Annotated in this window: 47 protein-coding genes and 1 pseudogene (1 of these 48 running past the window's edge); 38 read left to right on the plus strand and 10 right to left on the minus strand. The window is 65.6% G+C overall.

What is annotated here, in order from left to right; translation table 11 throughout:
* A partial coding sequence (locus H582_RS33400; RefSeq protein WP_205621422.1) for a hypothetical protein occupies positions 1-585 on the plus strand: 585 nt, incomplete at its 5' end.
* Positions 586-687: 102 nt separating this feature from the next.
* Here the strand turns inward: H582_RS33400 and H582_RS0112430 are convergent.
* On the minus strand, positions 688-1,362 hold the full coding sequence (locus H582_RS0112430; RefSeq protein WP_028598790.1) for an HAD family hydrolase: 675 nt from the start codon (positions 1,360-1,362) through the stop codon (positions 688-690).
* Between the two features lie 86 nt (positions 1,363-1,448).
* Positions 1,449-2,309 (minus strand): AraC family transcriptional regulator, encoded by an 861-nt coding sequence (locus tag H582_RS0112435; RefSeq protein ID WP_028598791.1) that lies wholly within the window; start codon positions 2,307-2,309, stop codon positions 1,449-1,451.
* Between the two features lie 209 nt (positions 2,310-2,518).
* Here H582_RS0112435 and H582_RS0112440 point away from each other — a divergent pair, with 209 nt between their 5' ends.
* From H582_RS0112440 to H582_RS27295, 8 genes are all read left to right on the plus strand, one after another.
* Complete coding sequence (locus tag H582_RS0112440; protein ID WP_028598792.1) at positions 2,519-3,166, plus strand: DUF2087 domain-containing protein; 648 nt, start codon at positions 2,519-2,521, stop codon at positions 3,164-3,166.
* Between the two features lie 191 nt (positions 3,167-3,357).
* Complete coding sequence (locus tag H582_RS27285; protein ID WP_240479012.1) at positions 3,358-4,989, plus strand: spore germination protein; 1,632 nt, start codon at positions 3,358-3,360, stop codon at positions 4,987-4,989.
* Positions 4,982-6,100 carry a GerAB/ArcD/ProY family transporter gene (locus tag H582_RS0112450; protein WP_028598793.1) on the plus strand — a complete coding sequence of 373 codons (1,119 nt, stop codon included), beginning with the start codon at positions 4,982-4,984 and terminating at the stop codon, positions 6,098-6,100. The genes H582_RS27285 and H582_RS0112450 overlap by 8 nt, the downstream gene beginning before the upstream one ends.
* Positions 6,093-7,298, plus strand: coding sequence for a Ger(x)C family spore germination protein (locus H582_RS0112455; RefSeq protein ID WP_043111229.1), 1,206 nt, complete (start codon positions 6,093-6,095; stop codon positions 7,296-7,298). Before H582_RS0112450 ends, H582_RS0112455 begins: the two co-directional genes overlap by 8 nt.
* A gap of 10 nt (positions 7,299-7,308) precedes the next feature.
* On the plus strand, positions 7,309-7,515 hold the full coding sequence (locus H582_RS0112460; RefSeq protein ID WP_028598795.1) for a CLC_0170 family protein: 207 nt from the start codon (positions 7,309-7,311) through the stop codon (positions 7,513-7,515).
* 24 nt (positions 7,516-7,539) lie between these two features.
* Complete coding sequence (locus H582_RS27290; protein ID WP_052333186.1) at positions 7,540-8,118, plus strand: spore coat protein; 579 nt, start codon at positions 7,540-7,542, stop codon at positions 8,116-8,118.
* 108 nt (positions 8,119-8,226) lie between these two features.
* Complete coding sequence (locus H582_RS0112470; RefSeq protein ID WP_028598796.1) at positions 8,227-9,027, plus strand: AAC(3) family N-acetyltransferase; 801 nt, start codon at positions 8,227-8,229, stop codon at positions 9,025-9,027.
* 204 nt (positions 9,028-9,231) lie between these two features.
* Positions 9,232-10,614: an amino acid permease gene (locus H582_RS27295; RefSeq protein WP_052333187.1), complete on the plus strand. Its 1,383-nt coding sequence runs from the start codon at positions 9,232-9,234 to the stop codon at positions 10,612-10,614.
* 233 nt (positions 10,615-10,847) lie between these two features.
* Here the strand turns inward: H582_RS27295 and H582_RS27300 are convergent.
* The 3 genes and pseudogenes from H582_RS27300 to H582_RS0112490 form a co-directional block, all read right to left on the minus strand.
* Positions 10,848-11,567: pseudogene (locus tag H582_RS27300) on the minus strand (YqcI/YcgG family protein); the annotation flags it as partial.
* A gap of 212 nt (positions 11,568-11,779) precedes the next feature.
* Positions 11,780-12,406: a LysE family transporter gene (locus tag H582_RS0112485; RefSeq protein WP_028598797.1), complete on the minus strand. Its 627-nt coding sequence runs from the start codon at positions 12,404-12,406 to the stop codon at positions 11,780-11,782.
* A gap of 79 nt (positions 12,407-12,485) precedes the next feature.
* Entirely contained in the window at positions 12,486-13,091 is a 606-nt protein-coding gene (locus H582_RS0112490) for a DUF1989 domain-containing protein (RefSeq protein WP_028598798.1), read from the minus strand.
* 199 nt (positions 13,092-13,290) lie between these two features.
* Here H582_RS0112490 and H582_RS0112495 point away from each other — a divergent pair, with 199 nt between their 5' ends.
* The 23 genes from H582_RS0112495 to H582_RS0112615 all read left to right on the plus strand — a co-directional run bounded on the left by H582_RS0112495 (position 13,291) and on the right by H582_RS0112615 (position 40,363).
* On the plus strand, positions 13,291-13,755 hold the full coding sequence (locus tag H582_RS0112495; RefSeq protein WP_028598799.1) for an acyl-CoA thioesterase: 465 nt from the start codon (positions 13,291-13,293) through the stop codon (positions 13,753-13,755).
* 218 nt (positions 13,756-13,973) lie between these two features.
* The gene (locus tag H582_RS27305; RefSeq protein WP_084137162.1) at positions 13,974-15,224 is read left to right on the plus strand and encodes an MGDG synthase family glycosyltransferase; all 1,251 of its coding nucleotides are present in this window, start codon (positions 13,974-13,976) and stop codon (positions 15,222-15,224) included.
* 951 nt (positions 15,225-16,175) lie between these two features.
* Entirely contained in the window at positions 16,176-17,960 is a 1,785-nt protein-coding gene (locus tag H582_RS0112505) for a cache domain-containing sensor histidine kinase (protein ID WP_028598800.1), read from the plus strand.
* Positions 17,957-19,615, plus strand: a complete 1,659-nt coding sequence (locus H582_RS0112510) for a helix-turn-helix domain-containing protein (RefSeq protein WP_028598801.1) — start codon at positions 17,957-17,959, stop codon at positions 19,613-19,615. The genes H582_RS0112505 and H582_RS0112510 overlap by 4 nt, the downstream gene beginning before the upstream one ends.
* A gap of 85 nt (positions 19,616-19,700) precedes the next feature.
* Positions 19,701-21,035 (plus strand): extracellular solute-binding protein, encoded by a 1,335-nt coding sequence (locus H582_RS0112515; protein WP_052333188.1) that lies wholly within the window; start codon positions 19,701-19,703, stop codon positions 21,033-21,035.
* A gap of 96 nt (positions 21,036-21,131) precedes the next feature.
* Complete coding sequence (locus tag H582_RS0112520; RefSeq protein WP_028598803.1) at positions 21,132-22,007, plus strand: carbohydrate ABC transporter permease; 876 nt, start codon at positions 21,132-21,134, stop codon at positions 22,005-22,007.
* 19 nt (positions 22,008-22,026) lie between these two features.
* Positions 22,027-22,908, plus strand: a complete 882-nt coding sequence (locus H582_RS0112525) for a carbohydrate ABC transporter permease (protein WP_028598804.1) — start codon at positions 22,027-22,029, stop codon at positions 22,906-22,908.
* A gap of 296 nt (positions 22,909-23,204) precedes the next feature.
* Positions 23,205-23,792 carry a DUF5317 domain-containing protein gene (locus tag H582_RS0112535; RefSeq protein WP_028598805.1) on the plus strand — a complete coding sequence of 196 codons (588 nt, stop codon included), beginning with the start codon at positions 23,205-23,207 and terminating at the stop codon, positions 23,790-23,792.
* Positions 23,793-24,696: 904 nt separating this feature from the next.
* Positions 24,697-25,899: a bifunctional diguanylate cyclase/phosphohydrolase gene (locus tag H582_RS27310; protein ID WP_228551688.1), complete on the plus strand. Its 1,203-nt coding sequence runs from the start codon at positions 24,697-24,699 to the stop codon at positions 25,897-25,899.
* A 230-nt stretch (positions 25,900-26,129) separates the two neighbouring features.
* On the plus strand, positions 26,130-27,254 hold the full coding sequence (locus H582_RS0112545; RefSeq protein WP_180968402.1) for a serine hydrolase domain-containing protein: 1,125 nt from the start codon (positions 26,130-26,132) through the stop codon (positions 27,252-27,254).
* Between the two features lie 125 nt (positions 27,255-27,379).
* Positions 27,380-27,736 carry a DUF3870 domain-containing protein gene (locus H582_RS27315; RefSeq protein WP_043111230.1) on the plus strand — a complete coding sequence of 119 codons (357 nt, stop codon included), beginning with the start codon at positions 27,380-27,382 and terminating at the stop codon, positions 27,734-27,736.
* A gap of 138 nt (positions 27,737-27,874) precedes the next feature.
* Positions 27,875-28,699 (plus strand): M55 family metallopeptidase, encoded by an 825-nt coding sequence (locus tag H582_RS0112555; RefSeq protein WP_028598807.1) that lies wholly within the window; start codon positions 27,875-27,877, stop codon positions 28,697-28,699.
* 37 nt (positions 28,700-28,736) lie between these two features.
* The gene (locus H582_RS0112560) at positions 28,737-29,675 is read left to right on the plus strand and encodes an ABC transporter permease (protein ID WP_028598808.1); all 939 of its coding nucleotides are present in this window, start codon (positions 28,737-28,739) and stop codon (positions 29,673-29,675) included.
* On the plus strand, positions 29,672-30,592 hold the full coding sequence (locus H582_RS0112565; protein WP_028598809.1) for an ABC transporter permease: 921 nt from the start codon (positions 29,672-29,674) through the stop codon (positions 30,590-30,592). Before H582_RS0112560 ends, H582_RS0112565 begins: the two co-directional genes overlap by 4 nt.
* 2 nt (positions 30,593-30,594) lie before the next feature.
* The gene (locus H582_RS27320) at positions 30,595-31,809 is read left to right on the plus strand and encodes an ABC transporter ATP-binding protein (protein WP_084137167.1); all 1,215 of its coding nucleotides are present in this window, start codon (positions 30,595-30,597) and stop codon (positions 31,807-31,809) included.
* A 39-nt stretch (positions 31,810-31,848) separates the two neighbouring features.
* Complete coding sequence (locus H582_RS0112575) at positions 31,849-33,465, plus strand: peptide ABC transporter substrate-binding protein (RefSeq protein ID WP_028598810.1); 1,617 nt, start codon at positions 31,849-31,851, stop codon at positions 33,463-33,465.
* Entirely contained in the window at positions 33,462-34,460 is a 999-nt protein-coding gene (locus H582_RS27325) for a S66 peptidase family protein (RefSeq protein ID WP_052333189.1), read from the plus strand. The genes H582_RS0112575 and H582_RS27325 overlap by 4 nt, the downstream gene beginning before the upstream one ends.
* A 50-nt stretch (positions 34,461-34,510) precedes the next feature.
* A complete protein-coding gene (locus tag H582_RS0112585; RefSeq protein WP_028598811.1) occupies positions 34,511-35,617 on the plus strand; it encodes a dipeptide epimerase in 1,107 nt (368 codons plus the stop codon).
* Positions 35,618-35,867: 250 nt separating this feature from the next.
* The gene (locus H582_RS0112590; protein WP_028598812.1) at positions 35,868-36,929 is read left to right on the plus strand and encodes a C40 family peptidase; all 1,062 of its coding nucleotides are present in this window, start codon (positions 35,868-35,870) and stop codon (positions 36,927-36,929) included.
* Between the two features lie 143 nt (positions 36,930-37,072).
* The gene (locus tag H582_RS0112600) at positions 37,073-38,113 is read left to right on the plus strand and encodes a phosphotransferase family protein (RefSeq protein WP_028598813.1); all 1,041 of its coding nucleotides are present in this window, start codon (positions 37,073-37,075) and stop codon (positions 38,111-38,113) included.
* The gene (locus H582_RS0112605; RefSeq protein ID WP_028598814.1) at positions 38,110-38,919 is read left to right on the plus strand and encodes an inositol monophosphatase family protein; all 810 of its coding nucleotides are present in this window, start codon (positions 38,110-38,112) and stop codon (positions 38,917-38,919) included. The genes H582_RS0112600 and H582_RS0112605 overlap by 4 nt, the downstream gene beginning before the upstream one ends.
* Before the next feature lie 141 nt (positions 38,920-39,060).
* Complete coding sequence (locus H582_RS0112610; protein ID WP_028598815.1) at positions 39,061-39,480, plus strand: hypothetical protein; 420 nt, start codon at positions 39,061-39,063, stop codon at positions 39,478-39,480.
* A 13-nt stretch (positions 39,481-39,493) separates the two neighbouring features.
* The gene (locus H582_RS0112615) at positions 39,494-40,363 is read left to right on the plus strand and encodes an aminoglycoside 6-adenylyltransferase (protein WP_028598816.1); all 870 of its coding nucleotides are present in this window, start codon (positions 39,494-39,496) and stop codon (positions 40,361-40,363) included.
* Between the two features lie 166 nt (positions 40,364-40,529).
* On the opposite strand, the gene H582_RS0112620 is transcribed toward H582_RS0112615, so the two are convergent.
* Together H582_RS0112620 and H582_RS0112625 are read right to left on the minus strand one after the other, a co-directional pair.
* The gene (locus H582_RS0112620; RefSeq protein ID WP_028598817.1) at positions 40,530-42,083 is read right to left on the minus strand and encodes a DUF4179 domain-containing protein; all 1,554 of its coding nucleotides are present in this window, start codon (positions 42,081-42,083) and stop codon (positions 40,530-40,532) included.
* Positions 42,073-42,621, minus strand: a complete 549-nt coding sequence (locus H582_RS0112625; protein ID WP_028598818.1) for a sigma-70 family RNA polymerase sigma factor — start codon at positions 42,619-42,621, stop codon at positions 42,073-42,075. Before H582_RS0112625 ends, H582_RS0112620 begins: the two co-directional genes overlap by 11 nt.
* 290 nt (positions 42,622-42,911) lie before the next feature.
* Between H582_RS0112625 and H582_RS0112630 the strand changes: the two genes are divergently transcribed.
* The 6 genes from H582_RS0112630 to H582_RS27330 all read left to right on the plus strand — a co-directional run bounded on the left by H582_RS0112630 (position 42,912) and on the right by H582_RS27330 (position 55,524).
* Positions 42,912-43,226, plus strand: coding sequence for a HesB/YadR/YfhF family protein (locus H582_RS0112630; protein WP_028598819.1), 315 nt, complete (start codon positions 42,912-42,914; stop codon positions 43,224-43,226).
* Positions 43,223-44,347, plus strand: a complete 1,125-nt coding sequence (locus H582_RS0112635; RefSeq protein ID WP_043111232.1) for an N-acetylmuramoyl-L-alanine amidase family protein — start codon at positions 43,223-43,225, stop codon at positions 44,345-44,347. The genes H582_RS0112630 and H582_RS0112635 overlap by 4 nt, the downstream gene beginning before the upstream one ends.
* A 42-nt stretch (positions 44,348-44,389) precedes the next feature.
* On the plus strand, positions 44,390-45,718 hold the full coding sequence (locus tag H582_RS0112640) for a DNA recombination protein RmuC (RefSeq protein WP_043111233.1): 1,329 nt from the start codon (positions 44,390-44,392) through the stop codon (positions 45,716-45,718).
* Between the two features lie 156 nt (positions 45,719-45,874).
* A complete protein-coding gene (locus H582_RS0112645; protein WP_028598822.1) occupies positions 45,875-46,435 on the plus strand; it encodes an SLOG family protein in 561 nt (186 codons plus the stop codon).
* 676 nt (positions 46,436-47,111) lie between these two features.
* Positions 47,112-48,236, plus strand: a complete 1,125-nt coding sequence (locus H582_RS0112650) for a hypothetical protein (RefSeq protein ID WP_028598823.1) — start codon at positions 47,112-47,114, stop codon at positions 48,234-48,236.
* Positions 48,237-48,486: 250 nt separating this feature from the next.
* Positions 48,487-55,524, plus strand: a complete 7,038-nt coding sequence (locus H582_RS27330) for a glycoside hydrolase family 3 N-terminal domain-containing protein (protein WP_052333190.1) — start codon at positions 48,487-48,489, stop codon at positions 55,522-55,524.
* 149 nt (positions 55,525-55,673) lie between these two features.
* Here the strand turns inward: H582_RS27330 and H582_RS33125 are convergent, their stop codons facing one another.
* The 3 genes from H582_RS33125 to H582_RS0112670 all read right to left on the minus strand — a co-directional run.
* Entirely contained in the window at positions 55,674-56,846 is a 1,173-nt protein-coding gene (locus tag H582_RS33125) for a methyltransferase domain-containing protein (RefSeq protein ID WP_052333191.1), read from the minus strand.
* Between the two features lie 86 nt (positions 56,847-56,932).
* Positions 56,933-57,490, minus strand: coding sequence for an ArsR/SmtB family transcription factor (locus H582_RS0112665; RefSeq protein WP_240479013.1), 558 nt, complete (start codon positions 57,488-57,490; stop codon positions 56,933-56,935).
* 37 nt (positions 57,491-57,527) lie between these two features.
* Positions 57,528-57,671 carry the 3' end of an MFS transporter gene (locus H582_RS0112670; protein WP_028598825.1) on the minus strand. It continues 1,143 nt past the right edge of the window, so 144 of the gene's 1,287 nt are visible here — the last part of the coding sequence; the start codon falls outside the window, past its right edge — the gene reads right to left on this strand; its stop codon occupies positions 57,528-57,530.

Consider the following 57,671-nt stretch of genomic DNA (forward strand, 5'->3'; position numbering starts at 1 on the left):
ACCGCACTCCCTAAAGGTAAAAACGGCATTAGGAAGCGCCGTAGCTCGGAAACCGAACTCCCTAAAGGAAAAAACGGCATTAGGGAGCGCCGTAGCTCGGAAACCGCACTCCCTAAAGGCAAAAACGGCTTTAGGAAGCGCCGGAGCTCGGAAACCGCACTCCCTAAAGGTAAAAACGGCATTAGGAAGCGCCGTAGCTCGGAAACCGAACTCCCTAAAGGAAAAAACGGCATTAGGGAGCGCCGTAGCTCGGAAACCGCACTCCCTAAAGGCAAAAACGGCTTTAGGAAGCGCCGGAGCTCGGAAACCGCACTCCCTAAAGGTAAAAACGGCATTAGGAAGCGCCGTAGCTCGGAAACCGAACTCCCTAAAGGAAAAAACGGCATTAGGGAGCGCCGTAGCTCGGAAACCGCACTCCCTAAAGGCAAAAACGGCTTTAGGAAGCGCCGGAGCTCGGAAACCGCACTCCCTAAAGGTAAAAACGGCATTAGGAAGCGCCGTAGCTCGGAAACCGAACTCCCTAAAGGCAAAAACGGCATTAGGAAGCGACGGAGCTCCTGCGCGAATGACGCGGAGGGGGCTTAAGGAAGCCCTTATCCATGAAGAAGGCTGTTCCCCGTCCAGCGGACGGAAGGAACAGCCTTTTTCCTTTCTCTGCAGCAGCCCAGACCACCGCGCCGGATCCGCTTACGCTTGCGCCAGGCCAAGCCCGAGCTCTGCGAGCGGAATGTCAGCGACCGAATCGACGATCCAATCGGCTTCGGACAGGTCCTGCCGGCCGGAGTTCGGGTTGCGCAGCCCGATCGCGCGCATGCCGGCCGCCTTGGCGGCCCGAACTCCGTTGCGGGAATCCTCCAGCACGACGCAGGCGACCGGCGAGACGCCGAGCTGGCGGGCCGCCTCCAGGTACACGTCCGGAGCGGGCTTTCCCATCGGCACCTCTTCGCCGCTTACGATGCAGCCGAACTTGTCCAGCAGGCCGAACTGGCCGAGCACCGCTTCGATGAAGACGCGCGGCGAGGACGAGGCGACGCCGATGCGCACGCCAGCGGCGAGCAGACGGTCGGTCAGCTCCGCGACGCCTTGCATCGCGGTCAGGCCGCTTGCCGCCAGCGCCTCCAGCTTGCGGTTCATCTGGAGCTCGATGATCTCGGCGATCGATGGCGCGAAGCCGAACTGCGCCCGCAGCAGCTTCCACATTTCCGGGTTGGTCATGCCCACGTAAGGCTCCAGTCCGTGCTGGTCGATTTCTGCGCCGAGCGTGCGGACCGTTTCGATGTCGACGGCGAAGTGCAGCGGCTCGCTGTCGATGATGACGCCGTCCATGTCGAACAAAAACGCTTGCTGGGTCATCTTTTCCATGTTTCGCATCCCTCCTGAGCTAGTCTAGATAGGGCATGAGCCTGTTGCTCGCCGTGCTCAGCCTGCCCGTCATAGCCGCCCGCCGCTCAATCGCCCGCCCGTCCGACGACGGGGATCCACAGCTCGTTGCGGTTCTCCTCCGGCGCGAGGTACGCTTCCACCGCAGGCAGCGCCGCCAGCTCGTAGCCGGCGGAGGGCACCCATTCCCGGTAAAAGCGGCTCCAGACGTCCTGCAGCGCCTCCGGAGGTCCGGCCGCCTCGAACACCGCCCACTGCGAGGCCGGAAACGACAGCTCGCGCCAGCCCTCCGGCGCCGTCTCGCGGGAGACGCAGGCGAGGATGTAGTCGAACCGCTCGCCTTGGCCCCAGCTGCCTCCGGCGCAGATGCCGAGGATGCCCGGCGGCCGCCCGCCCGGCTCTCCCAGCTCGAGGAAGCGCGCGAACGCTCCTTCCGCGGCCGCCTTCTGCCACAGCTGCGGCACCTCCGCGAACGCCTCGCTTGTCGGCACGCTCGCCCCCATTCCAATCGCGCGGAACGCGGGCAGTCTTTCCATCCGGTAGTTCATGTCGGATCCTCCCTGAGCTTCGAATCGAAAGGCGAGGCGGGGGAAGGCCCGCAGACGAGCCCCGGGCCGCCGCGCCTCCGACGGCGCGAGGCCATGCTGCTGGCGGAACGCCCGGGCGAACGCTTCCGGCGACTCGTAGCCGTAGCGCAGCGCGACGTCGATCACCTTTCCGCCTTCCGCCTGGAGATCGGCCGCCGCCAGCGTCAGCCTTCTCCTGCGCACATAGTCGGCCAGCGTCATGCCGGCGAGATAGGAGAACATCCGCTGGAAATGGTAGGCCGGACAGCCGGCCCGGCGCGCCGCCTCGGCATACGAGACCTCGCTGCGGAGGCCGCTCTCCAGACAGTCGACCGCGTCGTTCATCTTGCTGGACCAATCCATGCTCCACGACCTTTCGTCCTTTCAAGCCTACCATGCTCTTCCGGTCCGGCGCCTAGCCGCGGACGCGCGCCTGCGGCTAGCTTCCGGTCCGGCACTCCTCCTATTCTGCGGCTCCGAGGGCATGTCCGCAACCGTTCCTCTTGACGCGGCATGAACATTTGATTATGATCTAATTAGATTTATGTCTAATTAATTGAGGGGGAAGCGCCATGCAGCTGGAAAAAGTCGTCGCCTACCATAAGGCGCTCGCCGATCCGACCCGCATCCGCATGCTGATCCTGCTGGCGGACGGAGAGCGCAACGGCCTGGAGCTGGCCGAGCGGCTGTCGCTCGCGCCGGCGACGATCACCCATCATGCCGCCAAGCTCCGGGAAGCCGGGCTGATCGGAGAGCGGCGGGAGAAGAACGCGATCTATTTTTCCCTCAACGAATACTTCCTGCGCGATGGCGCGGACGCCGCGACGGAGCTGATCCTGCGTTCGCGCGGAGGCTCGGAGAGAGAGGAGACGAAGACGGAGATGGACGAATCGAGGCGATCCGGGGAGCAGGCGCGCCGGGAGGAGCTGGAGAAGTACCGGAGCGGCGTGCTGCGCAGCTTCTTCGACCGCGAGGGGAGGCTGAAGAGCATCCCGGCCCAGCTCAAGAAGAAGCTCGTCGTGCTGGAGCATCTGGCGCAGAAGCTGGAGGCGGGACGCAAGTATCCCGAGAAGGAGATCAACGCCTTCATCCGCGAGGTCCATCCGGACTTCGCCACGCTGAGGCGGGAGTTCATCATGCATCAGTTCCTGTTCCGGGAAAAGGAGGTCTACGAGCTCAATCCGGTCGAGATGTGGCCGCGCTGGGCCGAGCTTTCCTGACCGGCCGGCGCCGGGCTGCGGCCGCTCTCCGCTTGCGGATGCCGGGCATCGGCAAGCCGCCTCGAACGCTTTTCGGCCCGCCCTCTCCGGCGGGCTTTTCGGCATGCCTCGGGATGCGCGCAGGTACATAATTCCTTCTGCTCCTGGCCATAATACACCCTGAATCTGCCAAGCGAGGAAGGGGGAGCATCATGGCCGGAAGCTGGAAACAGAAGTACAAGCATGCGCGCAAGCCGTCTTCCGTCCCCGTCCTCGACGACGTCCTGGAGCAGTACGGAACGATGAAGGGATCGCCGCGCCTGGACGAGATGCTGCGGATCGTCAAGGAAGTCTATGCGGAGACGGACGACCTCTCGATCCGCCAGCTGCGCCTGTTCGGCGAATTCGACGCGGCGGCGATCTTCCTGGACACGATGGTGGACAAGCAGGTGATCAACGAGCAGCTCCTGCGTCCGCTCATGGCGGAGGTTTCCCCCGCCCGGCTGGAAAAGCTCCGGAACCGGCGCCTGATCGACATCGTGCTCAGCGAGGAGCTCCACGAGGTCAACGCCTACGCCGAATCCAACGTCGTTCCGATGCTGCAGGCGCTTTCCTCCGGCCGCACGCTGCTCTGCATCGCCGGCTCCCATGACGCGATCGTGCTGCAGACGCGGAAGGTCGAGAAGAGGGCGATCGAGCAGCCGCAGACCGAGCAGGTCATCCGCGGTCCGCGCGAAGGCTACATCGAGGTGCTCGACACGAACCTGTCGCTGCTGCGCAACCGGCTGCAGACGACCGATCTGTGCATCAAGCTCGCGCCGCTCGGACAGCGGGGCAAGACGAGGACGGCGGTCTGCTATCTGAAGAGCATCGCCGATCCGACCATCGTGGACAACGTCCTGAAGCGGCTGATGCACATCAAGACCGACGCCATTCTCGACGCCGGCTACATCGAGCAGTTCATCGAGGACCAGCCGTTCTCGCCGTTCCCGCAGATCCAGAACACGGAGCGTCCCGACAAGACGGCGGCCGCCCTGCTGGAGGGTCGGGTGGCGATCCTGACGGAAGGCTCGCCGTTCGCCCTGATCGTGCCGACGTTCTTCACCCAGTTCTACCAGACGCTCGACGACTACACGGAAAGGTTCCTCATCGGCAGCCTGATCCGGATGGTGCGGCTGGTCGCGCTGGTTTCCTCTCTGATCTTTCCGGCCCTCTATGTCTCGCTCATCTCCTTCAATCCGGAGCTGATTCCGACGGACTTCGCCGTGGCGATCGCCGGGGGACGGGCGGGAGTCCCGTTTCCTTCCTTCGTCGAGGTGCTCATCATCGAGGGGTCGATGGAGGTGCTGCGGGAAGCGACGATCCGCCTGCCGCAGCAGATCGGGGGAGCGCTCAGCATCGTCGGGGTGCTCGTCATCGGACAGGCCGCCGTATCCGCCGGCTTCGCCAGTCCGATCATGATCGTCATCGTCGCGCTCACGACGATCGGCTCCTTCGCCACCCCCGCCTACAACTCGGCGACGGCGCTGCGCATGCTGCGCTTCCCGCTCATCATCCTCGGCGGCACGTTCGGGCTGTTCGGCGTCATGATCGGCGTGCTGTTCATCGCCAACCACATGCTCGCGCTGGAATCGTTCGGCGCGCCGTACCTGTCGCCGTTCGTGCCGGGCAGCTGGCAGGGGATGAAGGACATGTTCATGCGCGGGCCGATCTGGTGGATGCGCAAGCGGCCCTCCCATCTGTATCCGCAGGATTCCGACCGGCTGCCGCCGGATTCCGCGCGCATTCCGATGGAGCGGACCCTTCATTATGGAGGCAAAGAGGGGGCGGATCGGCATGAATGACACCGGCCGCGAGAGCGCCACGATTTCATCGTTCCAGCTGGGCGCCGTCGTCGCCAGCTCGATTCTCGGCATCGGCGTCCTGACGCTGCCCCGCTTGGCGGCGCTGGCGGTGGACAGCGGAGCCCCGCTGCTCACCTTTGCCGGCATGACGGCCGGCATGCTTTTTCTCGCCGGGCTTGCCTGGCTGATGAGCCGCCACCCCGGGAGCAGCCTGTTCCGCTTCAGCGAGCAGCTGATCGGCAAAGCGCCGGCCCGCGTATTCAACGGGCTGCTGATTCTTTATTTCCTGGTCGTCACCGGCATCACCGCCCGCCAGTTCGGTGAGGCGGTCGTGCAGGTGCTGCTGCAGAAGACGCCGATCGAGATCGTCGTGTCGTTCCTGATCCTGCTGACGGGCCTGACCTGCCGCCGGGATCTGGTCAAATTCGTCTACGTGCATCAATTTTACCTGCCGCTGATCCTGCTGCCCGGCATCATCGTCGTCGCCGTGTCGATGCAGAACGCGGAAACGGTCAATCTGCTGCCGATCCTGGGCAATCATCCGCTCCGCTGGGGGGATGAGCTGGTGCAGATCGCGGCCGCCTCCCAGATCGCGTTCGTCATCGCGCTTCTCGGCCCGATCCTGCGGCGGCCCCGCGGGGCGGTGCGTGCGACAGCCATCGGCGCCACGCTGGCGACGCTCCTGTATACCGCGATCATCATCGCCACGATCGCCGTATTCGGAGCGGAAGAGGTCAAGCTGCTGACCTATCCGACGCTGGAGACGGCCCGCAGCGCCTCGCTCGGCTCCGGCCAGCGGCTCGACGCGCTGTTCCTGATCGTCTGGGTCATCTCCATCTTCACCTCCGTCTACTCCACCTACTATTTCTGCGCGTACGGGACGAGGGAGCTGCTGGGCCTGCGCGACCAGAGGCTGACCGCCACGTTCGGCATGCCCTTCGTCTTCGCAGCGGCGTTTCTTCCCTTGAACATTTTCGAGCTGTATCGTTGGTCGGAACTGCTGAATCTGTATGGAGCGATCCTTTTCGCCGGATATCCGTCGCTGCTGCTGCTCCTCTCCCTGATCCGGCGAGGCGGCAAGCGGACCAAGGAGGCGGAGGGCCATGCGTAGCCTGCTGCTGGCGGCGCTGGCGCTGGCGGGCGCGCTGCTGCTGGCGGGCTGCTGGGACCGGCAGGAGCTCGAGGACCGGGCGCTCATCCTCGGGATGGCGATCGACGAGGCGGACGGCGAGGAGGCGGACGAACATGCGACCCATCTGGCCCCGCCTCCGATGGTCAAAGGCAAGAAGATCCGGATTACGGCGCAGATCGCCATTCCGGGGCGGGTGCCGCTAGGACCGAGCGACAGCGGAGGGGGCGGCAAGGAGGGCGGCATGCCCGTCTGGGTCGTCCGCGTCACGGGGTACTCGATCGACGACGCGCTGAACAACCTGCAGCAGGAGATCGCCGATCCGCGCAGCCTGATCCACCTGCGGGTCATCGTCATCAGCGAGAAGATCGCTCGTGACGGCGTGGAGGACTTGAACGATTATTTCCGCCGGAACTCGGAGGTGCGCCACTCCACCTGGCTGCTCGTCTCCGACATCGAGGCAGCCAGGCTGATGAACGTGGCGCCGCCGCTGGAGCGGGTCCCGAGCCTCTACGTGCTGTCGATGATCGAGAAGTCGATGGAGATGGGCAAGTTCCCCAAGGAGTACATCGGCAGCTTCTGGACCGCGGAGTCGAGCAAGGGGCAGGACGAGTTCCTGCCCTACGTTTCCATCCGGCAGAAGGAGAACATCCTGCTCAAGGGGATCGCCCTGTTCAGCGGGGGCCGGATGGTCGGCCATACGGAGCCGATCGAGATCGGCGCCTACATGGCGATCAAAGGCATGAATCCGGGCGGCTACTCTTCCTTCGCCCAAGTGCCGGACGTCGGGGCGATCATGCTCAATACGTTCCGCCGCCAGACCGAGACCGATATCGATATTGAAGACGGGGTCCCCCATATCAGCATCAAGGTGAGGCTGGATACCCGCATCGAAGAGAGGATCGATCACAAGTCCGACGAATTCACCGCCTCCGACTACCGCAAGATCAAGGAGTACTCGGAGAAGAAGCTGACGAAGATCCTGATCGAATTCGTGCAGTCGACCCAGAAGCTGAAATCGGATCCGTTCGGCTTCGGAGAGGCGGTGCGAGGCCAATATCCCCGGTACTGGAACCGTCACGTCTCGCAGAAGAGCGACTGGGAGCGGCTGTATGCGAAGGCCCGGTTCGACATCGAATGCAACGTCTACATCCGCCGCGAAGGCTTGAAGATGAACTAGGAGGTGCGCCATGCTGATGACCCGATCGCTGTCCCTGATCTTGCTGGCGGCTTGGATGATGGGGTCGGGCCTGATCCTGATCGCCGTAGACGGGCCGATGTATCGGTTCCTGCGGATGGAGCGGGAGAAGCGGGGCGCCAGAGCGCTCGGCTGGACGATGGTCGCGGCCGGCTTGCTGGCGGCCTTGAGCATGGGAGCCTGGCGCTTGTTCCGCTGAAATCGACGAAAAGGAGAGAAGGACATGAACCAAAGTCCGAGGCACGATTCGCAGCACGGGCAGCATGAGGGCTGCGACATGCAGGAGATTCTGGCCGGCATGGTCGCCGTGCTCGACCAGTTCGTGCTGTTCCGGGAGGCGGCGCTCGACCCGGAGCTGAAGCAGCTGCTGGACCGTCAGCACCGCTTCATGCTGGAGCAGTACGAACTGACGCTCGAAAGCTTCTCCACGAGCCGCAAGCCCCGCCGGGAGACGCAGGCCTATCTCATCCCGAATCTGCCCCAGGTGAAGTTCGGGACGTCCCCGGCGGCTCCTGCCAAGCCGATCGCGCAGCCTTCGGAGCTCGCGGACAAGGGCATCGCGGGCTACGCGCTGGGCTTGCTCAAAAGCCAGGCCTCGCTGCTGGCGATGACCAGCCTCGAGCTCGTGCATCCGGTCTGCCGCCGCGTCGTGTCCGCCCAGGTGCCGGAATATATCGAGATGGCGTATGAAGCGTTCCTCTACCTGAACGGCCGCGGCTGGTATCAGGTGCCCGCTCTGCCGGCCGCCGAGGCGCAGCGGATCGCCTCGTCCTTCGCGCCTGCGGGAGGCTCCGCCGGCTGACGGCGGAATGGCGGCGAAATGGCGTCAAGAACGGCTAAGGCCATTCTTTCCCTTTTCCTTTCTTCCTGCCGCGAGGTAAGCTGAAGCGGACGGAAGAGGGGGACACGAATGGAAATGGAGGAGCATCCGCCGCTGACGAAGAGCGGCATCCGGAACGAATTGAAGGCCATGGGCGTGAGCGAAGGCATGACGCTGCTCGTCCATTCGTCGCTGAAATCGTTCGGCCGGTGGATCGCGGGAGGCAGCCAGGCGGTCGTCGAAGCGCTGGAGGAGGCGGTCGGCCCGTCCGGCACGCTCGTCATGCCGACCCAGACGGCCGACCTCTCCGAGCCGTCCAACTGGAGCCGGCCTCCGGTGCCGGAATCGTGGTGGGCGGTCATCCGCGAGGAGATGCCGCCGTATCGGCCGGACCTGACGCCGACGAGGGCGATGGGAGCGGTCGTCGAGGCGTTCCGTCGGCAAGAGGGCACCCGGCGCAGCGCGCATCCGCAGGTGAGCTTCGCCGCGCGCGGGCCGCTCGCCGAGGCAATTGCGGGGGAGCATCCGCTTGTCCCTCCCCTCGGTGAATCCTCTCCGCTTGGACGGCTGTACGAGCAAGGGGCCTATGTGCTGCTGCTCGGCGTCGGCCACGACCGCAGCACGTCCCTGCATCTGGCGGAGCACCGGGCGTCATGGCCGGGCAAGAGCTGGATGCGCCAGGGCGCCCCGATGCTCGTCGACGGCGAGCGCCGCTGGGTCGAGTACGAGGAGCTCGCTTACGACGACAGCGATTTTACGGTGATCGGCGAAGCGTTCGAGGCCGCCTGCCCGCAAGCGAGCCGGGCCCGCATCGGAGACTCCCTCGTCCGGCTGATGCCGATGCGGGAGCTGGTCGACTTCGCGGCGCGGCGGATGGCGCTTCGCGCCTGAGGCGGCGCGCCGTCCGTGCGGCGCGACGGTTCGGCGCCAGGGAGCGGACGATGCCTCGGCCCGTGCGGGGGCGGATGGGAAGCAAGGCGGCAGCAAGGCAGCAAGGCCGGAAGCGGAACGTCGAGCTTCCGGCCTTTTTGGCGCCGGTCCGGGCATAGGAACGCCGCCGGGCGGCTACCCTACCCGGGAAGGGAAGGGATCCAGATGGCGAAGCAGGAAGCAAAAGGACTGCCTTGGTGGCAGCTGTCCTTGTTCGGAGCGGGCTGCACGATCGGCACCGCCTTTTTCCTCGGCTCCGGCATCGCGGCGCGCACGAGCGGCTGGCTGGCGCTGCCCGTATTCGCTGCCGTGGCCTTAGCCACCTATTTCGTCTACGAGGCGCTCGCCCGGATGACCGCGGAGCATCCGGACAAAGGCTCGTTCCGCACCTATGCCGGCGAGGCCTACGGACGCTGGGCGGCATTCGGCACCGGCTGGATCTATTGGTTCTCCGAGCTGCTCATCCTCGGCGGCACGCTGACCGCGCTCGGCCTGTTCAGCCAGGCATGGCTGCCCGCCGTGCCGCTGTGGGCGTTCGCCGGCGGCTACGCCGTGCTGGCGCTGCTCGTCGTCGTGCTCGGCTCCAAGGGCATCAACGCCGCAGAAAACATGTTCGCCGTCGTCAAGATCGCCGCCGTCATCGGCTTCATCGGCGTCTGCGCCTGGTGGCTGCTGCGCGGCTTGGCCTCTCCCGCGGAAGCTCCGGACAGCTGGCGGGAGGCGGCTGCGCCGGGCTGGGGCGGCGCCTGGAGAGGGCTGCTGTACGGGTTCTACGCGTTCAGCGGCATCGAGGTCATGGGCTTCATGGCGGCGGGGCTGCGCAAGCCCGAGGAAGCGCCCAAGGCAGGCGCCTTCATGCTCGCGCTGATCGCCGTGCTGTACATCGGCTCGGTCGCCCTCGCGATGCTGCTCGTGCCGGCAGCCTCGATGAAGCCGGATGCGAGCCCCCTGATCCTGGCTCTGGACGGACTTGGCCTGACGGCGCTGCGGCATGCTCTGAACGGGGTGCTGATCGTATCCGGATTCAGCATCCTCGTCGCCTCGCTGTACGGCGTATCGACGATGCTCGTCACGCTTGCGGAGGGCGGCGACGCTCCGGCCTGGGCCGGGCGGACCTGGGGCAAGCGCAAGCTGCCCGCCGCCGCGCTGCTCGTCAACGCCGCCGGGATGGGCGTGTCCGTCGTGCTGGCGCTGCTGCTTCCGCGCAGCCTGTTCGAGCATCTGGCGACGGCGGGAGGGCTCGTCCTTCTCTATGTCTGGACGATCATCGCGCTGTCTTATCTCAAGCTCGGCCGTCCCGGAGCGTGGGGGCGGATCAAGGCTTGGACGGCGATCGGCCTGATGGCCGCCGCCGCGTCCGGCGCGCTGTCCGAGCCCGCCGGCCGTCCCGGCTTTTATGCCAGCCTCGCCATCGCCGCGGCCGTGGCCGGCGCGACGCTCGTCATGCACCGGCGCTGGAGCGCCGCCGCCGGGCAGCAGCGGCTGCGCGAGTATGCCCGCGCCCGCCGCCGCTCGCCGGGAGGCCGGGAGGGCGGAGGCGCCGTGTGAAGGGGCATTTCTCGGGGCGAGGCGTCCCGCAGGCGCTCACGCTACGACGGTGTTGCCGGGGGCAGAGAGCTCACCTTGGCGATCGGGCCTGCCGGACCGGACGGGCGGACGGGTCCGAGGACGCCGTCCTCCGCAGCGGCGGCTTCCGCAGGCGAGGAGCCTGGAGCGGGGGAGCCGGCGCCGGAGGACGGCGGAGCTTCCGCTTCTTCGGCGCGGCCGAGCCGCCCGCTCAGGAACGGACAGCGCGAGAGGGCGCTGTCGTCATCCCTCAGGAAGTATTGCTGCCACTCGAGATTGTCGGATTGACCGTACCACTTGAGCGCGGGATGGGCGGGAACCTCGTCGTATGCGGCCAGGCGGGAGCGGATGAGCGTCTTCATCTTGCGTCCGAGCGTGGTGGAGTCGTTGATCGCCTGGAACACCCAGCGCGGCTGGAAGGCGGCAAGCATGACCGGGAACGAACGGCTGCGACGGAGCCGATGCGCCGGGGTGGCGCAGAAGGCGAAGTACGGCTCGCCGCCGTAGCAGAACTCCCACTCGTGATGATGCGGATCGCGGGGAATCCCCGCGGGCCAAGGCTGCTTGTCGCGGAGCGAAGCGCGGCGCAGCAGCGACCAGAACCAGGACTCGAACCGCTCGACCGGGACGCCGGCGATCGCCGGCGGCGTATGGAAAAAAACGGCGAGCGAAGCGTACTTGCCGGTGCCGGGCGATAGGGGGCCGTACTGCTCCAGCAGGGAGGCGAGATCGTTTGCCGCTTGCGGCGTTCGCGGATCGGCGGCGAAGCCGTAGCGCAGCTGGCCGCTCAAATACCCCTGGCGTCCGGGAACGCAGGGGTAGGTGTCGCCTTCGTCGGCGATCATGGCGCCGAATTCGCGCCAGGCCGCCTGCTGCCACGGCTCGAGCGCAGAGCCCGTCTCGTCGAGGGTGCGTTTGTCGTAAAGCGTCGCCATGCGTCCATGCTCCTCCTTTTTCCATCCTGCCATCGTATGACAGGAGCGGAAGGGAGGTGTACGTCCGCCCGCATGCCGGAGCGGCGACGACGCGCGGACGACGCGCGGACGACGCGCGTCGTCCGCGTCGTTCAGCTGCTTTCGCCGCTTGTCGCGTTCCGTGTCGGCGCCCTCTCCCGACGGAGCTTCGGCGGAACGCCCGGGGCCCCCGCTCAGGCGGCCAGCTCGACGACCGCCTTCCATCCGAAGTACAGCCCGAATACGAGCAGCGACAGCCCGGCCGCGCCGGAGATGCCCTGCAGCAGGCGGCTGCTTGCGAAGCGCCGCAGCGTGCTGGCCAGCGTCGCCATGACGATGTCCCAGAGCAGGATGCCGGCGAAGATGCCGGTGCTGTGCAGCAGCAGCATCGACAGCCCGCCTTGCCCGGAGCTGCCGGCGATGATCGAGCCGTAGATGCCGAGCCAGAACAGGATGTTCAGCGGGTTGAGCAGCGCCATGAGGAAGCCGGAGCGCAGCGAGTCCAGGCGCGACGCGTCCGCAGTCCCGCGGCCGGCCAGCGGCAGCGAGGAGGAGCGCATCGTCTCGATGCCGGTGTACACCAGCACGAAGAACCCGAACGACCAGAGCAGCGTGCGCATGAAGGCGGTATCGAGAAAGTGGGCGACGCCGAAGTAGATCATCAGCATGTAGAGCGCGTCCGCCGCCATCGCGCCGAGCCCGACGAGCCAGGCATGCAGGAACCCGTAGCGGGCTCCGCGGTCGAGCTGGGCCGCGTTGATCGGCCCGATCGGAGCGCTCAGCGACAAGCCCAGCACGACATACGTCAAGAAAGCATTCACCTTGCATCCCTCCCCGGAGTCGACCAGGCCTGCCTGGTCAAGCTCATTGTATTCCGGGGCTGTCCTTTCTCATGCCTGCTTAGGCATCCTGCGGTCCGAATACCTCGACGCGGATCGGCGTGCAGACGTATCCGTTGCATTCGCTTTCCGAGCAGGGGCAGGCGGAGATGGCGCAGATCAGGTCCGCCTCCGCCCGCAGCTCGATCGCGTCGCCCGCGCGCGAGGTCGGACGCTTGACGGCGATGCTGCCGTCCGGGCCGATGACCGTGTTCATGAACAGGTTGAACGGGTAGTGCTGGTCGGGCTCCGGCAGGCCGTAGGCGGCGAGCGCGCGGCTCAGGTTGTCATGGCAGCTGGCGTGCTCCTTCTTGCCGTACAGCACCTCGTACATTTCCCGCCGGCACGCGGCGTTGATGAAGTCGTGCACGCCGCAGTCGTCGCGCAGCACGGTCAGGATCGGACGATATTTGTTGGAGTAAAGGATGTCGCCCGGAACGACCTTCATCTTGCGCAGCGCGTCCATCGTGACGTTCGGGTCGATCCGCTCGGACGGATCGTCCGCTCGGTAGACGACGAAGTCGGCGACCTGCTCGCCTTGCACGTCGGTGACGCGGATCGTCTGGCCTTGGCGGACGCGGAAGCCGAAGCCTTCCGTTGCCGGCACGAGCCGGTCGAGCTTTTCCATGGGTGCGTTCGCCTCCTGCTTGAGGATGTGGGGGCGTCCGAAGGCGGCTTCTCGGACGGACCCATCCTCTTAATATGGCTGCCGCAGTCTCGCCCCATGCGGACGGGCGCCCGGTTGTGCCCGGCACCGGCGGCATGCTATCCTGCTTGATGACAAGACCGATCGGCGGCCGCCGACGGGAATAAAGGAGACCTGCATCATGAGCAAGGGCGCATTCATGGGAGAGGACCGGCAGGCTTGGCTGGACTCCTTTTCCTTCTCGATTCCGCTGAAGATCCGCTATTGCGAGACGGACATGCTGGGACATGTCAATAATGTGAGCTATTTCATGTACTTCGAGCAGGGAAGGATCGAGTACTTCGAGAATTTGGAACTGACGGAAGATTTATTCAGCCAGAAAACCGTATCCGTCGTCGCCGACCTGGAGTGCCAGTACCTGGATCAGATCTATCTCAAGGACGCGCTGCGCCTGCATGTCAAGACGGCCCGGATCGGCCGCTCGTCGATCGACATCCACTATGCGCTGACGGTCGACGGCAAGCTCAAGGCCGCCGGCCGGGGCGCGATCGTCCTGATCGACACGGCCGGCGGCCGCCCGACGCCGATTCCCGAGCGGGCGCGCGAGGCGATCCGCCGCTTCGAGGGACCTCGGCTGGAGGAGTAGCCCGCCTTAGGTCCAGGTCCAAAAACCGGCTGCGGCCCGAAGGCGGACCGAGGTCCGCCGGGGTAAGCTTTTCTTCAGGGAAATTCGTACATCATGTGGCGGCGGAAAAGCTGCGCAGACTATTTTTCGCCCTTGTCCCGTATGTATATCGTAGCGAGCCGCTCCTGGTCCCGGAACGAGACCCGGGAGGGCGGCCGCAGCCAGAGGAGGAAGCGTACGTGCACGCGAGCAGCCAGCATCGAATTCTAGTCCTGACCGGGACGCTGGGCGAAGGCCACAACCAGGCCGCGCGGGCGATCGCGGAGGCGGCCGCGGGAGCCGCCCCGAACGCCGAGGTGACGATCGTGGACTACATGAAATGGACGCACCCGAAGCTCCACTCGGTCGGACGGTTCTGCTACATGCAGGGCATCAAGGGGCTGCCGTCGGTGTACGGCGTCCTCTACCGGGCGACGCGCGAGGAGAACCGTCTGTCGCTGCTGTTCAAGCAGCTGCGCACGTTCCGCACGGAGCGCATGCTCCAGCTGCTCGAGGAGCTGCGGCCGACGGTCGTCGTCTGCACGTTTCCGGCTGCGGCCGCGGCCATGTCCTACCTGCGTCTCAGCCGGCTGACGCGCGTGCCGACCGTCACCGTGCTCACCGACTACGCCCGGCACAGCTACTGGATCCATCCCGGCACGGACCGCTACATCGTCGGCGCCGAGCCGATCCGCGAGGCGCTCATCGCGAGCGGCGTGTCGCCGTCGCGGGTCGTGGCCACGGGCATCCCGGTGCGCCGCCAGTTCGGCCAGCGCCATGACCGCGCGGAGCTGCGCCGCAAGCACGGCCTCGACCCGCAGCTGCCGACGATCCTCGTCATGGGCGGCGGCGACGGCCTGATCGGACGCAGCGTCATGCGCCTCGTCGAGGAGCAGGGCGGGCTTCCGAGCGCGCAGTTCGTCATCGTATGCGGGCGCAACGAGCGCCTGCGCCGCCAGCTGGAGGAGCGGACGCGCGGCGCCTGCGGCGGGCATCGGATCGTCGTGACGGGCTACGTGCCGTACGTGCACGAGCTGATGGCGGCGGCCGACGTCATGGTGACCAAGCCGGGCGGACTGACCGTCTCCGAGGCGCTCGCGCAGGAGCTGCCGATGATCCTGTTCAAGCCGATTCCGGGGCAGGAGCAGGAGAACTCGGCCTACCTGGCCGGCCTCGGCGCGGCTCTGGAGGCGGGCAGCCGCGGCGAGCTGATGGAGCGCTTGCGCCAGGTGCTGGAGCATGGCGCGCTGCGCGACCGGCTGCGCCGCAACGCGTCGCGCCACAAGCCGGTCGCAGGCGCGAGCCGCGCGCTTCAGGAGATCCTGGAGCTCCAGGATCTCCGCCGCGCGCCGACGGCTGCGGAGGCGTCCGCGCTGGACGCCGCCGTCGCCGCGGCCGTTGCCGGCGGCGCCGCGCTCCAAGCCTCCGCCGCTGCGGCGGCGCAGGCTTGAGGCTGGACTGCTGGCGGCGGAACCGCGCCGCGGCATCGAATAGGATGAAGGAGCAGGCCGAGCCTGCTCCTTTTTGCTGTTCGCCGGATTCGGGCCGTCTCGACCGGCTGCCGTGCTTTCTTTGAAGGGGTCCGGACTGCCGTCATGCCTCGGATTGGAGCGTCCATCGCTCGCTGAGGGGATCCGGACTGCCGTCGCGCCTCGAATTGGAGCGTCCATCGCTCGCTGAAGGGGTCCGGACTGCCGTCGTGCCTAGCCTTGCAGCGTCCATCGCTCGCTGAAGGGGTCCGGACTGCTGTCGCGCCTAGCCTTGCAGCGTCCATCGCTTGCTGACGGGGTCCGGACTGCCGTCGCGCCGCTCGTCCCTGTACAGCTTGAAGCAAGCTAACGACGACTCAGACGGTTGCAGGCGGAAAAACAGCCATTTCCAAGAGATAACGACGCGTGAGAAGCTTAGCGGCTAAAAGAGGGCCCATCCAGGTTCTATATCCCGATAATAGGGATTCTTAGCGTCTGAGGAGTCGTAAGCTTGAAAGAAAAGCGAGAAAAGGGCTTCTAAGCGTCTGAGGCGTCGTAAGCTTCTGGAGCTAGAGAGCTGGGGAGCTGGGGAGCAAGAGCCGGAGGAGCAGGAAGAGCGGAGCCGAATAAGCAGCAAGCGGTCAGCGGTCGGAAAGCCTGGGAAACACGCGGAGCGGATCGCGCTCGCGGCCGCAGCGCGTGCCGGCCATCCGCTTCCCCTTCCTGCTTGAATACGCTATCATAGGGAAAAAGAATGAGCGCGCCCTTCATTTCTTCAACCTGGAATTCGATGAAAATGAAGGAAATCAACCTTCGAGGCAATCGTTTCCCTCCAAAAAAAGACTGGCTTCCGCCCGCATCCTTCACTATCATGGTAGGAAACATGCCATGAAGCTCGTCTCGCATCTACGGTTTTCAGCAGGAGGCATCCCGATGGAAAATTGGCTCGGTCGCTCGCTCAAGCATAAGCTGTCGCTGCTCACGATCCTGGCGGTGCTCGTTCCCCTCTTTTCGCTCGGGCTTCTTTCCTACTCGATCGCCGAAGGGCTGTCGGAGGAGAAGGCCAAGACCGAGGGCATGAAGACGCTGGACCTGCTCCAGGCCTACCTGGACAACATGGTCCGGGACGTGGAGAACATGTCGCTGTTCCTGATCGGCAACGAGAACGTGCAGCAGGATCTGCAAGCCCGGCAGTCCGATCTCCGCAAGCAGACCTCGATCATCAGCTTCCTGACCGATCTGGCCTTTTCCAAGGCGTATATCAGCAACATCGTCATCGAAAGCAATGACGGACGCGCGGCCTACAGCATCCGCTCGGTCGTCAGCTCGGGGCTGGACGTGCTGCGGGCCGAGAACCCGGAGCACTACGATCCCAGCCGCAAGTTCTGGTCGACCGTCTACCGCCAGGACAGCTCTCTCGAAAGCCACCAGGTGCTCACGCTCTCGCGCCCGATCCGCAGCACGAAAAAATACGACAAGCCGATCGGCATCCTCCGCATCAGCCTCGATCAGTCCGTCATCGCCCGCCAGCTGCGGCAGTCGGAGCTGCAAGGCTCCGGCTCGGTCGTGCTGCTGGACGCCGACAACCGGATCATGGCCGGTCCGCCGCAGTGGGAGCTCAACCGTCCGATCACCGACTATCTGCCCGGCCTGCCGGCGCTCGCGGGGGACGGGGGCTCGCTGACGTACGGCGCGGGGGACGGCCGCTCGACGATCCTCTACCGCTCCTTGAACAGCGCGGACTGGAAGCTCGCCGGCGTCATCCCGTTCGAGGAGTACCGCTCGCAGAACCGCTACTTCCTGACGCTCGCGGCGATCGCCGTCTGCATCGCGCTGCTGTTCGTCATCGTCGTCGTCGGCTTCATCGTGCGCAAGGTGACGGGGCCGCTCAGCTCGCTCACGCGCCAGCTCCGGCACGCCCATCCGGACGAGCCGCTGCCGGTGCTGCCGGTGACGACGATCGACGAGGTCGGCCAGCTCGTCATCAGCTACAATCGGCTGAGCGCCAAGATCGCCAACCTGACCGAAGAGGTCAAGCGCAGCGAGGGACTCAAGAAGGAGGCGGACCTGCTCGCGCTGCAGGCGCAGATCAATCCGCATTTCCTCTATAATACGCTGTCGTCCGTGCAATGGATGGCGCTCATGAACCAGGACGGACGCACGGCCGAGATGGTCGGCGCGCTCAGCGACTTCCTGCGGTTCAGCCTCAACAAGGGGCGCGAGTATTGCACGGTGGCGCAGGAGTTCAGCCATGTGGACAGCTATGTGAAAGTGCAGTCGATCCGCTATCCGGACCGCTTCGAGGTCGCCGCCTCCGTGCCGGAGGAGCTGCTGGAGCGGCGGATGCTCAAGCTGCTGCTGCAGCCGCTCATCGAGAACGCGCTGCTGCACGGCATCCTGAAGCGCCCGGAGCGGGGCCGCATCGAGGTCGAGGCCGAGCCCGACGGCGGGGCGATCCGCTTCATCGTGCGCGACAACGGCGTCGGCATCCCGGAGGACAAGCTGGACGCGCTCCGCACGCTGCTCGGCAGGCGCATGCTGCCGGGGCTCGATGCCGACACCGGGGGCGACTACGGCAGCTACGGGCTGCGCAACGTGCACAACCGGCTGCTGCTGCACTACGGGCCGGAGGCCGGGCTGCATCTGGACAGCTCGCCGGGCATCGGAACGACCGTCAGCTTCCGGCTGCCGGAGCCAAGCAAGGAGGGAGACGCATGAAGGTACTGATCGTCGACGACGAGGTCATCATCCGCACGGGACTCCGCACCGTGCTGCCCTGGAAGGAGCGAGGCTTCGAGCTGCTGGAGCCGGCGGCGTCCGCGGAGGAGGCGCTGCTGCGGCTGCCGCTGGAGCGGCCGGACCTCATCCTGACGGACATCTGCATGACGGGGGCGTCGGGGCTCGAGCTCGCCGCCCAGGCGCTGCGGGACTTTCCGGAGCTCGACATCATCGTGCTGTCCGGCTACGACGAGTTCGCCTACGCGCAGCAGGCGGTGAGGGAGGGTGTCAGCGAATATCTGCTCAAGACGAGCCGGCCCGGCGAAATTCTCGACGCCGCCGACCGCGCCCGCCAGCGCTGGCTGGAGCGGAAGCAGCGCGCGCAGACGAGCGCGCGGGAGTCGGCGGCCTACCGCGAGCAGCTGCTGTCGCGGCTGCTGCTCGGCAGCGGCGAGCCGGACGAGGAGCTGCTGCGCCGGGCGGTCGCGGCCCATCCGCAGCTCGCCGGCATCGGCCGCGGCCGGCTGCTGCAGCTGTGGCGCCTGGCCGAGGCGGAGCTGCCGGACGCGGCGCCTTCCGCGGCCCGCGCAGACGCGGACGGAATGGAGGCGGCAGGCCGCATCGAAGCCTCGGTCGCCCGCGCCGTAGCCGCCGCCCGGGCCGCCGCAGCCGGCGAGCCGGCGCCCGGGCCCGGGGAGGAGCCGGCGGATGCCGGCGCGCTCGCGAGCGCCCTCGGCTGCGCCGTCGTGCCGCATGATCGCGGCGGCTGGCTGGCGGCGGCGGCCGTCGAGACGCCCCAGCAGCTGCAGCCGCTGCTGCGCGCGGGACTGCGCCGCCTGGCCGAGCGCGGCCGGCCGGCGCTCGCCGCCTGCGGCGAGGCGGCCGCGGACTGGAGCGGCTTCGCGCATGCGCGCCAGACCGCGCTCCAGGCGTTCGCCTACCGCCATCTGGCGGGGCGTCCCGGCATCGTCTGCTACGGCGACATCGCCGGGCGCGAAGGCATGCGCGCCGTCTGCGCGCCGGAGGAGGAGCGCAGCCTGATCCGGCTGCTGCAGGCCGGCGGCGACGGCGAGCTCGAGCGCGGCGCCGACGCGCTCCTGGCGCAGGCGCGCGCCGACGCGCAGGCGACTCCGGCCACGATGACCGCGTGGCTGTACTCGCTGCTCGCGGCCGCCCGGCGCTCGCTCGAGCGCTCGGCCGCGTCCATCGGACGCGAGCTGCCGCCGATGCCGGATGGCGCGTCCCCGGCGGAGCTCGAGGAGCGCCCGCGCGAGGCGCTGCTCGCCGAGCTGCGCCTGCTCTCGCTTCGCTGGGCCGAGCTGGAGCGCGGCGGCCACTCCGCCGTCCGCCAGGCGGCGGAGTACATCCGCGCCCGCCTCGGCGAGAGCCTGACCTTGCAGCAGGTCGCCCGCAGCCTGCCGATGAACCCGACGTACCTGAGCGAGCTGTTCAAGCGCGAGACCGGGCAGACCTACCTCGAGTACGTCACGCGCCAGCGGCTCGAGCGGGCCAAGGAGCTGCTCCTGCAGACGCCGGCCAAGGTCGCGAGCATCGCTTCCGAGGTCGGCTACGAGGACGCGAAGTATTTCAACAAGCTGTTCAAGGCGGACACGGGGCTGACGCCGACCGAATACCGCCAGCTTCACGAACGATGACCCCCCTCCTCCCGAAGGATCTCCCCTGCGGCGGGAGCGGGGTCTTTTATATACTGAGGGCATAACAGGACAGGGGGATGCGAGCATGAACAAGAACAGATTCGGCAAGACGGCGCTGGCTTCGCTGGCGGCGATGGCGCTGCTGAGCGCATGCGGCAACGGAGCGGAAGAAAATGGCGGCGCTTCCACGAACGATTCCGGAGCCGGCGGCGGCAAGGTCAAGCTGACGCTCTGGCACAACTTCGCAGGCGACGACGCCCGGGCCAAGACGGTCCGCGCCAAGATCGACGAATTCGCCGCGGCTCATCCGGAGATCGAGCTGGACGCCCAGGCGATTCCGGTCGACGGCTACCGCCAGCGGCTGAGCACCGTCGCCGCGGCCGACGAGATGCCGGACGTATTCCTTTCCTACGCGGGCAGCCATATCAAGGGCTTCCAGGAATCGGGCCTCGTGCAGCCGATCCAGGAGCTGCTCGACGCCAAGCCGGAGTGGAAGGACAGCTTCCTGCCGGGCGCGTTCGACGGCTCCACGTTCGACGGCGCGACCTACACGGCGCCGCTGGCGATGTCGGCCACATCCTTCCTGTATTACAACGCGGAGCTGTTCCAGCAGCATAACGTCGCCGTTCCGAAAACCTGGGACGAGCTGATGGCGGCGGTCGACACGTTCAACAAAGCCGGCATCACGCCGATCGCGCTCGGCAACAAGGCGCCATGGGTCGCGCAGTCGACGATCCTCGGCTCGCTCGCGGACCGCGTCACCGGCACCGACTGGTTCAAGAAAGCCGTCGCCCAGGACGGAGCCGCGTTCACCGACGCGCCGTTCGTCGAAGCGCTCGGCTACTTCAAGCAGCTTGTCGACGCCGACGCGTTCGACAAGGGCGCCAACACGATCGACAACACGCAAGCCGAGCAGGTGTTCATCCAGGGCAAGGCCGCGATGATGGTGAGCGGCGCCTGGACGCTGACGAACCTCGCGACGACCCCGGAGGACACGCTCAAAAAGATCGAAGTGACCGTGCTGCCGGCCATCGCAGGCGGCAAAGGCGACGCGAACACGATCTCCGGCGGCCCCGGCGCGGGCTTCGCGCTCAGCAAGAAGGTCGAGGGCGACCGCAAGCAGGCGGCGTTCGACCTGATCTACGCGATCAGCGGTCCGGACGCGCAGAAGGCGATCGCCGAGAGCAACTCGATGGTCATGTACAAGACCGACGTCGATTCGTCGAAGGTCACCTCCCTTTACTACAAGGCGTTCGAGCTCGTCAAGACGGTCGGCATCACGCCGGTCTACGACGCGTACCTGTCCGCCGAAGCCGGCGAGGCGATCAACAACGGCTTGCAGGAAATCATGATGGGCGCGGCTCCGGACGCGGTCGCCAAAAACCTGCAGGACGCCCAGGCCCGCTCGCTCAACCCGTAAGCGCAGTTCCCAACGTCCGTCCCTATGCCACATCCGGGAGATCCGCTCCGCGCTTCGCGGGGAGGGTCTCCTTCTCCTAAGGAGGCGAATCCCCCTATGCCCGCATCTCTGCGCAGCAACCGCTTCATCCTGATTGCCCTGCTGCCCGCCTTGATCGTCTTCGTCCTGTTCGCCGTGCTGCCGATCCTCTGGTCGATCTACTACGGCTTTTTCCAGTGGAAAGGCATGGGCGACGCCAAGTTCATCGGCCTCGGCAACTATCGGGACATGCTGCAGGACCCCGTCTTCTGGCGGGCTCTGCGCAACAACCTGATTCTCGTCGTCTCGGCCATCGTCGGCCAGATTCCGATCGCGCTGGCCGGCGCCCTGCTCCTGACCGCGAACACCTGGTTCAACCGGCTGATCCGCTCCGCGCTGTTCATGCCGATGGTGCTGTCGACCGTCGTCATCGGCATGATCTGGGGCTACATCTACAACTACCAGTTCGGCCTGCTCAACCAGGCGCTCACGCTGATCGGCCTCGAGAGCTGGACCCAGGCATGGCTGTCCAATCCGAAGCTCAACATGTACGCCGTGTCGATTCCGATCAACTGGAGCAACATCGGCCCGTATCTCATCATCTTCATCGCCGCGCTGCAGAACATCTCCTCGGAGATCCACGACGCCGCCGCCATCGACGGAGCGACCGGCTGGCGCAAGCTCGTCAGCGTGACGCTGCCGATGATCTGGGGCACCGTCGTCGTCACGATCGTGCTGTGCATCGCCGGCAGCCTCAAGGCGTTCGACCATGTCATCGTCATGACCGGCGGCGGACCGGCCAAGTCGACCGAGCTGCTCGCCACCTATATGTACAACAGCACGTTCGCCGTCTACCGATACGGCTACGGATCGGCCGTCTCCACGATGATCCTGCTGATCAGCCTGCTGCTGATCGGCATCAACATGGCGGTCACCCGCCGCAAATCGAGCTGACGAGAGGGGAGTGCCGACTGTGAAAACGACCATCGCGCCGCCTGCCGCCGGCTCGGCCGGCGGCGAGAGAAGCCGCCTGCGCCGCCTGATCGGCGGCGGAGCGCTCAAGCTGGTCCTGCTGCTGTACGCCGCAGGCACGCTGTATCCGCTGTACTGGCTGTTCATCAGCGCCATGAAGACGAACGAGGACTTTTTCGCCCATCCGTACTCGCTGCCGAGCGAATGGGTGTTCACGAACATCAGCCGGGCGTGGGATCTCGGCAACATGGGACGCGCCATGCTCAACTCCGCCATCGTCACCTCCGTCTCGGTGGCGCTAACGCTGCTGCTCGGCACGCTGGCCGCCTACGTGCTCTCGCGCTTCCAGTTCCGCCTGCACAAGCTGGCGCTGGGCATCTTCGTCATCGGCATGCTCGTGCCGATCCACAGCACGCTCGTGCCGCTGTTCATCTTCATGAACAAGATCGGGATGCTCGACACCTATGGCGCGCTGATCCTGCCGTACACCGCCTTCGAGCTGCCGATCGCGATCTTCATCGTCATCGCCTACCTGTCCTCCATCCCGCGCGAGATCGAGGAGGCGGCGCTGATTGACGGCAACGGCTGGTGGGGCGTCTTCTTCCGGATGATCCTGCCCCTGTGCAAGCCTGCGCTGGCGACCGTCGCCATCCTGGCCTTCCTGCGGTTCTGGAACGACTTCGCGTTCGCGCTCGTCTTCATCAACTCGCAGGCGCTCAAGACGCTGCCGCTCAGCCTGTCGCTGTTCTCCGACGGATACGGCACCGACTACAGCCTGACGATGGGCGCGATGGCGATCGCCGTCCTGCCGACGATCATCGCCTACCTCATCTTCCAGGAGCAGATCATGAAAGGCATGACGGCCGGCGCGGTGAAGGGATGATTCGACGGTTTTCTCCTTCTATTAAATGGATAATGAAGTGAAGGAATTTTAATGCCCGATCTCTTTTCTGCCTTAACATTGGGCCTTTATGATCATAAAAAAGCCGCTTTTTTCGACAAAAAGCAGGCTTTTTACTATGAAGTCAATAGGACCTTTGTGCAACAATGAGTAGGATATGCTACTTAGATCATATTGACTAGGTTCATGAGCCCGTCTTATAATGACCCTGTGCAAATGTTGGTAATTGTAGATTTTTACTGGAATAATGATAATGCCGTCGAGAAGGAGCAAGGCGAATGGTATATGATGGGATCCTTCTAGGACTGATCGTCGGGTTCATCCGCGCGGGTTGGAAGAATGGGCTGATCGCGATCGGAAATCTCCGCATCAAAGGCGGATGGGCTTTCCCGATTCTGCTGCTCGTCCAATTTCTGCTCTTTTACCTGCAGGGTGACATTCCATTTTTCGCTCAGTTCAACGGATACTTTTATATGGTCATTTATGTCGTCGGACTCGCGCTCCTATGGATCAATCGTCACCAAAAAGGACTGGGCATCATCTTTGTCGGCGTGCTCCTGAACTTTCTCGTCATGATGGCGAACGGCGGACGAATGCCGGTATCTTTGGAAGCGGCGTCCGTATTGGATCCGATCTACATTGAAATGCTTCGCAGCGGAGATGCCGTAAGCAAGCATTTCCTGATGGACGAGTCTACCCGGCTTTACTTTCTGGGAGATATCATTCCGCTGTCGCCGCCCTATCCTCGAACTCAAGCCATCAGCATCGGCGATGTGGTGATCAATGTCGGGGCGTTCTTCTTCCTCTGTCAATTGATGGGAAAGAAATCAAAGGATTATGTCGCCTTGTCCCAAGAATCCTCTTAAGCTTTCTACACTCTAGGAAAGGGGGTGGGCAAACTATGAAGAAAGCCAATCTGAAAGTTATTTTCTTCAATATTTCCATTCTCGCATCCGTAGCCGTGGCTCTGACTTCGGGCTTTAGAGTAGGTTGATAGGAACCGAACAATTAGGAGTCGGAAGAACAACTCTTCTGATTCCTTTTTTTATATCTTTTTGGGGGAGCAACGACATGGGCGGTCAACAACGGTTAATTGGACTCCTAAAACCAAAAGAGTGGCTGGTAGTGGCAATTTGCCTCATGGGCACATTGCTGTTCTTGTCGTTTTTTTGGCCTGAGGGATTTTCGCTGGATCGTAAGGACTGGGTCATCTTCTATGCAATGGTAGCCGGGGCGATAGTGCTTGAGTACTTTATGTACAAGCTGCCTCCAGAAGGTAATCATCAATCCATGGATTCGACGATATTTCTTGCCTCCCTGTTCATTTATGGCGTTAAATTTTCCTTAATGGTACTGTTTGTAAGCGCGATTATTATCGTAATTAATCGTAGAACAGTGGCATGGTGGAAGCACTACTATAATTTCATTACCTACTCCGCCATGATTATAGGTGCTCATTGGGCTTTTCAGTGGATGGACGGGACGACGGGAGATTTTATCGTCGGTGAGATTTATGCTTTCGTCCTTGCTTTGATCGCATATTTCAGTGTGAATATTATTTTGGTAGCAGCTTACTTTTTCTTGCTCTATCGAAATCAGTTGATTCCAGTATTAGCTTTATTCGTTCGTGAATCGCTGTTCGCCTATATTGGAATCCTGCTTTTCTCCCTGGTGCTCGTCATTATGGTGTTGAAAACAGGTTTCTTCGGAATTCTCTTGTTCCTCATCATCGCCGTCCTGCTTTCCCATGTCTTCAAGCAGCTTTTCCTCATGTATCACGAAATCAACGACAAAGCCAATAAAGACCAGCGGACAGGGCTGTTCAACCACAGCTACCTCGAAGAAAAGCTGGATGAATATATCAAGCTCTACCGCGAGGATGGAAAGACGTTTTCCTTCGCTATGATCGACCTGGATGACTTCAAGAAGTATAACGACATGTACGGCCACCCGCAGGGGGACAAGCTGCTCGGCTTCGTCGGCTCCATCATCAAGGAGGAGTGCGAGCCTCACGGCTATCTGGCCGCCCGCTACGGCGGCGAGGAGTTCGCCATCATCATGCCGGAGCTGGACAAGAACAAGGCGAGGGCTTTCGTCAACCACGTCCGCAAGCGGGTGAACAACGCGCCGTTCGACGGCGTCGACGTGCTGCCGCACGGATGCGTCTCCTTCTCGGCCGGCATCATCGAAATGAGCGCCGACACCTACGAGAAGTCCCAGCTGGTCGGCTTGTCCGACCGGGCGATGTACATCTCGAAGTCCAAGGGCAAAAACGTCGTCACCGTCTATGGCGAGCAGACCTATCTGCCGCAGCAGTTCGAGCATGAGATCAACGAGCTCGAGCAGCAGATCCGCATCTTCCTCTCCAAGGACGTGTACACGTTCAAGCATTCCAAGCGCGTGTTCTCGTACGCGGTGGATATGGCCGGCATTCTCGAGCTCGGCGAGGAGGAGCGGCGCACGCTCATTCTCGGGGCGCTCATCCACGACATCGGCAAGCTGGAGGTACCGCGCGAGGTGCTGACCAAGCGCTCCAAGCTCGACAAGGACGAATGGGAGATCATCAAGAAGCATGTCACGTTCGGCAAGGAATTCCTGCTGGCGACCGGCAAGTACACGGACCTGGTGCCGCTCGTCGAGCTCCATCACGAACGGTATGACGGCGGCGGCTATCCGCATGGGCTGAAGGGCACCGAGATTCCGAAGCTCGCCCGCATGCTCTGCATCATCGACTCGTTCGACGCGATGACGACGGAGCGGCCTTACCAGCGGACGAAATCGTTTGCGGAAGCGCTTGACGAGATGCATCGCTGCACCGGCACGCAGTTCGATCCGGAGCTTGTCTTACCGTTCATCCGCTACATCGAGAGGCGGATCGAGCTGGGCGACATTCCGGACGAAGCGCTGGAGGCGATGGAGCAGCAGCGCAAGCAAGAGGCGAGGCATGACGACAGCCGCACATCATCGGGATAAAAAGGCGTTGCAGCAGCCGCTGCAGCGCCTTTCTCACTAGACGAGATCGCGGGGGAGGCAGGCCGTCAACCGGAGCATGGCGCCATGCGCTTCAGCGATGCCGAGGGTTGACGAATCGTGCCTCGGAGGGCGATAATCATAACACTTGTAAACGCTATCTCAGAAATGGGACACGAGAGGAGGGGGAAACGATCGCCAAGCCGGACAAAGTGCTGTCGAAGCTGCAGGAAGTGGCGGATCGCCGAAGCATTCTGGGCCTCTCCTGCGCCTATCTGATCCGAGGCCGCGTCGTCTGGAAGGGCAGCCTGGGACTGGCGGACCTCGAGCGCCGGATTCCGGTGACGGAGCGAACCGTATTCCGCATCGCCTCGATTTCCAAGACGATCGGAGCGGCTGCGATCCTGCAGCTGGCGGAACGAGGCCAGTGCAGTCTCGACGACGACGCGGGCCGGCTGCTCGGCCTGCCGCTCCGCCACCCGCAGCATCCCGAGCAGCCGATCAGGCTCCGTCATCTGCTGACGCATACGAGCGGCCTCCAGGATGAATATGCCGCATTTGCCGCGGCATCGCGGCAAGAGCCGTTGCTGCCGCTGTCGGAGCTCTTGCTGCCGGGAGGCGCCTATCACCCCCCGCGCCTATGGGGCGAGCATCCCCCGGGCGATCCGGCGGGCTACGCCTATTCCAATCTGGGGGCGATCGTGCTCGCCACGATCGTGGAGCGGCTGAGCGGGGAGCGGTTCGACCGCTATTGCCGCAAGCAGCTGCTCCTGCCGCTCGGCATGAGCGATTCCAGCTTTCTGCTCCAAGACATCGAGGATCCGGACCGGATCGCCGTGCTGTACGAGCGGGAGCGCGGCAGCGGCTCGTGGACGCCGGCGCTCGATGACCGCGGCAGCCGCCACGAGCCGCCGAGCGCCGCCTTGCGCGACTACGTGCCGGGCGTCAACGGCTCGCTGTTCGCGCCGCAGGGCGGGCTGCGCACGACGGTCGCCGATCTGTCCCGCTGGCTGGAGATGCTGGCCGCAGGCGGCGAGCGTGGCGGCGTCCGGCTGCTGCGGGAGCGGACCGTGCGGGACATGATGGACAAGCACTGGGTCCGCGATCCGCAGGAGGGCTTTTACCGCGAGGGGGGACTGCAGCTGCAGCGGACGCGCGACCTGTTCCCCGGCCGCCTGATGGTCGGTCATGCGGGCGACGCGTACGGCCTCAAGAGCGGCATGTTCGTCGAGCCTGAGACCGGCACGGGCTTCGTCTATGCGATGAACGGCCTCGACGACGCCAAGGACGGCCATGTATTCACGGCGGCGGAGACGGAGCTGGCGCAGGCGATGACGGATATTTTCCGCAAGCGGTAGCTCGCCTGCCGCGCCGGAAGCCGTCGGATTTCCACGGTTTTTCCCGTTTACAGACCCGTCCGTCGATGTTAGAATGGTTTACATCAGATCGGCTTGCAGAGAAAAGCTTACAAGGGGTTATCACGATGCCGTATGATCGCAGCACGCTTTATGTGATCGGCGACGCCCAGTCCTCGGTCAACAACCCGATCACCCAGCAGTACAGCGCTTTTTTCATCGGGCTGGTCGTCGAGCAGGATACGGGCCTCATCGTCGATGCCGGCTGCTCGTCCACGATTCCGCTCACCTCGGAGTTCGTCAAGTCGATCTTCATCGGCTGCAGCGTGCTCGACGTCGATGCGGTGAGCGAGGAGATCCGCAGGCGTTATCACGGCTCCTCGCAGAAGGCTCTCATCGTCGCGTTCAAGGACGCCTCCAAAAAATTCAAATCCACACGCAGCGGCCGCGAAGAGCGGGAACAGCCCACTTCCGGCAGCGTGTAAGCTGCTTTATTTATCCGCAGGGCGCTTCGCCGCCACGCTCGTAAATAAAACCCAGCCCTTGCCGCCACCTCGATGGCGAGCTTCGGCTGGGTTTTTTCCATCCTATCGATGTAAAATTCCGACTCGGGAGGAAGAAAGATGAAGCTGTACGTATCGGTGGACATGGAAGGAATCACAGGCATGGTGGACAGCACGTTCGTCTTCCCGGGCAGGCACAATTACGCCCGCGGCCAGCAGATCATGACCGACGAGGCGAACCATGTAATCGCGTCGGCGTTCGACGAGGGCTGCGCCGAGGTGATCGTCAATGACAGCCACTCCAAGATGAACAATCTGCTGATCGAGCGGCTCCATCCCGAGGCGCAGCTCCTGTCCGGAGACGTGAAGCCGTATTCGATGGTGCAGGGGCTCGACGCCTCGTTCGCGGGCGCGGCGTTCATCGGCTACCATACGATGGCGCCGACCGCGGGCGTGCTCAGCCATTCGATGATTTTCGGCGCGCATCGCATGTGGCTGGGCGGCAAGGCGGTCGGCGAGCTCGGCCTCAACGCCTACGTCGCGGGCCACTACGGCGTGCCCGTGCTGCTCGTCGCCGGCGACGACCGGACGGCGGTCGAGGCGGAGGAGCTGATCCCCGGCGTGACGACCGCCGTCGTCAAAACCTACGTCTCCCGCACGTCCGCGCTCTGCCTGACGCCGGACAAGAGCGGACAGCTGCTGCGGGACAAGACGAAGGAGGCGCTCGCCGCGCGCGGCCGCGTCCAGCCGCTCGTCCCGCCGGACAAGCCGGTGCTGGCGATCGAGTTCGCCAACTACGGGCAGGCCGAGTGGGCGCATCTGATGCCGGGCACGGAGCTCGACAACGGCAGCCCGGTCGTCACCTTCGCCGCCGCCGACATGCTCGAGGCGTACCGCGCCATGCTCGTCATGGTCGAGCTGGCCTCGCGCGCCGAATTCTGCTGAGCAGTCCCCCAGCCCCCGAAAGGAGCGTCGTACGGCTATGGCTTCCTACATCCTGAAACGGTTCATCTCCATGGCGGTCACGCTGTGGCTCATCGTCACGGTCACGTTTTTCCTCATGCATTCCGTTCCGGGCAGCCCGTTCGACAAGGAGGGCCGGAATACGAGCCAGACGGCGGTCGACAACATGATGGCGTACTACCATCTGGACGAGCCGCTCGGCGTGCAGTACGTGCTCTATCTAAAGTCGCTGCTCATGCTTGATCTCGGCCCCTCGATCGGCCACTTCCCGACGACGGTGAACGACATGATCGGCCGCGGCTTCCCGGTGTCGTTCCAGCTCGGCATGCTGGCGCTGTCGATCTCGATCGTGTGCGGCATCGCGCTCGGCACGGTCGCGGCGCTGCGCAAAAACCGGCTCATCGACCAGCTCGCGATGGTGCTCGCGGTCATCGGCATCGCGGTGCCGAACTTCGTCGTCGCGACGCTGCTCATCAAGTACGTCGCCGTCGAGTGGCGGCTGCTGCCGGTCGCGACCTGGGGCACCTGGCGGCATGCGGTGCTTCCGGCGCTGGCTCTGTCGACCGGCCCGCTCGCCATCATTGCCCGCATGACGCGGGCGAACATGGTCGAGGTGCTGACCGCCGACTATATCGAGACCGCCCGCGCCAAGGGGCTGCATCCGGCGGTCATCGTCTTCAAGCACGCGCTGCGCAACGCGGTGCTGCCGGTCGTCACGCTGCTCGGCGCGCTCGTGGCGAACGTGCTGACGGGCAGCTTCGTCATCGAGAAGATCTTCGCCATTCCCGGCATGGGCAAATACTTCGTCGACGGCATCAACAACCGCGATTACTCGGTCATCATGGGCACGACCGTGTTCTACAGCGCGCTGCTGCTGGTCATGATGCTGATCGTCGACATCGTGTACGGCCTCATCGATCCCCGCATCAAGCTCCACCGGAAGGAGGGACGGCCATGAGCGTGCCGGATTCCCTGTTCGTCCCGATGAACCGCGATGCCGTCGACGCGGAGGCGATCGTGCGGCCGCGGCTGAGCTTCGCCCAGGAGGCGTGGCGGAGGCTCAAGCAGAACCGGCTCGCCTTTGCCGGCGCGCTGCTCATCGTGCTGCTGGCGCTGCTGGCGACCGTAGGCCCTTACCTGCCCGTGCAGAGCTACGACAAGCAGGTGCTGACGGACATCAACCTCGCGCCGTCGGCGCAGCATTGGTTCGGCACGGACGAGCTCGGCCGCGACGTGTTCGCCCGCATCGTCTACGGCGCGCGCATCTCGCTGTTCATCGGCCTGGCGGCGACGCTCATCGACGTCGTCATCGGCATCGTCTACGGCGGCATCGCCGGCTATGTCGGCGGCCGCGCGGACAACGTCATGATGCGCTTCGTCGACATGCTGTACGGCGTGCCGTACCTGCTCATCGTCATCCTGCTCATGGTCGTCATGGGTCCCGGACTCGCCACGATCATCGTCGCGCTGAGCGCGACCGGCTGGATCGGCATGGCGCGGGTCGTGCGCGGGCAGGTGCTCTCGCTCAAGTCGTCGGAGTACGTGCTGGCGGCGCGCTCGATGGGATCGAGCGGCTGGCGCATCATCCGCAGGCATCTCGTGCCCAACGCGATGGGCGTCATCCTCGTGCAGATCTCGTTCTCCGTGCCGTCGGCGATTTTCGCCGAGGCGTTCCTCAGCTTTCTCGGGCTCGGCATCCAGCCGCCGCTCGCGAGCTGGGGCGTCATGGCGAGCGACGGCCTGTCGGTCATCCTGTCGGGCCAGTGGTGGCGGCTGTTCTTCCCGGCGCTGTTCATCTCCGTCACGATGCTGGCGTTCAACCTGCTCGGCGACGGGCTGCAGGACATCTTCAATCCGAGACAGAGGAGGTCGTGACGATGTGGAGACGAGGCGATCGGGATCATCGGAAAAAGGCGGCGCTCTCGGCCGTAGCCGCGCCTCCCGCGCCGGAAGCGGCGCAAGCGCGTCCGGCGCGCGCCGACAGCGGCGGCGCTCCGGAGCCGGACCTCGGTCGGGCCGCGCAGGCGGCTCGTCCGCCGGGGGAGGTCATCCTGGAGGTCGACGACCTCCGGGTGAGCTTCCGCACGCATGGCGGTCAGGTGCAGGCGGTGCGCGGCGTGAGCCTCTCGCTGCGGCAGGGCGAGACGCTCGCTATCGTCGGCGAGTCCGGGTGCGGCAAGAGCGTCACCGCCCGCAGCCTGATGCGGCTGCTGCCGGAGCATGCGGCCGTGCTGGGAGCCGGCTCCAGCATCCGCTGGAAGGGCCGGGAGCTGACGAAGCTCAAGGAAAAGGAGCTGCGCAAGCTGCGCGGCGCGGAGATCGCGATGATTTTCCAGGATGCGATGACCGCGCTCAACCCGACGCTGACGATCGGCGAGCAGCTGATCGAGGGCATCGCGCTCCATCGCAAGGTGCCGCGCTCCGAGGCGAGGCGGCTCGCGGTCGACATGCTGGAGCTGGTCGGCATCCCGGGCCCGGAGACGCGGCTGAAGCAGTACCTCGGCGAGTTCAGCGGCGGCATGCGTCAGCGCATCATGATCGCGATCGCCGCCTCGTGCAGCCCGTCGCTGCTTATCGCCGACGAGCCGACGACGGCGCTCGACGTGACGATCCAGGCGCAGATCCTCGACCTGTTCCGGATGCTGCAGGAGCGCACCGGAGCGGCGATCGTGCTCATCACGCATGATCTCGGCGTCGTCGCCGAGACGGCGGACCGCGTGTGCGTCATGTACGCCGGCGAGATCGTGGAGTCGGGCACGGTCCGCGAGCTGTTCCGCCGCCCGCAGCATCCGTACACGCAAGGCCTGCTCGCAGCGCTGCCCCGGCTCGACCGGGAGCGCGGGCGTTCGCTCGTGCCGATTCCCGGCACGCCGCCGGATCTGTTCGCGCCGCCGCCCGGCTGCGCGTTCGCGGCACGGTGCCCGCACGCGATGGAGGTGTGCCGGCTGCGCCGGCCGCAGATGGCGGAGCTTGACGGCACGCATGCGGTCGCGTGCTGGCTGCAGGATCCGCGCGCGGCGCGGCCGCCGGCCGCCGGCGCCGGAGCGGGGAGCGGCATGGCGGGCGAGCCGGCGCGCACGGCCCTCGGCTAGACCAATTCATTTTTCAAAGGGGAGAGCGATCAAATGAAGATGAAGAAGCTTTCGATGCTGCTGATGAGCGTCATGCTGGCGGGAGGCGTGCTGGCGGCATGCGGCAATGACTCGTCGAACGGAGAGGCCGGAGAAGGAGAGGCGGCAGGCAAGATCCTGCGCTACAACAACGGCAAGGAGCCGACGTCGCTCGATCCGCCGATCGGCTTCGACCAGATCTCCTACGACATCGTCAACAACGCGTTCGAGGGGCTGGCGCGTCTCGGCAAGGACGACAAGCCGGAGCCGGCGATGGCCGCGGAGTGGAAGGTGTCGGACGACGGCCTCGTCTATACGTTCACGCTGCGCGACGGGGTGAAATGGTCGAACGGCGATCCCGTCAAGGCGTCGGACTTCGAGTTCGCCTGGAAGCGGCTGCTCAATCCTGAGACGGCATCCGACGCGGCGTTCCTCGCCTATCCGATCGTCGGCGCGGAGGACTACAACTCCGGCAAAGGCTCCGCCGACGCCGTCGGCATCAAGGCGAAGGACGACAAGACGCTCGAGGTCACGCTGCGCCATCCGGCGGCCTGGCTCGTGCAGATGACGGCCAGCCCGGCGTTTTTCCCCGTGCATCAGGCGACGGTGGAAGGCAACGCCCAGTGGGCGGGCGAAGCGTCGACGATCGTCAGCAACGGTCCGTTCACGATTACGGAGTGGAAGCATGAGGAAGAGCTCAAGATGGTCAAGAACAAGGACTACTGGGATGCCGGCACGGTGAAGCTCGGCGGCGTCACGTACAAGATGGTCAACGATACGAATACGGCCTATCAGCTGTTCACGACCGGCGAGCTCGACACGACCGGCAGCATCCCGGCCGACATGGCCGACCAGCTGTTCGCGGACGGCAAGGTCAAGGTCGAGGAATCCGCCGGCACCGCGTTCTACCGCTTCAACACGACGATGGAGCCGTTCACCAACAAGAGCATCCGCCAGGCGTTCGTCGCCGCGGTCGACCGCCAGCAGCTCGTCGATCTCGTCCTGCGCCAGAAGCATAAGCCGGCTGTCGGCTTCGTCTCGCCGGGTCTCGAGGATGCGGCCGGCGGCGACTTCCGCGACGTCGGCGGCGACCTGATCGGCTTCGACGCGGCCAAGGCCAAGGAGCTGCTCGCGGCGGGCATGAAGGAAGCCGGCTACTCGGCGCTGCCGCCGATCACGCTGACGTACAGCACCAACGACGTGAACCAGAAGGTCGCGCAGGCGCTGCAGGCGATGTTCAAGGACAATCTCGGCGTCGAAGTCAAGCTCGAGAGCAAGGAGAGCAAGGTGATGACGGCCGAGCAGAAGGCGCTGCAGCTGCAGCTGTCCCGCTCCTCGTTCCTGCCGGACTTCGCCGACCCGATCAACTTCCTCGACGGCTTCCAGTCCGACAATCCGTTCAGCCGCACCGGCTGGAAAAACGACAAGTTCGACGAGCTGATCCAGGGCGCGTACGAGCAGGCCGACGAGAAGCAGCGCTACGAGATGATGCACGAGGCGGAGAAGATCCTGATGGACGACGCGCCGATCCTGCCGCTCTACTACTATAACAGCGTCAATCTGGAGAGCGACAAGCTGTCCGGCGTCGTGCGCCATGCGTTCGGCTTCATCGACTTCAAGTGGGCGGAGCTGAAATGATGCTGCGGCCTCCCGCGCTGAAGCCGGGCGACACCGTCGGCATCCCGGCGCTCGCCAGCCCCGGCGATCCGGCGCAGATCGAGGCCGCCTCGCGGCAGCTCGAGCGGCTCGGCCTGCGGGTGCGGCTCGGCCGCACCGTGTCGCTGCGCCGCGGCTATCTCGCCGGCAGCGACGAGGAGCGCGCGGACGAGCTGATGGAGATGTTCGCCGATCCGTCGATCTCCGGCATCGTCTGCGCCCGCGGCGGCTACGGCACGGCGCGCATCGCCGACCGGCTCGACTACGGCGTCATCCGCGCTCATCCCAAGGCGTTCTGGGGCTACAGCGACATCACCTTCCTGCATGCGGCGATCGGCCGGCTCGCCGGACTGGTCACGTTCCACGGGCCGATGATGATCGACCTGCAGGAGCAGCCGGCCGGCAGCGGCGGCTTCGACCATGCGCGGCCGCATCCGGTCACGCTGGAGGCGTACCGGCAGCTGCTCGCTCCGCGGCGGCCGCAGCTCGGCGAGGAGCACGGGCCGCTGCGGCCGATCGTGCCGGGCGAGGCGAGCGGCCCGGTCGTCGGCGGCAACCTGACGCTGATCGTGAGCACGCTCGGCACGCGCTATGAGCTCGACACGCGCGGCCGGCTGCTGCTGCTTGAGGATATCGACGAGGAGCCGTACCGGGTCGACCGCATGCTCATGCAGCTGCGGCAGGCGGGCAAGCTGGACGATGCCGCAGGCATCGTCGTCGGCGACTTCCACAACTGCGGCCCGGCCAAGCGCAAGGCGTCGCTCTCGCTGGACGAGGTGCTGCAGGAGCATCTCGGCGTGGCGGGCAAGCCGGCGCTCGCGGGATTCCGCATCGGCCACGGCTCGCCTCAGCTGGCCGTGCCGCTCGGCGTGGAGGCGCGGCTGAGCACGGCGGAGCGCCGGCTGGACTTTGCGGAGTCGGGCTGGGCAGAGGACGAGGCGGCCAGCGGATCGGCGGCAGACAGCGAGAGAGGCTAGGGCGTGATTGCGTGCAGACACGCCCCCCTAGGCAGAGGAGGACATCCGGCATGAACATAGAGAGCATCAAGGCGATGCGCCAGTCGACCCCGATGGCGAGGCCGTTCCGCACAGCGCTGCGCACCGTGCGCGAGGCGGAGTCGATCATCGTGCGCGTCCGCGACCAGGACGGGCGGATCGGCTGGGGCGAGGCTCCGTCCACCGTCGTCATCACCGGCGACAGCCTGGAGAGCATCCAGGCGGCGATCGAGCATACGCTCGCGCCGCCGCTGATCGGGCAGAGCCTGCTCGGCTACGAGCGGCTGCTGCAGACGGTGCACGGCGCGATGGTCGGCAGTCCGAGCGCCAAGGCCGCGCTCGACATGGCGATCTACGATCTCGTCGCCCAGCACTGCGGCTTGCCGCTGTATCAGTTCCTCGGCGGCTACAAGGACCGGCTGGAGACCGACTTCACGGTCAGCGTCGGCGAGCCGGAGGAGATGGCGCGCGATGCGGAGGCGAGCGTGCGCGGCGGGTTCGACGTGCTCAAGATCAAGGTCGGCAAGGACGCGGCGGAGCTCGACGTGCGGCGGATCGAGGAGATCCGGGCGCGCGTCGGCCCGGACGTGCGCATCCGGCTCGACGCCAACCAGGGCTGGAGCGTCAAGGAGGCGGTGCGCGCCATCCGGCGCATGGAGGATCTCGGGCTGAATCTCGAGCTTGTCGAGCAGCCGGTGCGGGCGCATGACGTAGAAGGGCTGAAGGCCGTCACCGACGCCGTGCAGACGCCGATCATGGCGGACGAGAGCGTCTTTTCGCCGGCGGAGGCGCTGCGCGTGCTGCAGCTGCGGGCGGCCGACCTCATCAACATCAAGCTGATGAAGGCCGGCGGCATCTACAAGGCGCAGCAGATCAACGCGCTCGCCGAGCAGTACGGCGTCGAGTGCATGGTCGGCAGCATGATCGAGTCGCGCGTCGCCGTCACGGCGGCGGCGCATCTGGCGGCGAGCAAGAAGAACATCACGCGCTTCGACTTCGACGCGCCGCTGCTCATCGGCAGCGACATCGTCGACGGCGGCGTGCGCTACGACGGCCGCGTCATGACGTTCCCCGACGCGCCCGGCCTCGGCATCCGCGGCGTGCGCATCCGTCCGGGAGCGGGCGCGGCGGTTTCGTAGGGCGCGGTTTTCAAAAAAGCCAGAGCAAGATTCCAAGGTGAATCTGGCTCTGGTTTTTTACAAGATCCGCGCCGCCTGCATTCTCATGCCGGGAGGTGCATCCTTAAAGGACGACCGGCGAGAGCGGCTTGCTGCTGAAGGTTTTTGCTTTGGCGCAAAGGATCGTAGACCGCCGGCGAAGAAAGTAGAACGAAGCTTATCGGCAAGGCATAGGCATGGCGAATTCAATCCTTGAAGGAGGCATGGCGGCATGGAGCAGGCGAGCGGAAAGGAAGCGCGCGTGGCGGTCAGCGTGGCCGGCGTATGGACGAGCCCGGCGCATGCGCGGGAGCAGGATGCGCCGGCGCTGGCGTCCCCGGCGGATGTGAGGGGCTGGATCGGCAGCATGGACTTCGAGCAGCGGCTTGACCTGTGCGAGGGCAATCGGCTGCAGACGCAGCTGCTGCTCGGCGAGCGGGTGCTCGTCGCGGAGGAAAAGGATGGCTGGGCGCGCATCCACGCGCCCGCCCAGGCGACAGCCAAGGAGCCGGGCGGCTATCCGGGATGGATGCCGCTCGCGCAGCTCGTTTTCGACGGCGCCGCAGGCGAGCCGGAGCGGAGCGGGCCGGCGCCGATCGCGGTCGTGACGGCCGAGAGCGCCTGGCTGCATCGCGGCAGCGCGCCGCTCGGGGCGGCGGCCGACATCGCTCCGTCCGCCCCTGCCGCAAGCGGCGGCGCCGGCGCGGCAGCGGCAGAAGCCGCGGAGCCAGAGGCCGCCTGCGAGCCGCAGCCGTGGATCGAGCTGAGCTTCCTCACGGAGCTGCCGGTCCTCTCGGAGCGGGGAGATTGGGTCGAGGTCGCTTTGCCTCAAGGAGGCGGAGGATGGCTGCGCCGCAGCGACATCCGCCTGCGCGAGCCGCGGGAGACGTCGGCGCTCGTCGGAGAAGGCCGTCATGCCGGCCGCGTCATCGTAGAGCAGGCCAAGCGCTACTTGGGCCTCCCCTATCTCTGGGGCGGCATCTCCTCCTTCGGCTACGACTGCTCCGGGCTCGCTTATGTGATGCACCGCGCCGCCGGCTTCGTCATTCCCCGCGACGCGTCGGACCAGGCGCTCGGCGGGCTGCCGGTGGAGCGGGAGGAGCTGACGCCGGGCGACCTGCTGTTTTTCGCCTACGAGGAGGGCAAGGGCCGCATCCATCACGTCGGCATCTACGCAGGCGGCGGGCGGATGATCCACTCGCCCCGGACGGGCCGCTGCGTCGAGCTCGTCAAGCTCGACGAGAGCTACGAGCTGTACCGCGAGCATTGCGCCAGCCGCCGGTATTGGAAGTAAGCATTCGAGCCCGTTCTCCCGCCTCGTTGCGGGAGAGCGGGCTTTTCCGCTTGTTCAGGCGCTTCTTCATCTTGCCGAATTCCTAGCCGTCCCTCATCATGGAAGGATACGCCAGCACCGACGGGTGCAGGGAAGGAGCCGCCATGACGACCAAAATCATTTTTTCCTCGCCTCGCGTCGGCGAGACGAGCGACGAGCAGCTGCAGCGCATGCTGGACCGCCACGGGCTCGGCCGCCTGCTCGCCTGGAGCCGAACCGGCCAGGGCGCGATGAGCCAGACGCTGCGCATCGAGACGAGTACGAGGGCGTTCATCCTCAAAGGAAACCCGCTCTATCCCGGACAACTGGAGGAGGAGCGCTGGTTCACCGAGCAGCTGGCCTCGCGGACGAGGCTGCCGCTCCCGATTCCTTATATCGTAGACGAACGAACGGATCTGTTCGGCTGGAGCTACGCGATCATGCCGTGCCTGCCCGGCCGGCATCTCGGCGATCTGGCGGACGAGGGAGGCTTCGCCGGAGCGGAAGCGGCCGCCGAGGCGCTGCACGAGATCCACCGCTGGAAGGAGCCGATGTACGGCGAATACGATCCGATTTCACGCAGGATCGTCCCGTTCGAGGGCGGCTACTACGGCTGGCTCTCCGAGCGCATCCTCTACTGGCTGCATGATGCGGCGCGATTCTCCGCCATCGGCGCCGAGGACATGGCATGGACCGAGGAGAGGCTGCGGCAAGCGCAGCCCGATTTCGCCGAGCTCGGCCAAGCGGCCCTGTGCATGGGCGACTTCAAGCCGGGCAACTTCCTGCTGGCGAGCCGTCCGGCCGACGCCAGCCGCCTCGCAGTCAGCGGCCTGTTCGACCTGACGAACGCCTACTTCGGCGATCCGCTGGCCGATCTGGCCAAGCTGCTCGTCTATTACCGCGGGCGCGGCCGGCAGGACCTGGCGGCGTGCTTCCTGCGGGCCTATGCGGAGGGAATGGAGGACGAGCGAGGGCTAGGCAGCCGCCTCGGCGTGCATCTGCTGCATCAGAACGTGCTCGACTGGGGCTGCCTCAAGGCGATGGGAGCCGCCGACTGGCCTGCGGAGCTGACGTTCCGGGCATGGGCGGCCGCGCAGCAGGCGGATCTCGCCGACTGGCTGGCCGCCATCCAGCCGCGATCCGCGGGCAGGAGGGAGACGCCATGACGGAGCATCAGGCGGTGCTGGCCCGGGCCAGGGAGGTGGCCGAGCTCGCCGCGCGCGAGGCGGCGGAGATGGCGCGGGATTATTTCACGCGGGACAAGCAGGTGCAGGACAAGGGCGACAGCGGCGATCTCGTCACCGTCGCCGATACGCTGGCCGAGGAGATCATCCTGGCGCATATCCGCGCGGCATTCCCGGACCATGAGATCCGCAGCGAGGAGACAGGCTGGCACGGAGCGCCGGGCGACTGGCTGTGGCTCGTCGATCCGCTCGACGGGACGAACAACTACGCGATCGGCTTGCCGGTATACGGCGTCTCGATCACGCTGCTTTACCGGCGCGAGCCGCTGCTCGGCGTCATTTGCGACTCCCATCTGGATCGGCTGTATGTGGCGGAGCAGGGAAAAGGAGCCTTCGTCGACGGAGCTCCGCTCTCTATCCGCCGCTGTCCTTCCGTGCCGCGCATGACCGTCGGCTGGATCCAGGGACATGCCGTCGGCAAGGACGGGCGGGTGCTTGCGCTCAAAGCCCGGCTCGAGGGCAGCTTCAAGCGCGTCCTGCGCCTGTGGGCGCCAGCGCTGCAGTGGTGCATGCTCGCGCGCGGCGATTTGGACGCGATGGTGCTGTACAATTCGGAGGGCGACGATCTGTACGCCGGACTGCTGCTCGCCCGCGAGGCGGGAGCGGCGGTCGTCGATTTCGACGGCGAGCCTTTCGAGGGGATGAGCGCGGAGCCGTATCTGATCGCCGCCCATCCCGATCATCTGCCGGAGCTGATCGCGCTCGTGCGGGACGGCTTGAAGGTGTGAGGCATGGCAGGCGAGCGGACGTGCGCGCAGGACCCTGTTTAGACCTTTTTAACGGGGGTCGGCGATTCTTCTACCCTCTTTTTACCTCTCTATGGATTACGCTAAGGACATCGAAGAGTCGAGCAGAGAGGATCGGGAACGATGGGAGAAGAAGCGCTGAACGGGATGAGGCTGTACGTCGTCGATCGGGTGGAAAAAGGCTCATCATGCCGATGCGCCGTGCTGCAGCTCAGCTGCGGCGCCTGCAGCGGCTGGAGCGAGGCGGAGGTAGCCCGGTGCGGGCAGCCGTTCGATCTCGTGCGCTGGGCGTGCTGCCTGCAGCCGCTGCGGCGGATGACGCCGGAGCAGGCCATGCGCGCGGTGCAGGAGCGCGGGAGCGGCTGGGGAGAGCCGCGCCGCAGGCTCGTGCTGGGCGCGCTGCTCGAGCTGAGGGAGCGGTTGACGCGGCAGGAGCGGCTGAAGGAGCCGCCGGTCTGGACCGGCGAAGGCCGTTTCGGGGCAGTTGAAAGAGACGAGCGGGCGATGCTCGAGCGGGCCGCTTCCTATTACGAGATTTTATGAAGGAGGAGCTGGAATGCGGAGCGAGACGGACATGATGGAGCTTTTTCTGGCGACGGCTCGGGAGGACGAGCGGATTCGAGCTGTCACGCTGGAAGGCTCGCGCACCGATCCGAACGCCGCGCCGGATCTGTTTCAAGACTATGATATTTCCTATCTCGTCTCGGATATGGATTCGTTCCAAGCCGATCCGGACTGGATCGACCGCTTCGGCTCGCGGCTGTGGCTTCAAACGCCGGAGGCGATGGAGCTGTTCCCGGCCGAGCTGGGGCGCCGCTTCTCGTACCTGATCCTGTTCGAGGACGGCAACAAGCTCGACCTGACGCTCATTCCGATGGAAGAGGCGTCAGCCTACGCGGCGGAGGACAAGCTGCTGAAGGTGCTGCTGGACAAGGACGGCCTGCTGCCGGAGGTGCCGCCTTCGACGGATGAGGACTACCGGGTCAGCGCTCCGAGCGAGGCTTATTTCCATGATTGCCGCAATGAGTTCTGGATGGTCTCGACCTACGTCGCCAAAGGACTGTGGAGGCGGGAGATCCTGTATGCAATGGATCATCTGAACGGCATCCTGCGGCCGATGCTGCTGCAGATGCTGGAGTGGCAGGCCGGCTATCGGACGGGGTTCTCCGTCAGCGTCGGCAAGAACCGCAAGCGGATCCGGCGGTGGCTGGAGGAGGACGAGTGGGAAGGGCTGATGCAGACATTTCCTGGGGGCAGCGAAGAGGAAGTCTGGGAAGCGCTGTTCGCGGCCGTCCGCCTGTTCCGGCGCTCGGGAGAACAAGTGGCCGCCCGTCTCGGCTGCCGCTATCCGGCAGAGGAGGACGAGCGCATGGCCGCTTATTTGCGGCGGGTGCAGTCTCTTCCCGCGGATGCAGGGCGGTTTTGACGCAATGGGTCGACGGCTTCAATAGCCGGGGCGAATCGAGGGGCGAAAAAGGGCTTGGATGCGCTCGGAAATTTCCCCCGCCAAGAGCAGCGCAAAAGACCCGCCGGACATCGATCCGGCGGGTTTCTCGCTTCCAGCATGCTCGCTTTTTTCGGCTGTCGACCGATCAGTCCGGCAGCATCTCGACCTCGATCGGTCGCAGCGCGTAGCCCGGATAGCTGGTCACGTCGAAGGTGAGCGGCTGCGGAAGCTTCTCCTCGGGAAGCTCCACGAAGATCGTCTGTCCTTCGGTAGAGGAGGTCCAGCCGATGGAGTTTTCCGAATGAACCGTCTGCCGCTGCCGCCCCATTCCGTCTGTAAATGAAGCCGAGACCAAGTCATATCCATACTTGCTCTCCCGCTCGTCGAGTCCGCTCAGGCGGAAAGCGAGCAGGTTGGAAAGCTCCACTTGTCCTCGCTGAATGGTCGTATCCGGAGAAACCAGCGAAACCCGATCATCCGGCGCCTCCAGCACGATCCGCCGTTCCGCGTCGACGACGATTTGCTGCCCCTTGGCGAACATGACGAAGCCGTCGGCGCGCAGCGTCAGCCGCTTCGGCTTCTGGAAGTAGCCGTTCTGGAAAAGCATGACCGGCTCGTCGCCGAGAAAGCCCATCGTGCTGCGCCACTCGCGGCCGGCCTCGTCCGTCAATCTGAGGTTGAGCAGATCGCGGATCTCCATCGTATTCGCGGGATCCTTGCGCAGCTTCAGTTCGAGCTGCAGCGGCGTCTGGCGGGCTGAGACGACGGTCAGCTTCTGGCCTTCGATCTCGAGCGTCCGGTTCAGAGGAAACTCGCGAACGAGCCCGGCTGACTTGTTAAGATCGATGTCGAGCGGCACCTCCAGCATGACTCCGGCTTGATTGACACGCAGCAAGACCTGCTCCGGGAGGCGCTCGCCCGGACTCATCTGCACGTCGATCATGTCCGGCTTGCTGTCTTCCGAGCCCTCCAATTCGGAAGATGGCGGCGTATAGCCCGATGAATACCCGGCAGACAGAACCTGGCCTTGCCCGTCCAGCATGCTCAGACGAAGAGGGACGGATTCGAACTCTTGCAAGTTCGTCCGGTAAAAAACGACCAGCCGCCGCTCGTCGGCGACGAGCGCCTCGACGGTCAGCCATTTGCCGTCCTTTTCCGCGGTGCGGCCGACAATCTGCAGCAGATCGCGATCGATCGAGCTGAGCAGGGCGGGATTCTCCCCGATCAGCCGCAGGAAGCCGGAAAGGCTAGGCACGCTGCGCAGCGCATCGGCGAACGCCGGACTGACCTTAGCCGCGCCGGCCGTCAGCGCCAGCAGCGAAATGAGCGCGGCAGCCAAGCCTAGGCCGAGCCTGCGTCTCCGCCTCGGCCGCGAGCGGCGCTTGCCGCGCTCCAGCCCAGCCCGGATCGCCGCCCGCAGCCGCTCGTCCGCCGCGAGCTCCGCGAGCTCCGCATCGCTCAACCGCCCGTCTGCCACGAGCTCCAACGGCTCGGCTTCGCTCAACCGCGCATCCGCCGCTCGTTCCGCATGCTCGGCTTCGCTCAACCGCGCGTCGGTCGCGAGCTCCGATGGCTCCGCTTCAGTCGTCCGCCCGCTCTCCCGCCCGCCGGCGGACGAGGCTCCCGCCTCCGCAGGCTCATGCCCGTCCGCCGGGCCTTCTTCCCCTTTGCGTCCAGGAACCTTACGTTCATCCTCCATGCTTGCCCTCCTCTCCTTTCCGCAGCTGTCCGCGCATCTGGCCGAGCGCCTTGTGCAGCCACGTCTTTACCGTGCCCGGCGGCTTCTCCAGCGCGCGGGCGATCTCGGTCAGCGTCATGTCCCGGTGGTACTTCATGCGTACGACATCCCGATACGGCGGCTCCAGCGAATCGACCACCGCCGCCAGATCGAGCCGCAGGTCGGCTTCTCCTGCTTCATCGGCGAGGGGGTCAGCCTCCCGGCCTCGCCGTTCCAGCAGCTCCGCCGCCTCCGCGCTGGGCGGCTGCCTGCGGCTGCGCTTCAGCTCGTCGGCGCAGACGCGCAGCAGGATGCGCACGAGCCAGGTGCCCATATAGTCCGGCTGGCGCAGCTCGCGGCGCTTGAGCCAGGCCCGGCATGCCGTTTCCTGCACGGCCTCGAGCACGTCGTGCTCGCCGGACAGGCAGGCCGAGGCGATGCGCCGCAGCCGATGCCGCTCGGCATCCATCAGCTCGAGGAACGCTTCCTCGTCGCCGGCGGCCGCCCGTCTCGCCAGCATCCTCTTCGGTTCAGGCTCTAGTGGAATCATAAGCGCTCCTTATCCGGGCTTCCCCGTTCGACGGCCCCTTGGCCGTCTGGCCGGGGCTCCTGATCATTAGACCTGCGAGAGGGGCGAACGGTTTTCCTCCCCGCGCATTTCGATGAGAGTTTATTCATGGAACGCCCTTTCGGCTGGCTCTAGCAAGTCCGCCTTTGTTATACTATCATCGAATCTAGCAAATACTAGTAGAGTGAAAGCCGGGCAAACGGGAAGCAAGTCCCCGCGCGGTAAGGAAGGAGCACGGGAGCATGAAGCTGGTCGTAGAGCCGGAAGCGGCTCGCTGGTATAAGCGGGAGCTGGGCCTGGAGGATGGAGAGCAGCTGCGCGTCTTCGTGCGGCTCGGAGGCTGCGGCAGCGTGCAGCCGGGACTGTCGCTCGGCATCATGAAGGACGAGTCGCGATCCCCGGGCTTGCGGGAGGAGCAGGAAGGACTGGTCTTTTTCATGGAGGAGGACCAGCTGTGGTATCTCGACGCCAAGGAGCTTCATCTCGTCTACGACGAGGCGGAGCGGGAAGCGGTCATCGAGGTGCGGGACGGTCCGTTGAAAGGGGGAGCCGAATGATTCGCAGGCTGACGATGCTGCTGATCGCGCTTCTGCTGGCGCTTCCGGCCTGGACGGCCGGCGAGGCGACGGCGGCGGGCGCGAGCTACAAGGTCGGCACCAAGTCGCTCGCCGTGCGCGAGGACGCCGACAGCGGCTCCGCCGTGAAGGGATACTTGAAGCAGGGCACGGTCGTACAAGTGACCGAGGAGAAATACGGCTGGGCGAAGCTGAGCGGCGGCGGGCTGAAGGGCTGGGCGGCCGCGCACTTCCTGGTGGCGTCGTCCGGCCCCGCCAGCGCTTCCGGCTCCGGCTCGTCTGTGACGACGGCTTCCGCCGCCAAGGACAGCGGCTGGAAGTCCGTCGCCGGCAGCGGCGTGCGGCTGCGCAGCGGACCGGGAACCGGCTACGATGTAGTCGGCAGCGTGACGACCGGCGACCGCGTCAAGATTGTCAAGCAAGAAGGCAGCTGGAGCCGCATCACGACCGAGAGCGGCCAGACGGCATGGATGAGCAGCCAGTACATCGGGGGGAGCGTGGCCGTCAGCTCCGGCGGCGGGCTCGGTCCGGCGACGGGCTCTTCCCGCGGCAGCCTGCAGGGCAAGCTGATCGCCGTCGATCCGGGCCACGGAGGCAACGACCCCGGCATGATCGGCACGACCCATGGCACCGAGGAGAAGGATCTGACGCTGAGCACGTCCAAGCTGCTGGCGGAGGAGCTGCGCTCGCTCGGCGCGCGCGTCGTCATGACGCGCACCAAGGACGGCGAGAAGCCGGCGCTGCCGGAACGGGTGAAGACCGCCGCCGACGCGGAGGCGGACGCATTCGTGAGCGTGCACTACAATTCCGCCAAAAACCAGGCGTCGGGAACGCTGGTCTTCTATTATTCCAAAAGCAAGGACGCCCCGCTCGCGCATGCGGTGGAGGGGCGGCTGCAAGGACTGAGCCTGCGCAGCAACGGCATCGCCTTCGGCGACTACCATGTGCTGCGGGAGAACCGGCTGCCGTCCGTCCTCGTCGAGCTCGGCTTCCTCAGCAACGCCAAGGATGAGAAGGAAGCCCGCACGGCGTCTTATCAAAAAGCCGCGGCCAAGGCGATCGCCGAGGGGCTTCAGGATTATTTCGCCCGCAAGTCCAGCTGAGCGCCTTCCGGCGCGGCTGACAAAAGAAGGTAGGTCGGACCGATGGATACGAATACGTTCCTCATCATGGGGCTGCAGCTGCTCGTGCTGGCCGGCGTCGGCTTGCTGCTGCTCCGGCGTCCCGGCAGCGGCAGGGGCGGACAGGATGCCCTGATCCGCGAGCTGCGCGCGGAGCTGGAGCGGCTGCGGGCGGATCTGCGCCGGGAGAGCTCGGAGCAGGCCGCGCAGGCGCGCCAGGAGGCTTCCGCCTCGGCGCGGCAGAGCCGAGAGGAGCTGGCGGCGGCGCTGAACGCGACGAACCGCATGCTCATGGCCAACATGAACGACATGGCCCAGCAGCAGAAGCATTTGCTGGATCATTTTTCCGAGCGGCTCTCGGAGCTGACCCGGGTGAGCGAGACCAAGCTGGAGCTTGTGCGCGGCACGGTGGAGGAGAAGCTGCGCCTGCTGCAGGAGGACAACGGACGCAGGCTCGAGCAGATGCGCGCGACCGTGGACGAGAAGCTGCATGCGACGCTGGAGCAGCGGCTCGGCGAGTCGTTCAAGCTCGTCAGCGACCGGCTGGAGCTCGTGCATCAGGGGCTCGGCGAGATGAAGAATCTGGCGAGCGGCGTCGGCGACCTGCGCAAGGTGCTGACGAACGTCAAGACGCGCGGCACGCTCGGCGAGATCCAGCTTGGCAACCTGCTGGAGCAGACGCTGACCGTCGAGCAGTACGAGCGCAACGCCGCCACGCGGCGCGGCAGCAGCGAGCGCGTCGAATTCGCGGTGCGCATCCCGGACAAGCACAACCCCAAGCAGTGGCTGTACTTGCCGATCGACTCCAAGTTCCCGATCGAGGACTATCAGCGGCTGCTCGACGCGCTTGACGCCGACGACCATGCGGCCGCGGCCGAGTGCTCGAGGCTGCTGGACGCCCGCATCAAGGCCGAAGCCAAGAGCATCCAGGCCAAGTACCTCGATCCGCCGAATACGACCGACTTCGGCATCATGTTCCTGCCGGTGGAGGGCTTGTTCGCGGAGGTGCTGCGGCGGCCGGGCTTGTGGGAATACGTGCAGCGGGAGCACCGGGTCGTCATCGCCGGTCCGACGACGCTCACGGCGCTGCTCAACAGCCTGCAGATGGGCTTCCAGACGCTGGCGATCCAGCAGCGCTCGAGCGAGGTATGGCAGGTGCTCGGCGCGGTGAAGACGGAGTTCGGCAAGTTCGGCGATCTGCTCGACAAGACGCAGAAGAAGCTGCAGGAGGCGAGCAACTCGATCGACGCCGCCTCGGTGCGCTCGCGCGCGATCGAGCGCAAGCTGCGCAAGGTGCAGGAGCTGCCGGCCGGCGAGACGCCGGATCTGCTGCTCGAGGCCGCCGGCGATTAGCCGCTGCAGGGCTTGGAGGCGGACTTCGGTCCGCCGAGGATCAGCAGGCGGCAAGAAATCAATTGAAGGCCCGGGCAGGCAGGCGATCAGCAGGCGGCAGGCAATCCATGAAGGCCCGGGCAGGCCGGGATGAAGGAGGCGCTGCGCATGGGCGGCATCGTGAATCTGCTCGCGACCGGGTACCGGGCGCATGAGCTGAATATTTTCAACCAGAAGCATGAGGCGATTCCGTACATCAAGGCGGCGGCGACGAGCCGGCTCGTGCCGCTGCTGGAGGACGGCCTGGAGTGGCTGCTGTCCCCGGGCGGCTACGGCTTCGACCTGTGGGCGGTGGAGGCGGCGCTGGAGCTGAAGCGGGACTATCCGCAGCTCAAGGTGTCGATCCTGACCGCGTACGCGAACGTCGACGAGAAGTGGAAGGACGACCGCAAGCTGTACTACGAGGAGCTGCTGCGCCAGGTGGACCATCATGCCAGCGTCAGCAAGCAGCCGTACGAAGGCGTCTGGCAGCTGACCGCCCGTGACAGCTTGCTCGTGCGCAAGAGCGACGCCATGCTGCTCTTTTACGACGAGGAGATGGGCGAGGGCAGCCCGCGCTACTTCAAGGAGCGCGCGCTGAAGCGTCAGGAGACGGGCGACGATTACCCGCTGCTCACGATTTCGGCGGAGACGGTGCAAAGCATCGCCGACGACGCTCGGAGCGCGGCGTTCGAGTAGAGGTCGCGCTGACTCTATGATTCCAAGGCAGATTTGTGCCTTGGATGTTTGATTTCGGGCCGAATCTGGTGGATCCAAGGCAAATTTGTGCCTTGGATGTTGAATTTCGGGCCGAATCTGGTGGATCCAAGGCAGAATTGTGCCTTGGATGTTTGATTTCGGGCTGAATCTATGAATCCAAGGCAGTTTTGTGCCTTGGATGTTTGAATTTCGGGCCGAATCTACGGATCCAAGGCAGTTTTGTGCCTTGGATGTTTAATTTCGGGCCGAATCTATGAATCCAAGGCAGTTTTGTGCCTTGGATTATGAATTTCGGGCCGAATCTATGGATCCAAGGCAGATTTGTGCCTTGGATGTTTGGTTTCGGGCCGAATCTATGGATCCAAGGCAGATTTGTGCCTTGGATGTTTGGTTTCGGGCCGAATTTATGGATCCAAGGCAGATTTGTGCCTTGGATGTTTGATTTCGGGCCGAATCTACGAATCCAAGGCAGAATTGTGCCTTGGATGTTTGATTTCGGGCCGAATCTGGTGGATCCAAGGCAGATTTGTGCCTTGGAATGTTTGCGTCCCCAAAACGTCTCGCGAGGCGCAGCGCTCGTCGTCCTTCACCTTGCCCAAGCCGATCGGCATAAAGTAGGGCAGAATCCACTTCAACCGGGGCAGGTGGGAGAGGCGTGCAGAGCGACATCGAAACGGACGGACAGCCGGCGGACGGCTGGCATCATTCCACGAGCATGGAGCGTTCGCTATTAGGCCGTCTCGTGAACCGCAGGAACAAGGTCAAGGCCGAAAAGCCGCCCAAATACATTCCCAAGCAGCTGGTCGGCGCCGAGGCGCTCAGCCCGGTGTCGCTGCAGCTCAGCTTCAGCAAGCCGCTCGCGCCGGAGGAGCTGGAGGCAGCTCCGGCTTACCTCAAGCTCAGCGGCGGCTTGCAGGTGACGGGATGCCCGCGCCTGAAAAACGGCTCCCGCGCTTCCTACATCGTGCCGACGAGCCTTCAGCAGCCGGGCAAGCGCTACGCCTGCGCGTTCCGGGGCGGCGACAAGCTCGGCTTCCGCGCCGGCGTCGACCGGATCTTTTTCCGCCGCGCCGTGGCCTGCGCCTACGATACGGTCGAGCTCGCGGCATCGCTCGGCGATGCGGTGGTAGACGTGGGCAGGGTGACGGAGGCGGTACGGCCGGAGTTTGCCGGGAGCGGCTTCGAGCTCAGCGCCGACAATGTGTTCGAAGGCCGATACTATCAAATCGTGCCGCCGCTCGACGGGCTGACCGTGCAGATCTCGCCCGAGCGCGGCCAGACGCTCGAAGCGACGTATATCCCGGGCACGCAGCTCGCGTCCGCCCGCCAAGCGCCGCGCTTCCGGCTGCCTGCCGGCTTCGCGTTCACCTCTGGCCAGCGGTATGCAGTCAGCGCGGAGTGGGCGCGGATCGGCCAGGACGAATTTACCGCCCCGGCCTATCGGCTGCCCGCGCCGCCGCACTCCGCGTCGCCGCACTCCGCGCCGCCGCACTCCGCGTCGCCGCACTCCGCGTCGCCGCACTCCGCGTCGCCGCACTCCGCGTCGCCGCACTCCGCGCCACCGCACTCCGCGCCGCCGCACTCCGCGTCGCCGCACTCCGCGTCGCCGCACTCCGCGTCGCCGCACTCCGCGTCGCCGCACTCCGCGTCGCCGCACTCCGCGCCGCCACATTCCGCGCCCATGCTGCCATCGCCAAAACTTCCTGCGCCTGCGCCGGAGCGGCTGCGGCCGCTGGCCGCGCTGCCGGCTCCCTCGCCAGCCAGGCGGAGCTCGAATTAGTCCGCTTCGACGGCAGCGACCGGGTATTACTTCAGGTTTGACGTTTGTTTTTTCAAGGATGTGCCGGAGGGGCATTCCCCTTCGGCTGTTCCTTGTCCTATACTGGGCTTGCGATCGCTGGCATGGGAGCGGCATCACGGCGCAGGCAGCACGACTCTCGACCTGCGTTTCTGTAAACGATTACAGGAACGCGCCTCCGCATGCTCGGTCTTGGTATCGATTACATTTACAGAGGAGGCTTCATGCAGTGATGAAACCGAGTATCCCTTCTGCGCAGCAGCGCGGATCCGGAGGCGGCCGCGCCAGACCGCCGGAAGCGAGAAAAGGCAAGGCGAAGCGCTGGCTGTCCGCGCTGACGGCCGCGGCGCTGGCCGCAGGCATGCTGCCGGCAGCGACGTCGGCGGCGCCCGAAGCCGGAACGCTGCCCGCTTATTACAACCCGGCGCTGACGCCGGAGAAACGGACCGAGGATCTGCTCGCCCGCATGACGGTCGAGGAAAAGGTCGGCCAGATGGTGCAAGCGGAGCGCGCCTCGGTGACGCCGGAGGACGTGCGGACCTATCATCTCGGCTCCGTGCTGAGCGGCGGCGGCTCGTTCCCGAACGGCAAGCAGGCCGACAGCACGCTGGAGAACTGGACGGAGCTGTACGAGAGCTACCAGAACGGCGCTCTGTCGACGCGTCTGGGCATCCCGCTGCTCTATGGCGTCGATGCGGTGCACGGCCACAACAACGTGAAGGGAGCGACGCTGTTCCCGCATAACATCGGGCTGGCGGCAGCGGGCAGCGAGGAGCTGGCCGAGCGGGTCGGCGAAGCGGCCGCGGCCGAGATCCGCGCCACGGGCATCAACTGGACGTTCGCGCCGGCGCTCGCCGTCGTGCAGGATATCCGCTGGGGCCGCACCTACGAAGGCTTCGGGGACAGTCCGGAGCTGGCGGCCAAGCTCGGCGCGGCGTACATCAGGGGGCTGCAGGGCGAGAAGCCGGAGCAGCTCGCCGACCGCGAGCATGTCGTCGCTACGGCCAAGCATTTCGTGGGAGAGGGCTATACGGCAGGCGGCGTCAACCAGGGCAACGTCACTGCTTACAGCGAGGAAGACATCTGGAAGCTGGAAAAGCCGGTCTACGAAGCGGCCGTCAAGGCCGGCGTCGGCACGGTCATGGCTTCCTACCACAGCATCCAGGGGCTCAAGATGCACGCCAACGAGCGGCTGCTGCAGGACAAGCTCAAGGGCGAGCTCGGCTTCAAGGGCTTCGTCATCTCCGACTACAACGCCATCGATCAGATCACGCGGGACTCGGCCGGCAACGCGGTCAGCGGGCTGAAGGCCCAGGTGCGCACGGCGGTCAACGCCGGCGTCGACATGATCATGGAGCCGGATAAATGGAAGCAGGTCTACGCCGATCTGAAAGCGCTTGCCGAAGAAGGCGCCGTGCCGATGTCCCGCATCGACGACGCCGTCACGCGCATCCTGACGGTGAAATTCCGCTCCGGCGTGTTCGAGCAGCCTTACGGCGACCGCGACATGCAGCAGGCGTTCGGCTCGCAGGCGAGCCGCGCCGTGGCGCGCGAGGCCGTATCCCGCTCGCTCGTGCTGCTCAAGAACGATCCCGTGCGCGGGGCGGACGGCGTCGAGGCGCCGATCCTGTCGCTGCTGCCGACGATGAAAAATCTGCTCGTCGCCGGCAAGAACGCCAACGACATCGGCCGCCAGTCGGGCGGCTGGTCGATCACCTGGCAGGGCTCGGCCGGCGCGATCACGCCCGGCACGACGATCCTCGAGGGGCTGCAGGCGGCCGCCAAGGCAGCCGGCGCGACGGTGACGTTCAACGAGCACGGCCGCGGCGCGGCCGGCAAGGACGCCGCGATCGTCGTGCTCGGCGAGAAGCCGTACGCGGAAGGCAGCGGCGACGCCTCGAGCCTCGATCTGGACACGGAAGACCAGGCGACGCTGGACAACATCCGCGCGGCGAATCCGGATCTTCCGGTCGTGCTCGTGCTCGTCAGCGGGCGTCCGATGACGGTCGCGAAGCAGCTGGACCAGGTGCAGGGCCTCGTCGCGGCCTGGCTGCCCGGCACGGAAGGCGCGGGCGTAGCCGACGTGCTGCTCGGAGAGCGCGAGTTCGAGGGCAAGCTGCCGATCCGCTGGCCGTTCGAGCTGAGCGCTTACGCCAAGCCGGATCCGGGAGCGGAGGAATTCCTTTTCCAGACCGGCTATGGTCTTCAAAAGAACCAGGCGACTCCGCCGCTGCCGGAAGCTCCGCAGCCGGAGACGCCGGAAAATCCGGGCTATGTGCAGATCGAGGCGGAATCGTTCGTCGCCCAGTCCGGCATCCAGACGGAAAAGACGCAGGATGCGGGCGGCGGCGACAACATCGGCTACATCGACGATGGCGACTGGACCGAGCACGAGGTCGAGCTCGAAGGCGGCCTGTATGACGTCGAGGTCCGCTACGCCAGCTGGGGAGACAGCTCCGGCCTCCGGATCGTCGACGGCAACAAGCAGGCGAGCGCGACGATTCCGCTGCCGCGCATCGCCAGCTACCAGGACTGGGGCTCGGCCAAGGCCAAGGATATCGAGCTTCCGGGCGGACCTTGCAAGCAGAAGCTGCGCCTCTCGTTCCTCGGCGGCAGCTTCAACCTCAACTGGGTGAAGCTGACCCGCACGGGCGACGCGCCGTCGCCGACGACGGTGGTTTGCACGGAGGAGCCGGGCGGCCCGGGCACGCCGATCGAGCCGGAGATCGTGCAGGAGGACGCGGTGCAGAGCTGGATCAGCCGCGAGCGCGATCCGGGCGACATCCGCTGGTACTACGCCCCGCGCTGGCAGGAAGGCGACAGCAAGCTGGCCCCGCAAGCCCCGCTTGACGTCGTGAAGCCGAACGAGGCGGCAGGCGAGGTCATCGAGCTCGATGCGGACACCGCCTATCAGTCCATTTTCGGCATCGGCTCCTCCATGGAGGAATCGACCGTCGGCAATCTGATGAAGATGTCCCCGGAAAAGCGGCATGAGCTGCTCGTCCAGCTGTTCGACAAGGAGAAGGGAGCCGGCATGAGCCTCGTGCGCGTCACGATCGGCACGGCGGACTTCACGGGACAGCCGTTCTATTCCTACAACGACCTGCCGCCGGGCGAGACCGACCCCGAGCTCAAGAAGTTCTCGATCCAGAAGGACCGCGACCTCGGCATCATCTCCACGCTCCAGGAGATCCGGGCGATCAACCCCGACGTCAAGTTTTTCGGCTCGCCGTGGAGCGCGCCGGGCTGGATGAAGACGACGGGCAGCATGATCAAGGGCGAGGTGCTGGAGCCGTACCTGCCGGTTTACGCCGATTATCTGGTGAAATTCGTGCAGGCGTACGGCGACGAAGGCATCCCGATCGAGATGCTGACGATGCAGAACGAGCCGCTGCTCGAGATCGAGTATCCGAGCACGAAGATGAGCTGGCAGCAGCAAGGCCGCCTGGCCGCGCTGCTGCGGGCGAAGCTCGACGCCGCCGGCCTCGGCGAAGTGAAGATCCTCACCTTCGACCACAACCCGGGCGACACGATGGCGTATCCGGCGCAGCTGCTGCGCGATCCGGCCGCCTACGCGGCTGTCGACGGCACGGCTTTCCATGACTATGGCGGAGAGCTGAGCGAGATGACTAGGCTCAAGGAGCTGTTCCCGGAAAAGAACGTCTACCTGACGGAGCGCGCCGTCTGGGGCACGCAGGGAGCGGACCGCATCGCGCAGTACTTCCGCAACTGGGCGCGCAGCTACAACTCGTGGGTCGTCATGCTCGACAGCGACATCCGCGCCCACCAGTGGACAGGCGTGCCGGATCCGACGCCGGTCATCCAGGACTCCGCAGACCGCGACCACTACTGGCTCGCGCCGGAGACGTACTTGATGGCGCAGTTCTCCAAGTTCGTCCTGCCGGGCTATGAGCGGATCGACAGCAATTACGGCAGCAAGGACACCGTCACCAACGTCGCCTTCCGCAGTCCGGACGGCAAAAAGATCGTCGCGGTGCTCATCAACCAGACGGCGTCCGACCAGCCGGTCAAGCTGCTCAGCGACGGCACGCAGATCAGCGCGGTCGTGCCGGCCAAGTCCGTCGCCACCTACAGCTGGACCCGTCCGGAGCTCGGACGGACCGCCCCGGGCCGCTTCGCGGCGTCAAGCTTCGACCGGGCCGAGGGCTCGTATTCGGCCGACGCGGCGACAGGCGTCGTCGACGGCCTGAACGCCGACCCGGCGCAAGGCCAGGCGGCCTTCGACTACGGCGTGAACGTGCGCAAGGCCGGCCGCTACACGCTCGACCTGAGCTATGCGGGACAGCCTGCGGACGCCTCGGTCACGGTAAAAGCCGGCGGCGCGACGGCCGCCTATGTGCCGGTTACGCGCGATACGTACGGCGAGTTCGCCGCTGTCCGCGTCCAGCTCGACCTGCCGGCCGGGGAGCAGCAGCTGCGCCTTGAGGCCGCGGGCACCGGCTACCGGCTGCGCGAGCTGCGCCTGCAGCCTGCAGCCGGCGAAGCGGCGCTGCCGCAGCGCGTCGAGGCCGAAGCGGCCTCCAGCACGGCGCATGCGCTGCTGCTCGAGGCTCCGGCAGGCGCATCCAAGGATGCGGTCAGCCTGCACGGCGGCAGCGAGCTGAACGTCCGCGTTTCCGCCCCGGAATCGGGCCTGTACCAGCTGCAGTACCGCTACCGCACGGAGTCCGAGGCCGATGCCACGGTGAGCTGGTCCGTCTACGGGGGCAGCCCGATCCACAGCGACGCGCTGCCGGCATCGTCCGCGTGGACGACGGCATCGGGCACGATCCGCCTCAGCCAGGGAGCCCAGCAGCTGCGGCTGACGGCGGCGGATGGACCGCTCGCGCTCGACTGGGTGCAGCTCGGGCCGGTGCTTCAGGTGAAAGACAACCCGCGCCTCATCGCCGTGCCGGGAACGGCTTCGGCGGATGATTACGCCGCGATGTCCGGCTTCAAGCCGGGAGCCGGCGGTTCAGCCGACGGACGCCAGCTCGGCGAGTCGGACGCGGACGACTGGGCCGACTACCGCTTGTCCGTGCCTGAAGCCGGACGGTACACGGTGACGCTGGAGCTGCAGTCGCAAAACGGCGGCATCGGCGCGTTCAGCCTGAAGCTCGGCGAGTCCGTGCTGGCGACGTACGACGTGCCGCAGATCTACAACAACTGGATCACGGTGCGCAAGACAATCGACCTGCCTGCAGGCGAGCAGACGCTGCGGCTCGCTGCGAACGTCGGCGGCTTCAACGTCGGCTCGCTGGCGGTCGAGCCGCTGCGCCCGCAGACGGCGGGGACGGACGGAGCGCTGCAGCTCGAGGCGGAGAGCTATTTCGACGCCGACCGCAACGCGATCGAGACGAACCGCAGCGCCGGCACGGCCAACGTCGGCTATACCAATGCCGGCAACAAGCTCCATTATGGAGTGGACGTGCCGCAGGCCGGGCGTTATAAAGTCACTTACCGCTATGCGACGCAGCAGTCCGGCGTGTCCGCGGCGCTGCTCGCGGACGGCCAGTCCGTCGGCGCGGTTTCGCTTCCGTCCACCGGAGGCTGGGGCACGTACCGGGAGGTCTCGGGCATCGTCGCCCTTCCGGCCGGACCGCAGCAGCTGTCCGTGCTCATCCAAGGCGACGGCTTCAACCTCGACTGGCTGCGCCTCGTCCCGACGGACGAGGAGCCGGCCGTCCAGCCGGAGCGGGCGGCCATCGCCAAAGCTTCGCTCAAGGCCGGCAAGCACGCCAAGCCGCAAGCGGTGACGCTGGCCAGCGGAACAGCGGATGCCGCCGTCTACTACACGCTGGACGGCAGCCTGCCGAGCGCGCAGAGCGGCAGGCGCGCCGACGGTCCGATCCAGGTGGAAGGCATGGTCGTCATCCGCGCCGTCGCCGTCAAGGCCGGCATGGACGCCAGCTTCGTGTCCGCGTTCACTTATGTGACCGGTCCGGCTGATCCGCAGCCGAGCACGGATCCGGGCACGTCGCCGCAGCCGAGCGAGTCGCCGGGCTCATCGCCGACGCCGAGCGCGGGACCTCCGGCCACGCCGGAACCGACCGGCGGTCCGATCGCGACGCCGGCGCCAAGCGCGTCTCCAAGCGCTTCGCCGACCGCCTCTCCCGGCGGCAGCCTGACCTCCGGCCAGCCGAAGCTCGACGCGGCTTCCGGCATCGCCTCCGTCGCGGTCAGCCAGGCCGAGCTCGACCAGGCCGGCTCGGCGGGCGGCAAGATCACGATCAACGTTCCATCCGCGGCAGGGGCGACAGGCTACACGGTCATCCTGCCGGCCGAAGCGCTGCGCAGCGGCGCCTCCAGCCTGGAGCTGCGCCTGCCGAACGGCACGCTGCTGCTGCCGGCCGGCTGGCTCCAGGGAGCGGCGCTGGCCGGAGCCGACGTCCGCCTGACGCTCGCGGAGGCGGCGGACCGCAGCGCCCTCACGGCGGCGCAGCAAGCCGCTTCCGCGGGCCTGCCGATCTATCGCATCGAGCTGGACAGCGGCGGCAAGCCGGTCGTGCCGGCCGCATCGCATCCTGCGGCAAGCGTCTCCGTGCCGGCCAAGCTGGCCGGCCAGGCACTGGCCGACTCCCATCGCATCGCGGTGCGGCTGCTGGACGGCAGCCGGTCGCTCCCGGTTCCGAGCGGCCGCTACGCCGCCGGCGCCGGCGCTGGCGGCGGCAGCGTGAAGTTCGATGTCCGGGCATCCGGAACCTATGCAGCCGTTCTTTCCGGCGCCGAGTTCCGCGACCTGACCCGGCATGCTTGGGCGCAGCAAGCGATCGAGGCGCTGGCAGCCCGCGGAATCGTCCAAGGCGTGGACGAGCAGCGCTTCCAGCCGGGAGCTGAGGTCCGCCGCGCTGACCTGCTGCTGCTGCTCGTACGCGCGTTCGAATTCTCCGCCGATGGCGAGGCATCGTTCCGCGATATTCCGGCAGGAGCCTATTATGAGGAGGCGGCACGCATCGCCAAGCTGCTGGGCCTGGCCCAAGGCCGCGAGGAGGGACGCTTCGATCCGCTCGCGCCGGTCAGCCGCCAGGAGCTGATGACGCTCCTCGCCCGCGCGGCCGAGCTGGCCGGAGAGCCGCTTGAGCCTGCTGCGCTCTCCAGCCTGGCGGCCTTCCGCGACAGCGGCTCCGTCGCTCCGTATGCGGCCGCCAGCGCGGCGGCGCTCGTCCAGGCCGGCATCGTCGGCGGCGACAACGGCGCGCTCAAGCCGCAAGGCACGGCCAGCCGCGCGGAAACGGCAGCGATGCTCTACCGCCTGCTGGAGCGCAGCTGATCTATTGGAGCAGGACGGAACGGGTCAATCCGCCGCCCCCGACACCGACTTCATCGCAACGCCAAAAGCCCTTTCCCGCTCCAGCGGGAAAGGGCTTTTGGCGTTGCTCGGCTCCGTGCCTGCATGAGGTCAAATCCGCCTGCATGAGGTCAGGTCCGTTTGGACGAGGCGCGGTTGCGAGTGCGGGTGCGCTTTTTCCGAGCCGGCTTGGCGGCAGCGGAGCGGCGGGGGCGCTTGCCGCCGCCAGGCTTTGCTCTCGGACGGCTCGCCCGAGCGGGAGGAGCGCCATGGCGGGCAGGCTCAACCGCCCGATCAGGCAGATCTCCCGCCCGATCCGCGGCCTCGCCCGAGCCGAGCCCTGCCCCGGCGCTGTCTGTCTCTCCCGAGCCGAGCCCTGCCCCGGCGCTGTCTGCCTCGCCCGAGCCGAGCCCTGCCACCGCAACGTCTGTCCCGTCCGAGCCGGGGCCTGCCCCCGCGCCCGGCGCCTCGTCCGGGCCGTCCGCGGCCGCATCGGATCGTTGCGGATGCGCTTCTGCGGCCTCTTCGCCGAAGCTCACCGCCGATCCCTCCGCTCCGCTGCTCTTCTCCGCAGCCGGGACATCCGCCTGACCGCTTTCCTTGGCGGATGTCCCGGCGGCCGACATCATCAGCTCCATCGGTCCCGGATACAGGAACGGCTCCTCGCTGCCGCTGCGGACCGAAAAGCGGAGCTCCCGCACATAGGACGGCTCCTCCATCGGCTGGACGGCGAGCCACTGCATCTCGTCTTCCGATACGCTTTGCTTTACTACGATCAGATGCATCATGAAGTGATGGGCGACGTTCATCTGGCTCTGCCGCAGCAAGGACAGCTCATGCGGCTCGTACATGCCTTCGTATTGCGGATAATAAAAGAACTCCAGCCGCACGAGCCGCAGGTCCGGGGCCTCCTCGCCCTGCAGCGACCAGCTTCGCTCGGCGCAGAAGCGGTATTCGTCCGGATCGACGTAACAGACCGGGTGGGACGTCCAGTATCGGGGAGACTGCTCGCTCAGAAGCGAGCGGTAAGCCGGGTTCGCCAGATGCGACGAGGCATGCGCGTAGGGAGCGGCGATGCATACGACAGCTCCATGGCGGCAGACGCGATAAAGCTCCTTCATCAGTCGGAGCGGGTCCGCCGAAAATTGCGCGCTGTCCGCCAGCATCGCGAAGTCGACCGAATCGTCGCTCAGCGGCAGCGGCGTGTCGAAGTCATGCACCAAGTCGACATCCGGCAGCCTGCGCGTATCGATGCCTATGCAGCCTGGATGCTTGGCCGCGCCGCAGCCCAGATCGATCCTCACATCATCTCATCCTTTGCAAGAAACGGGTTCGTACAGTCTATTCCGCCTGCGCGCCATCCGTTTATGCGAACGCCTTTCAGGGCCGTCTATTCCTCGATGTGGGAAAAAGAAAAGAAAAAATGATGGGCTTCCTGGCCGGGAGAGGCCGGCTTGCTATGCTCGCGGATGAAGTCCTGGATCATTTCGACGAAGGCCTCAGACTCTTCCTTGGTCAGATAGAGGTCGCTGTTCGTCACCGTGCCGGTCTGCTTCTTGCCGGAGCTTTGATTGTCCAGATATTTCTGCTTGCTGGCGTCGAACATGCGGGCGACGAGCTTCTGCGCCTCCGACGCGAAGACGGTGCGGATCGATTCGTCGACATCGTCTCGCCTCACCTGGACGCTCCCCTCGAACGCCTTGTAATATTTCGCGGTAATGCCGTTGATCAGGCGCGTCTCCTTCAGCTCGAGGAGGCCGATGCTTTCCAGCTTGCGGGCATGATAGTACACCTTGGCCGGCACCTCGCCGAGCTGGTCGGCGATTTCCTTGATCGTAGACGGCTCCGTGGCCTTGTAGAACTGGTCCAGGATCTTCATGCGGTATGGATCGGAGAAGATGCGGATTTCCTCGATCGTCTTGAGCACTTTCGTTTCGATGGCGGCCACTCCTGACTGCCCGGAGGCGGATGTAGGTTCCAGTATACTATATTTTCATGAAACTCTTGCGGGTGAGCAGAAAGAAAGCAGGCAGCACCATCAGTATGCCCGCGCCGAGATAGAGCGTCTCGACCGGAACGAGGCTTCCCGCCGCGCCTACCGCGATCGCGCCGACCGGCAGCAGCGCCGA

It is taken from the genome of Paenibacillus pasadenensis DSM 19293 (assembly GCF_000422485.1).
Classification (GTDB): domain Bacteria; phylum Bacillota; class Bacilli; order Paenibacillales; family Paenibacillaceae; genus Paenibacillus_O; species Paenibacillus_O pasadenensis.

Coding starts and splice junctions, on each gene's coding strand:
- H582_RS27320 (WP_084137167.1), top strand. CDS start 30,595: ATGTGGAGACGAGGCGATCGGGATCATCGGAAAAAGGCGGCGCTCTCG.
- H582_RS0112590 (WP_028598812.1), top strand. CDS start 35,868: ATGGAGCAGGCGAGCGGAAAGGAAGCGCGCGTGGCGGTCAGCGTGGCC.
- H582_RS0112565 (WP_028598809.1), top strand. CDS start 29,672: ATGAGCGTGCCGGATTCCCTGTTCGTCCCGATGAACCGCGATGCCGTC.
- H582_RS0112495 (WP_028598799.1), top strand. CDS start 13,291: ATGAGCAAGGGCGCATTCATGGGAGAGGACCGGCAGGCTTGGCTGGAC.
- H582_RS0112450 (WP_028598793.1), top strand. CDS start 4,982: ATGAATGACACCGGCCGCGAGAGCGCCACGATTTCATCGTTCCAGCTG.
- H582_RS0112635 (WP_043111232.1), top strand. CDS start 43,223: ATGATTCGCAGGCTGACGATGCTGCTGATCGCGCTTCTGCTGGCGCTT.
- H582_RS27325 (WP_052333189.1), top strand. CDS start 33,462: ATGATGCTGCGGCCTCCCGCGCTGAAGCCGGGCGACACCGTCGGCATC.
- H582_RS0112460 (WP_028598795.1), top strand. CDS start 7,309: ATGCTGATGACCCGATCGCTGTCCCTGATCTTGCTGGCGGCTTGGATG.
- H582_RS0112630 (WP_028598819.1), top strand. CDS start 42,912: ATGAAGCTGGTCGTAGAGCCGGAAGCGGCTCGCTGGTATAAGCGGGAG.
- H582_RS27310 (WP_228551688.1), top strand. CDS start 24,697: ATGTATCACGAAATCAACGACAAAGCCAATAAAGACCAGCGGACAGGG.
- H582_RS0112435 (WP_028598791.1), bottom strand. CDS start 2,309: ATGGATTGGTCCAGCAAGATGAACGACGCGGTCGACTGTCTGGAGAGC.
- H582_RS0112620 (WP_028598817.1), bottom strand. CDS start 42,083: ATGGAGGATGAACGTAAGGTTCCTGGACGCAAAGGGGAAGAAGGCCCG.
- H582_RS0112430 (WP_028598790.1), bottom strand. CDS start 1,362: ATGGAAAAGATGACCCAGCAAGCGTTTTTGTTCGACATGGACGGCGTC.
- H582_RS0112520 (WP_028598803.1), top strand. CDS start 21,132: ATGCCCGCATCTCTGCGCAGCAACCGCTTCATCCTGATTGCCCTGCTG.
- H582_RS27295 (WP_052333187.1), top strand. CDS start 9,232: ATGGCGAAGCAGGAAGCAAAAGGACTGCCTTGGTGGCAGCTGTCCTTG.
- H582_RS27330 (WP_052333190.1), top strand. CDS start 48,487: ATGAAACCGAGTATCCCTTCTGCGCAGCAGCGCGGATCCGGAGGCGGC.
- H582_RS0112470 (WP_028598796.1), top strand. CDS start 8,227: ATGGAAATGGAGGAGCATCCGCCGCTGACGAAGAGCGGCATCCGGAAC.
- H582_RS0112600 (WP_028598813.1), top strand. CDS start 37,073: ATGACGACCAAAATCATTTTTTCCTCGCCTCGCGTCGGCGAGACGAGC.
- H582_RS0112605 (WP_028598814.1), top strand. CDS start 38,110: ATGACGGAGCATCAGGCGGTGCTGGCCCGGGCCAGGGAGGTGGCCGAG.
- H582_RS0112615 (WP_028598816.1), top strand. CDS start 39,494: ATGCGGAGCGAGACGGACATGATGGAGCTTTTTCTGGCGACGGCTCGG.
- H582_RS0112625 (WP_028598818.1), bottom strand. CDS start 42,621: ATGCTGGCGAGACGGGCGGCCGCCGGCGACGAGGAAGCGTTCCTCGAG.
- H582_RS0112560 (WP_028598808.1), top strand. CDS start 28,737: ATGGCTTCCTACATCCTGAAACGGTTCATCTCCATGGCGGTCACGCTG.
- H582_RS0112440 (WP_028598792.1), top strand. CDS start 2,519: ATGCAGCTGGAAAAAGTCGTCGCCTACCATAAGGCGCTCGCCGATCCG.
- H582_RS0112640 (WP_043111233.1), top strand. CDS start 44,390: ATGGATACGAATACGTTCCTCATCATGGGGCTGCAGCTGCTCGTGCTG.
- H582_RS0112610 (WP_028598815.1), top strand. CDS start 39,061: ATGGGAGAAGAAGCGCTGAACGGGATGAGGCTGTACGTCGTCGATCGG.
- H582_RS27285 (WP_240479012.1), top strand. CDS start 3,358: ATGGCCGGAAGCTGGAAACAGAAGTACAAGCATGCGCGCAAGCCGTCT.
- H582_RS0112510 (WP_028598801.1), top strand. CDS start 17,957: ATGAAGGTACTGATCGTCGACGACGAGGTCATCATCCGCACGGGACTC.
- H582_RS27290 (WP_052333186.1), top strand. CDS start 7,540: ATGAACCAAAGTCCGAGGCACGATTCGCAGCACGGGCAGCATGAGGGC.
- H582_RS0112455 (WP_043111229.1), top strand. CDS start 6,093: ATGCGTAGCCTGCTGCTGGCGGCGCTGGCGCTGGCGGGCGCGCTGCTG.
- H582_RS0112555 (WP_028598807.1), top strand. CDS start 27,875: ATGAAGCTGTACGTATCGGTGGACATGGAAGGAATCACAGGCATGGTG.
- H582_RS0112505 (WP_028598800.1), top strand. CDS start 16,176: ATGGAAAATTGGCTCGGTCGCTCGCTCAAGCATAAGCTGTCGCTGCTC.
- H582_RS27315 (WP_043111230.1), top strand. CDS start 27,380: ATGCCGTATGATCGCAGCACGCTTTATGTGATCGGCGACGCCCAGTCC.
- H582_RS0112490 (WP_028598798.1), bottom strand. CDS start 13,091: ATGGAAAAGCTCGACCGGCTCGTGCCGGCAACGGAAGGCTTCGGCTTC.
- H582_RS0112515 (WP_052333188.1), top strand. CDS start 19,701: ATGAACAAGAACAGATTCGGCAAGACGGCGCTGGCTTCGCTGGCGGCG.
- H582_RS0112535 (WP_028598805.1), top strand. CDS start 23,205: ATGGTATATGATGGGATCCTTCTAGGACTGATCGTCGGGTTCATCCGC.
- H582_RS0112575 (WP_028598810.1), top strand. CDS start 31,849: ATGAAGAAGCTTTCGATGCTGCTGATGAGCGTCATGCTGGCGGGAGGC.
- H582_RS0112585 (WP_028598811.1), top strand. CDS start 34,511: ATGAACATAGAGAGCATCAAGGCGATGCGCCAGTCGACCCCGATGGCG.